General features: G+C 72.7%; 49 protein-coding genes and 3 pseudogenes (1 of these 52 running past the window's edge). 29 read left to right on the forward strand and 23 right to left on the reverse strand.

Features of this window, described 5'->3' with window-relative positions; translation table 11 throughout:
* The 5 genes and pseudogenes from IH25_RS37965 to IH25_RS37970 all read right to left on the reverse strand — a co-directional run.
* Positions 1-652: pseudogene (locus tag IH25_RS37965) on the reverse strand (glucose-6-phosphate isomerase); the annotation flags it as partial.
* A 1-nt stretch (position 653) separates the two neighbouring features.
* On the reverse strand, positions 654-1580 hold the full coding sequence (gene opcA / locus IH25_RS0130840; protein ID WP_030618087.1) for a glucose-6-phosphate dehydrogenase assembly protein OpcA: 927 nt from the start codon (positions 1578-1580) through the stop codon (positions 654-656).
* Positions 1577-2977 (reverse strand): glucose-6-phosphate dehydrogenase, encoded by a 1401-nt coding sequence (locus tag IH25_RS0130845; RefSeq protein WP_245172927.1) that lies wholly within the window; start codon positions 2975-2977, stop codon positions 1577-1579. The genes opcA and IH25_RS0130845 overlap by 4 nt, the downstream gene beginning before the upstream one ends.
* Positions 2974-4119 (reverse strand): transaldolase, encoded by a 1146-nt coding sequence (tal, locus tag IH25_RS0130850; protein WP_030618093.1) that lies wholly within the window; start codon positions 4117-4119, stop codon positions 2974-2976. Before tal ends, IH25_RS0130845 begins: the two co-directional genes overlap by 4 nt.
* 59 nt (positions 4120-4178) lie before the next feature.
* Positions 4179-6064, reverse strand: a pseudogene (locus IH25_RS37970) (transketolase family protein).
* Positions 6065-6219: 155 nt separating this feature from the next.
* Here IH25_RS37970 and IH25_RS0130860 point away from each other — a divergent pair.
* The 5 genes from IH25_RS0130860 to IH25_RS0130880 all read left to right on the forward strand — a co-directional run bounded on the left by IH25_RS0130860 (position 6220) and on the right by IH25_RS0130880 (position 10710).
* Positions 6220-7149 (forward strand): helix-turn-helix domain-containing protein, encoded by a 930-nt coding sequence (locus IH25_RS0130860; RefSeq protein ID WP_030618097.1) that lies wholly within the window; start codon positions 6220-6222, stop codon positions 7147-7149.
* A 190-nt stretch (positions 7150-7339) separates the two neighbouring features.
* The gene (locus IH25_RS41810) at positions 7340-7495 is read left to right on the forward strand and encodes a hypothetical protein (protein ID WP_167346058.1); all 156 of its coding nucleotides are present in this window, start codon (positions 7340-7342) and stop codon (positions 7493-7495) included.
* 98 nt (positions 7496-7593) lie between these two features.
* Positions 7594-8811 (forward strand): phenylacetate--CoA ligase family protein, encoded by a 1218-nt coding sequence (locus IH25_RS0130870; protein WP_030618100.1) that lies wholly within the window; start codon positions 7594-7596, stop codon positions 8809-8811.
* A gap of 55 nt (positions 8812-8866) precedes the next feature.
* Positions 8867-9469, forward strand: coding sequence for a glycine-rich domain-containing protein (locus IH25_RS0130875; protein WP_078844506.1), 603 nt, complete (start codon positions 8867-8869; stop codon positions 9467-9469).
* Positions 9466-10710: an MFS transporter gene (locus IH25_RS0130880; protein ID WP_030618105.1), complete on the forward strand. Its 1245-nt coding sequence runs from the start codon at positions 9466-9468 to the stop codon at positions 10708-10710. Before IH25_RS0130875 ends, IH25_RS0130880 begins: the two co-directional genes overlap by 4 nt.
* Before the next feature lie 22 nt (positions 10711-10732).
* Here the strand turns inward: IH25_RS0130880 and IH25_RS0130885 are convergent, their stop codons facing one another.
* Positions 10733-11764, reverse strand: coding sequence for a TerC family protein (locus IH25_RS0130885; RefSeq protein WP_030618108.1), 1032 nt, complete (start codon positions 11762-11764; stop codon positions 10733-10735).
* A 173-nt stretch (positions 11765-11937) separates the two neighbouring features.
* Between IH25_RS0130885 and IH25_RS0130890 the strand changes: the two genes are divergently transcribed.
* The 5 genes from IH25_RS0130890 to IH25_RS0130910 all read left to right on the forward strand — a co-directional run bounded on the left by IH25_RS0130890 (position 11938) and on the right by IH25_RS0130910 (position 16994).
* Positions 11938-13275, forward strand: coding sequence for a 6-phospho-beta-glucosidase (locus IH25_RS0130890; protein WP_030618111.1), 1338 nt, complete (start codon positions 11938-11940; stop codon positions 13273-13275).
* A gap of 189 nt (positions 13276-13464) precedes the next feature.
* Positions 13465-14160 carry a hypothetical protein gene (locus IH25_RS40920; RefSeq protein ID WP_030618113.1) on the forward strand — a complete coding sequence of 232 codons (696 nt, stop codon included), beginning with the start codon at positions 13465-13467 and terminating at the stop codon, positions 14158-14160.
* A gap of 218 nt (positions 14161-14378) precedes the next feature.
* Entirely contained in the window at positions 14379-14990 is a 612-nt protein-coding gene (locus IH25_RS0130900; RefSeq protein ID WP_030618116.1) for a response regulator transcription factor, read from the forward strand.
* 232 nt (positions 14991-15222) lie between these two features.
* Complete coding sequence (locus tag IH25_RS0130905; protein ID WP_157847043.1) at positions 15223-15792, forward strand: DUF5819 family protein; 570 nt, start codon at positions 15223-15225, stop codon at positions 15790-15792.
* A complete protein-coding gene (locus IH25_RS0130910; RefSeq protein ID WP_051754257.1) occupies positions 15789-16994 on the forward strand; it encodes an HTTM domain-containing protein in 1206 nt (401 codons plus the stop codon). Before IH25_RS0130905 ends, IH25_RS0130910 begins: the two co-directional genes overlap by 4 nt.
* A gap of 90 nt (positions 16995-17084) precedes the next feature.
* Here the strand turns inward: IH25_RS0130910 and IH25_RS0130915 are convergent, their stop codons facing one another.
* Complete coding sequence (locus IH25_RS0130915) at positions 17085-18206, reverse strand: ATP-grasp domain-containing protein (protein WP_030618124.1); 1122 nt, start codon at positions 18204-18206, stop codon at positions 17085-17087.
* A gap of 238 nt (positions 18207-18444) precedes the next feature.
* The gene (locus IH25_RS0130920) at positions 18445-19959 is read right to left on the reverse strand and encodes an MFS transporter (RefSeq protein ID WP_051754259.1); all 1515 of its coding nucleotides are present in this window, start codon (positions 19957-19959) and stop codon (positions 18445-18447) included.
* A gap of 383 nt (positions 19960-20342) precedes the next feature.
* Here IH25_RS0130920 and IH25_RS0130925 point away from each other — a divergent pair, with 383 nt between their 5' ends.
* Positions 20343-21248, forward strand: coding sequence for a metallophosphoesterase family protein (locus IH25_RS0130925; RefSeq protein WP_030618130.1), 906 nt, complete (start codon positions 20343-20345; stop codon positions 21246-21248).
* Complete coding sequence (locus IH25_RS0130930; RefSeq protein WP_030618133.1) at positions 21196-21894, forward strand: 4'-phosphopantetheinyl transferase family protein; 699 nt, start codon at positions 21196-21198, stop codon at positions 21892-21894. The genes IH25_RS0130925 and IH25_RS0130930 overlap by 53 nt, the downstream gene beginning before the upstream one ends.
* Before the next feature lie 69 nt (positions 21895-21963).
* Here the strand turns inward: IH25_RS0130930 and IH25_RS0130935 are convergent, their stop codons facing one another.
* Entirely contained in the window at positions 21964-22191 is a 228-nt protein-coding gene (locus IH25_RS0130935) for a hypothetical protein (protein WP_030618138.1), read from the reverse strand.
* Between the two features lie 285 nt (positions 22192-22476).
* A complete protein-coding gene (locus tag IH25_RS0130940) occupies positions 22477-23133 on the reverse strand; it encodes a helix-turn-helix domain-containing protein (protein WP_030618141.1) in 657 nt (218 codons plus the stop codon).
* Positions 23134-23376: 243 nt separating this feature from the next.
* Here IH25_RS0130940 and IH25_RS0130945 point away from each other — a divergent pair, with 243 nt between their 5' ends.
* The 7 genes from IH25_RS0130945 to IH25_RS0130975 all read left to right on the forward strand — a co-directional run bounded on the left by IH25_RS0130945 (position 23377) and on the right by IH25_RS0130975 (position 32404).
* Positions 23377-24048: an MmyB family transcriptional regulator gene (locus IH25_RS0130945; protein ID WP_030618144.1), complete on the forward strand. Its 672-nt coding sequence runs from the start codon at positions 23377-23379 to the stop codon at positions 24046-24048.
* A gap of 92 nt (positions 24049-24140) precedes the next feature.
* Entirely contained in the window at positions 24141-25139 is a 999-nt protein-coding gene (locus tag IH25_RS0130950; RefSeq protein ID WP_030618146.1) for a LacI family DNA-binding transcriptional regulator, read from the forward strand.
* A gap of 129 nt (positions 25140-25268) precedes the next feature.
* Complete coding sequence (locus tag IH25_RS0130955; RefSeq protein ID WP_030618149.1) at positions 25269-26621, forward strand: ABC transporter substrate-binding protein; 1353 nt, start codon at positions 25269-25271, stop codon at positions 26619-26621.
* 5 nt (positions 26622-26626) lie between these two features.
* Entirely contained in the window at positions 26627-27577 is a 951-nt protein-coding gene (locus IH25_RS0130960; RefSeq protein WP_030618152.1) for a carbohydrate ABC transporter permease, read from the forward strand.
* The gene (locus IH25_RS0130965; RefSeq protein WP_030618156.1) at positions 27574-28455 is read left to right on the forward strand and encodes a carbohydrate ABC transporter permease; all 882 of its coding nucleotides are present in this window, start codon (positions 27574-27576) and stop codon (positions 28453-28455) included. The genes IH25_RS0130960 and IH25_RS0130965 overlap by 4 nt, the downstream gene beginning before the upstream one ends.
* A gap of 34 nt (positions 28456-28489) precedes the next feature.
* Positions 28490-30094, forward strand: coding sequence for a glycoside hydrolase family 13 protein (locus IH25_RS0130970; RefSeq protein WP_030618160.1), 1605 nt, complete (start codon positions 28490-28492; stop codon positions 30092-30094).
* Between the two features lie 135 nt (positions 30095-30229).
* Positions 30230-32404 carry a discoidin domain-containing protein gene (locus IH25_RS0130975; RefSeq protein ID WP_030618164.1) on the forward strand — a complete coding sequence of 725 codons (2175 nt, stop codon included), beginning with the start codon at positions 30230-30232 and terminating at the stop codon, positions 32402-32404.
* Positions 32405-32447: 43 nt separating this feature from the next.
* Here IH25_RS0130975 and IH25_RS0130980 read toward each other — a convergent pair whose 3' ends face one another.
* Positions 32448-33734 carry an MFS transporter gene (locus tag IH25_RS0130980; protein ID WP_030618165.1) on the reverse strand — a complete coding sequence of 429 codons (1287 nt, stop codon included), beginning with the start codon at positions 33732-33734 and terminating at the stop codon, positions 32448-32450.
* A 169-nt stretch (positions 33735-33903) separates the two neighbouring features.
* Between IH25_RS0130980 and IH25_RS0130985 the strand changes: the two genes are divergently transcribed.
* Positions 33904-35952 carry a phosphocholine-specific phospholipase C gene (locus IH25_RS0130985; RefSeq protein WP_030618167.1) on the forward strand — a complete coding sequence of 683 codons (2049 nt, stop codon included), beginning with the start codon at positions 33904-33906 and terminating at the stop codon, positions 35950-35952.
* A 66-nt stretch (positions 35953-36018) separates the two neighbouring features.
* Complete coding sequence (locus tag IH25_RS0130990) at positions 36019-36870, forward strand: phospholipid scramblase-related protein (RefSeq protein ID WP_030618169.1); 852 nt, start codon at positions 36019-36021, stop codon at positions 36868-36870.
* Positions 36871-36947: 77 nt separating this feature from the next.
* On the opposite strand, the gene IH25_RS0130995 is transcribed toward IH25_RS0130990, so the two are convergent.
* Complete coding sequence (locus IH25_RS0130995; protein ID WP_078844508.1) at positions 36948-37973, reverse strand: hypothetical protein; 1026 nt, start codon at positions 37971-37973, stop codon at positions 36948-36950.
* Positions 37970-38770, reverse strand: a complete 801-nt coding sequence (locus tag IH25_RS0131000; RefSeq protein WP_030618175.1) for a phosphatase PAP2 family protein — start codon at positions 38768-38770, stop codon at positions 37970-37972. The genes IH25_RS0130995 and IH25_RS0131000 overlap by 4 nt, the downstream gene beginning before the upstream one ends.
* A 184-nt stretch (positions 38771-38954) precedes the next feature.
* Between IH25_RS0131000 and IH25_RS0131005 the strand changes: the two genes are divergently transcribed.
* Both IH25_RS0131005 and IH25_RS38720 read left to right on the forward strand, forming a co-directional pair.
* The gene (locus tag IH25_RS0131005; RefSeq protein ID WP_030618177.1) at positions 38955-39569 is read left to right on the forward strand and encodes a TetR/AcrR family transcriptional regulator; all 615 of its coding nucleotides are present in this window, start codon (positions 38955-38957) and stop codon (positions 39567-39569) included.
* A gap of 325 nt (positions 39570-39894) precedes the next feature.
* Positions 39895-40263, forward strand: coding sequence for a hypothetical protein (locus IH25_RS38720; RefSeq protein WP_051754261.1), 369 nt, complete (start codon positions 39895-39897; stop codon positions 40261-40263).
* On the opposite strand, the gene IH25_RS0131015 is transcribed toward IH25_RS38720, so the two are convergent.
* A complete protein-coding gene (locus IH25_RS0131015; protein WP_030618184.1) occupies positions 40264-41331 on the reverse strand; it encodes a DUF2510 domain-containing protein in 1068 nt (355 codons plus the stop codon). It lies immediately after the preceding gene.
* A gap of 266 nt (positions 41332-41597) precedes the next feature.
* Here IH25_RS0131015 and IH25_RS37975 point away from each other — a divergent pair.
* Positions 41598-44280: pseudogene (locus IH25_RS37975) on the forward strand (ATP-binding protein).
* 155 nt (positions 44281-44435) lie between these two features.
* Here IH25_RS37975 and IH25_RS43140 read toward each other — a convergent pair.
* Positions 44436-45320 carry a DUF6011 domain-containing protein gene (locus IH25_RS43140; RefSeq protein ID WP_369405231.1) on the reverse strand — a complete coding sequence of 295 codons (885 nt, stop codon included), beginning with the start codon at positions 45318-45320 and terminating at the stop codon, positions 44436-44438.
* On the opposite strand from IH25_RS43140, the gene IH25_RS0131030 reads away from it, so the two are divergent.
* On the forward strand, positions 45208-45672 hold the full coding sequence (locus IH25_RS0131030; protein WP_030618190.1) for a glycine-rich domain-containing protein: 465 nt from the start codon (positions 45208-45210) through the stop codon (positions 45670-45672). The two genes, IH25_RS43140 and IH25_RS0131030, sit on opposite strands and share 113 nt — an antisense overlap.
* Before the next feature lie 107 nt (positions 45673-45779).
* Positions 45780-46478, forward strand: coding sequence for a class I SAM-dependent methyltransferase (locus IH25_RS0131035; protein ID WP_030618192.1), 699 nt, complete (start codon positions 45780-45782; stop codon positions 46476-46478).
* Positions 46479-46578: 100 nt separating this feature from the next.
* Here IH25_RS0131035 and pcaDC read toward each other — a convergent pair whose 3' ends face one another.
* The 7 genes from pcaDC to IH25_RS0131070 all read right to left on the reverse strand — a co-directional run bounded on the left by pcaDC (position 46579) and on the right by IH25_RS0131070 (position 53348).
* A complete protein-coding gene (gene pcaDC / locus IH25_RS0131040; protein WP_030618195.1) occupies positions 46579-47700 on the reverse strand; it encodes a bifunctional 3-oxoadipate enol-lactonase/4-carboxymuconolactone decarboxylase PcaDC in 1122 nt (373 codons plus the stop codon).
* Positions 47697-49037, reverse strand: coding sequence for a 3-carboxy-cis,cis-muconate cycloisomerase (pcaB, locus tag IH25_RS0131045; protein WP_030618198.1), 1341 nt, complete (start codon positions 49035-49037; stop codon positions 47697-47699). Before pcaB ends, pcaDC begins: the two co-directional genes overlap by 4 nt.
* Positions 49034-49636, reverse strand: coding sequence for a protocatechuate 3,4-dioxygenase subunit alpha (gene pcaG, locus IH25_RS0131050; protein ID WP_030618200.1), 603 nt, complete (start codon positions 49634-49636; stop codon positions 49034-49036). Before pcaG ends, pcaB begins: the two co-directional genes overlap by 4 nt.
* A gap of 5 nt (positions 49637-49641) precedes the next feature.
* Positions 49642-50415 (reverse strand): protocatechuate 3,4-dioxygenase subunit beta, encoded by a 774-nt coding sequence (gene pcaH / locus IH25_RS0131055; protein ID WP_030618205.1) that lies wholly within the window; start codon positions 50413-50415, stop codon positions 49642-49644.
* Between the two features lie 17 nt (positions 50416-50432).
* On the reverse strand, positions 50433-51659 hold the full coding sequence (locus IH25_RS0131060; protein ID WP_030618209.1) for a thiolase family protein: 1227 nt from the start codon (positions 51657-51659) through the stop codon (positions 50433-50435).
* A gap of 289 nt (positions 51660-51948) precedes the next feature.
* Positions 51949-52593, reverse strand: coding sequence for a CoA transferase subunit B (locus IH25_RS0131065; protein WP_030618212.1), 645 nt, complete (start codon positions 52591-52593; stop codon positions 51949-51951).
* Positions 52593-53348: a CoA transferase subunit A gene (locus tag IH25_RS0131070; RefSeq protein WP_030618215.1), complete on the reverse strand. Its 756-nt coding sequence runs from the start codon at positions 53346-53348 to the stop codon at positions 52593-52595. The genes IH25_RS0131065 and IH25_RS0131070 overlap by 1 nt, the downstream gene beginning before the upstream one ends.
* A 187-nt stretch (positions 53349-53535) precedes the next feature.
* On the opposite strand from IH25_RS0131070, the gene IH25_RS0131075 reads away from it, so the two are divergent.
* Positions 53536-54021 (forward strand): MarR family winged helix-turn-helix transcriptional regulator, encoded by a 486-nt coding sequence (locus IH25_RS0131075; RefSeq protein WP_030618216.1) that lies wholly within the window; start codon positions 53536-53538, stop codon positions 54019-54021.
* A 259-nt stretch (positions 54022-54280) separates the two neighbouring features.
* Positions 54281-55471 carry a zinc-dependent alcohol dehydrogenase gene (locus tag IH25_RS0131080; protein ID WP_030618219.1) on the forward strand — a complete coding sequence of 397 codons (1191 nt, stop codon included), beginning with the start codon at positions 54281-54283 and terminating at the stop codon, positions 55469-55471.
* Between the two features lie 33 nt (positions 55472-55504).
* Here IH25_RS0131080 and IH25_RS0131085 read toward each other — a convergent pair whose 3' ends face one another.
* Complete coding sequence (locus IH25_RS0131085) at positions 55505-56599, reverse strand: ATP-dependent DNA ligase (RefSeq protein WP_030618222.1); 1095 nt, start codon at positions 56597-56599, stop codon at positions 55505-55507.
* Positions 56600-56673: 74 nt separating this feature from the next.
* Between IH25_RS0131085 and ligD the strand changes: the two genes are divergently transcribed.
* Positions 56674-57023 carry the 5' portion of a non-homologous end-joining DNA ligase gene (ligD, locus tag IH25_RS0131090; RefSeq protein WP_030618224.1) on the forward strand. 670 nt of this gene lie beyond the right edge of the window, so the window shows 350 of its 1020 coding nt (coding positions 1-350); its start codon is at positions 56674-56676; its stop codon lies off the right edge, out of view.

A 57023-nucleotide genomic window follows, 5' to 3' on the forward strand; every position in this document is an offset into this window, starting at 1 on the left:
GCCGACCCAGTCCCAGAACTCGAACATGTTGTCCGTGTCGATGCCGAAGTCGGCGACCTTCCCGGCGTTCGTCGACAGCGCCACGAAGTGCTTCGCCACGGCCTTCTCGTCGCCGTCCAGCCCGTCGAGGAGCCACTGGCGCGCACTGGTCGCGTTCGTGATCGTCTCGATCGTCGTGAACGTCTTGGACGCCACGATGAACAGCGTCTCCGCCGGATTCAGGTCGCGGACCGCCTCGTGCAGGTCGGCGCCGTCCACGTTCGACACGAACCGGAAGGTCAGGTCGCGCGCGGTGTAGGGGCGCAGCGCCTCGTAGGCCATCGCGGGGCCGAGGTCGGAGCCGCCGATGCCGATGTTGACGACGTTGCGGATCGGCCGGCCGGTGTGCCCCGTCCACGCGCCGGAGCGGACCCGGTCGGCGAAGCCGGCCATCTTGTCCAGCACCGCGTGCACCTTGGGCACGACGTTCTCGCCGTCGACCTCGATCACGCTTGCTGTAGTCGATGTACAGGTCACCGACCCGTACGACGTACCGCTCGGCGCGGCCGGGGTCCGCCGCGAACAGCTCCCGCAGGTGCGGGCGGCCCTGGGCGCGGTGGTCGGCGAGGGCCGTCCACTCGGGGCGGTGGGTGAGCTTCGGGAACTCTGCCATCTCAGGCGTTCTCCTTGGGGGCCTCGCCCTGGAGGGCGATGGCGTACATCTCGTCGGCGTCGAGGCGGCGCAGTTCCTCGGCGATGAGTTCGGAGGTGGCGCGGACCTTCAGGGCGAGGGTGCGCGGCGGCTGGCCGGGCAGGCTCAGCGTGGCCAGCGGGCCCTCGGGACGGTCCACGACGATGTCGCCGTTCGCCGTGCCGAGCCGGACGGCCGTCACGAACGGGCCGGCGCTGTGCACCCGGTTGACGGACACCTTCAGGCGTGCCTCCAGCCAGCGCGCGAGCAGCTCGGCGCTGGGGTTCTCGGCCTCCGCCTCCACGATCGCCGAGGTGATCGGCACCCGGGCCTGGTCCAGGGCGGCGGCCAGCATCGACCGCCACAGGGTCAGCCGGGTCCAGGCCAGGTCGGTGTCGCCGGGCGCGTAGCAGCGGGCGCGGGTGTTCAGGACCTCCAGCGGCCGCTCGACGGCGTACAGGTCGGTGATCCGGCGCTGGGCGAGCGCGCCCAGCGGGTCCTTGGCCGGGGCCTCGGGGGCGTCCACCGGCCACCACACGACGACCGGGGCGTCCGGCAGCAGCAGCGGCAGCACCACCGAGTCGGCGTGGTCGGACACCTCGCCGTAGGTGCGCAGCACCACCGTCTCGCCGGTGCCGGCCTCGGAACCCACCCGCACCTCGGCGTCCAGCCGGGAGTGGGTGCGGTCGCGCAGGGTGCGGGCGTGCCGCTTGATGACGACCAGGGTCCGCGAGGGATGTTCGCGCGAGGCGTCCTCGGCGGCCTTGATCGAGTCGTAGGCGTTCTCCTCGTCCGTGACGATGACCATCGTCAGGACCATGCCCACGGCGGGCGTCCCGATGGCGCGGCGGCCCCGCACCAACGCCTTGTTGATCTTGCTTGCCGTGGTGTCGGTCAGGTCGATCTTCATGGCCTGCGCCAGCTCCGTCCGTCTCGTGCGAGCATCTCGTCGGCTTCCCTCGGTCCCCAGCTGCCCGACGCGTACTGCGCGGGCCTGCCGTGCGCCGCCCAGTACTCCTCGATCGGGTCGAGGATCTTCCAGGACTCCTCCACTTCCTGGTGACGCGGGAAGAGGTTGGCGTCGCCGAGCAGCACGTCCAGGATGAGCCGCTCGTACGCCTCCGGGCTCGACTCGGTGAACGACTCGCCGTAGGCGAAGTCCATCGACACGTCCCGGATCTCCATCGAGGTGCCCGGCACCTTCGACCCGAACCGGACGGTCATGCCCTCGTCGGGCTGGACCCGGATGACGATGGCGTTCTGGCCCAGCTCCTCCGTGGCGGTGGAGTCGAACGGGGAGTGCGGGGCCCGCTTGAAGACCACCGCGATCTCGGTGACCCGGCGGCCCAGCCGCTTGCCGGTGCGCAGGTAGAAGGGGACGCCCGCCCAGCGGCGGTTGTCGATGCCCAGCTTGATCGCGGCGAAGGTGTCGGTCTTCGACTTGGGGTCGATCCCGTCCTCCTGGAGGTAGCCGACGACCTTCTCGCCGCCCTGCCAGCCTTCCGCGTACTGGCCGCGCACGGTGTGCCGGCCCAGGTCCTCCGGCAGCCGCACCGACTTCAGCACCTTCAGCTTCTCGGTGAGCAGCGCCTCGGCGTCGAACGCGATCGGCTCCTCCATGGCGGTGAGCGCCATCAGCTGGAGCAGGTGGTTCTGGATGACGTCGCGGGCGGCGCCGATGCCGTCGTAGTAGCCGGCCCGGCCGCCGCGCGCGCTGGCCAGGTCGTGGCCGAACGGCTTCTCGATGACCGCGCGGCGCCAGGAGCCCTCGGGCGGGTTCGCCAGCCCGTGCTTCTTCAGCTGCTGCACGACCTTCGGGAAGAACTTCGGCGGCACCGACAGGTAGAAGGCGAAGTTGCCGCCGGTGCCCCGGGAGGCGTCCAGCTCCTCGACGGCGTCCTTCAGCTGCTTGAAGGCGGTGTCGTCGTCGAAGTCGCCGGGGATGAACCGCATGCCCTCGGCGAGCTGCTGCCACACCTCCTCGCGGAACGGGGTACGGGCGTGCTCGCGCACCGAGTCGTGGACGACCTGCGCGAAGTCCTGGTCCTCCCACTCCCGGCGGGCGAACCCGACGAGGGAGAAGCCCGGCGGCAGCAGTCCTCGGTTGGCCAGGTCGTAGACGGCCGGCATCAGCTTCTTGCGGGACAGGTCGCCGGTCACCCCGAAGATGACCAGGCCCGACGGCCCGGCGATACGGGGCAGCCGGCGGTCGCGGGCGTCCCGCAGCGGGTTCGCCCAGTCGGCGGCCGGGAGCACCGGCACGCGCACCTCTTCGGATGCCTGGGCGGCGGGGGCGTTGTCGGTCATCGGGCGTCAGCTCCCTTGCTCTTCAGGGACGTGGCGACGGCGTCCAGCAGCTCCTGCCAGGCCGCCTCGAACTTCGCGACGCCCTCGTCCTCCAGCTGCTGGACGACCTCGTCGTAGGAGATGCCGAGCCGCTCCGCGGCGGCCAGGTCGGCGCGCGCCTGCTCGTAGCCGCCGGTCACCGTGTCGCCGGTGATCTCGCCGTGGTCGGCGACGGCGTTCAGGGTGGCCTCGGGCATGGTGTTGACCGTGCCGGGCGCGACCAGCTCGTCCACGTACAGGGTGTCCTTGTACGCGGGGTCCTTCACACCGGTGGAGGCCCACAGCGGGCGCTGCCTGTTGGCGCCCGCCTCCTCGAGGGCCTGCCAGCGGCCGGAGGCGAAGACCTCCTCGTACGCCTCGTAGGCCAGCCGGGCGTTGGCGAGGGCCGCGCGGCCCTTGAGGGTCAGGGCCTCGTCGGTACCCAGGGCGGTCAGCCGCTTGTCGATCTCGCTGTCCACGCGGGAGACGAAGAAGGACGCCACCGAGTGGATCGTGGACAGGTCGACGCCGCGCTCGCGGGCCTTCTCCAGGCCGGCCAGGTAGGCGTCCATGACCTCGCGGTAGCGCTCCAGGGAGAAGATCAGGGTCACGTTGACGCTGATGCCGAGGCCGATCACCTCGGTGATCGCGGGCAGGCCGGCCCTGGTCGCCGGGATCTTGATCATCACGTTGGGCCGGTCGACCAGCCAGGCCAGCTGCTTGGCCTCGGCGACGGTGGCCTCGGTGTGGTGGGCCAGGCGCGGGTCGACCTCGATGGAGACCCGGCCGTCCCGGCCGCCGGTGGCGTCGTACACGTCCCGCAGGATGTCGGCGGCGGCGCGCACGTCGGCGGTGGTCATCATCCGCACGGCCTCGTCCACCGTGACCCCGCGGACGGCGAGGTCGGCGAGCTGCTCCTCGTAGCCCTCCCCGGAGCCGATGGCGGCCTGGAAGATCGAGGGGTTCGTGGTGACACCGACGGCGCTCCCGCTCGCCACCAGCTCGGCGAGGCTGCCCGAGGTGATCCGCTTGCGCGACAGGTCGTCCAGCCAGATGGACACGCCCTCGTCGGCGAGGCGCTTGAGGGCTCCCGGGGTCGCGATTGCTTCGGTCACTGTGCTCATCTTTCTACTTCTGCGTCGGTATCGGGCGCGGTGTGCGCCGGTTTCGGTGGTGGTCGGTGTCAGGCGCGCGCGGCGGCGAGCGACTCGCGGGCCTTCGCGGCGACGTTCTCGGGGGTGAAGCCGTACTCGGCGAACAGGGTCTTGGCGTCCGCGGAGGCACCGAAGTGCTCCAGCGAGACGACGCGTCCGGCGTCGCCGACGTAGCGGTACCAGGTCAGGCCGATCCCGGCCTCGACGGCGACCCGGGCCTTCACGGCCGGCGGCAGCACCCGCTCGCGGTACTCGCGCGGCTGCTCCTCGAACCACTCCACGGACGGCATCGACACCACGCGGGTGCCGGTCCCGGCGGCCTCCAGCAGCTCCCGCGCGGCCACGGCGAGGTGCACCTCGGAGCCCGTCGCGATGATGATCACCTCCGGGACCTCCGTCGAGGACTCGCGCAGGACGTAGCCGCCCTTGGCCGCGTCCTCGTTCGGCGCGTACACCGGCACGCCCTGGCGGGTCAGCGCGAGCCCGTGCGGGGCCGGGTGGGTGGCGTGCCTCTTCAGGATCTCGGCCCAGACGATCGCGGTCTCGTTGGCGTCGGCCGGGCGGACGACGTTCAGCCCGGGGATGGCGCGCAGCGAGGCCAGGTGCTCGACCGGCTGGTGGGTGGGGCCGTCCTCGCCGAGGCCGATGGAGTCGTGCGTCCACACGTACGTCACCGGCGCAGGAAGGAGCTGGTCTTGTCGATGGTGGTGTTGTTCGAGCCGGCCAGGTCGGCGGAGCCGCCCCACAGCTCGGGGACGACGGGGCCGAGGGCCTGGAGCACCTTGCCGGAGGCGGCGCGGGTGGCGACCGACTTGCCCTCCTCGAAGACGGGCAGGGCGTCCTCCCAGCCCGCGGGCAGCTCGCCCTTGCTCACCCGGTCGAACAGCTCGGCCCGCTCCGGCTGGGCGGCGCGCCACTCGGCGATCCGCTTGTCCCAGGCCGCGTGCGCCTCGGCGCCGCGGTCCAGGGCCCGGCGGGTGTGCTTCAGGACCTCGTCGGACACCTCGAAGGTCTGCTCCGGGTCGAAGCCGAGCAGGCGCTTGGTGGCGGCGATCTCCTCCTCGCCGAGCGCGGAGCCGTGGGCGGCCTCGGTGTTCCGCGCGTTCGGGGCGGGCCAGGCGATGATCGTGCGCATCGCGATGATCGAGGGCCGGCCGGTCTCGGCCTGCGCGGCCTTCAGCGCCCGGTACAGGGCGGGGGCGTCGATGTCGCCCTCGGCGGTGGGCTCGATCCGCTGGGTGTGCCAGCCGTACGCCTCGTACCGCTTCAGCACGTCCTCGGAGAAGGCGGTCGCGGTGTCGCCCTCGATGGAGATGTGGTTGTCGTCGTAGAGGAAGACCAGGTTGCCGAGCTTCTGGTGGCCGGCCAGCGAGGACGCCTCGGCGGAGACGCCCTCCTGGAGGTCGCCGTCGGAGACGATCGCCCAGATGGTGTGGTCGAAGGGGGAGCTGCCGGCCGGGGCGTCCGGGTCGAAGAGGCCGCGCTCGTAGCGGGCGGCCATCGCCATGCCGACGGCGTTGGCCACGCCCTGGCCGAGCGGGCCGGTGGTGGTCTCCACCCCGGCGGTGTGGCCGTACTCGGGGTGGCCCGGCGTCTTCGAGCCGTGTGTGCGGAACGCCTTCAGGTCGTCCAGCTCCAGCTCGTACCCGGCGAGGAAGAGCTGGGTGTAGAGGGTCAGCGAGGTGTGGCCGGGGGAGAGGACGAAGCGGTCACGGCCGGTCCACTCCGGGTCCGCCGGGTCGTGCCGCATCACCTTCTGAAAGATCGTGTACGCGGCAGGCGCCAGGCTCATCGCGGTGCCGGGGTGCCCGTTGCCCACCTTCTGGACCGCGTCGGCCGCGAGAATCCGGGCGGTGTCCACGGCACGCCGGTCGAGGTCGGTCCACTCGAACCCGTCGGAGGTCTGCGTCGTCATCTTCAAGAAGTCCTCGTTGAGTGGGGGATGGCTGGCCTGACGTGTTCAAACTTAAAAGTCTGACTTTTTCGAGGAAAGGTCGGGGTGTGTCAGCCTGTGGTGAATCTGGGACAGTGATCGAACAACGGGAACGGTACGAAAAGGGCATGGCGGTCATGGTGGGGCAGACGGGCGGCGGCGGAGCCGGCGGCGGGGGCGCCGAGGGCGACGAGACCGCCGAAGGCGACGGGATCAGAACCTTCCCCTTCCCGGCCGAGCTGGCCGTCGGCGGCGTGGGCATGCAGATCGGCCCCATGGGGACCGACCGCACCTGGCATGCCGAGGCCCCCCTGCACCGCGTCCACCGCATCGACTTCCACGTGGTCATGCTCTTCACCGGCGGCCCCGTACGGCACATGATCGACTTCGCCGAGTACGAGGCCGGCGCCGGCGACCTGCTGTGGATCCGTCCCGGACAGGTCCACCGCTTCTCCCGGGAGAGCGAGTACCGCGGAACCGTGCTGACCATGCAGCCCGGCTTTCTGCCCCGCTCCACCGTCGAGGCCACGGGCCTGTACCGCTACGACCTGCCGCCGCTGCTGCACCCCGGCCCGGCCCAGCTCGCCGCGCTCCAGGCCGCCCTCGACCAGCTCTGCCGCGAGTACGAGGACACCGCCACGCTCCCGCTCAGCCTGCACACGGCCGTCCTGCGGCACACCCTGACCGCGTGCCTGCTGCGCCTGGCCCACCTCGCCGCCAGCTCCGCGGAGACCTCCCCGCAGCACGCCGACAGCACCTTCACCCGCTTCCGGGACGCCGTCGAGCAGGGCTTCGCCGTCAACCACAGCGTCAGCGCCTACGCCGACGCCCTCGGCTACTCCCGCCGCACCCTGGTCCGCGCCGTCCGCGCGGCCACCGGCGAGACCCCCAAGGGCTTCATCGACAAACGCGTGGTCCTGGAGGCCAAGCGCCTCCTCGCGCACACGGAGATGCCGATCGGCCGCGTCGGGGCGGCCGTGGGCTTCCCCGACGCGGCCAACTTCTCCAAGTTCTTCCACCTGCACACCGGGCAGACCCCGGTCGCCTTCCGGGCGGACATGCGGTAGGGGCGGACGTGCCGGCCGTCGGGGGGCCGCGCGTTCAGGATGAGAACGTAGGTTTCCGGCCAACCCCTCTACTTTCCATTGACTACTGATTGACCATCTCTTTACCTTCGTTGGCGATGGGCGAGCGTCAACGCCCTGGGTCGTCTGTGTGTGCAGAAACGTTAAGTCTCCTACTTTCCGGAGGTTTCCCATGGACCAGCTCATCAAGCGCATGACCGAGGAATCCGTGTGGCAGCGGTGGGTCGCCGTCAACTCCGCCGAGGGGGCGAAGGACGGCTGCATCAGCGCCGCGCCCAAGAGCGGCTGCATCAGCGTCACGGCGAAGAGCGGCTGTATCTCCCGCTGACCTCCGGGCCGTTGTGCCGACACCCCGGGCGGCCGGCGCCGACACGGCGCCGGCCGCCCTCCGCCGCCGACACCGCCCGGAGAGCCCCTGTGAACCGCATGCCGAGCGCCGACGTCCTGGACCAGGTGCGCGACATCCCGATCTACCGTGCCTCCGTCGAGCGGGGGCACTTCCCGATCCTGGAGAAGCCGGAGATCGCCCGGGGCTTCCCCGACAACTGGATGACTCCGCGACTGGCCCGCGCGCTGGAGACGGGAGAGGCCGAATTCGTCCTGTCCACGGGCACCAACCACGCCCGCATGCAGCTCATCCGGCCGCCCTACTTCCTGCTCCACTCGTACTACCGCCTGTGGCCGGAACACCCCGAACTCGGCGCCTCCTGGCGCACCGGGGCCCGGCGGGTCTCGCTGACCACCGTGCTGGCCACCGAGCACGTGGCCCGCGTCAACGCCCGCAAACCCGGCGCGACCCCCGGTGAACGCTGGCTCGACGACCGCACGCTGTACCTCAACCGCCGCCTGGACCCGGCCGACTGGGACCGCGAGGACGTCGAGCGCATGCTCGGCGAGATCCGCGAGGCGGCCGGCGCCCACCCCGACGGCGCGTACCTCCTGGACTGCTCCGGCTATCACCTGGCCCATCTGATCCGCAAGGTCTCCGCCTGGGGCCTGTGGGACGGCTTCCCGCGCCCGGCGGGCATCGTCCACGCCTACGAGTACACACCGCTGAACGTCCGCGCCTACCTGCGGTCCCACTTCGACTGCCCCGTGGTCGACCTCTTCGGCAGCACCGAACTCGGCTACCTCTTCTACAGCGACGCCGAGGGCCGCTACCGGCCGTACCTGGCGGACATGAGCGTCGAGCTGATCCCGGTGGCACCGGGCAGCGGCATCCACAGCCTCATCGTCACCAGCGTCCGCAACCCGTACATGCCGCTGGTCCGTTACCGCTCCGGCGACTGCGTCCGCACCCGCGACGGCAGCACCGACCCGGAGCGGATCGTCTCCTTCTGCGGACGGGAGAAGGAACTCCTGCCCACCCCCGAAGGGCCCGTCGCCCAGGCCGACCTCGACCGCCGCATCACCGGCGTCAGCGACCGAGTCTTCCTCCACCACCTGCGCCTGACCGGCGACGGCGGCTGCCGGCTGGCGTACACCACCTTCGACGACGTACCGCTCACCCCCGGCGAGAGCGCCCGGCTCGCCGCCTCCGTCGCCGCCCTGACCGGGCGCTCCTGCCGGGTGGAGCACCGCGCCCGCATCCCGGTCGGGCGCTCCGGCAAGTACGCCTGGCTGACCGCGCCCGACCCGTCCTGACCCACGCACACGGCGACCCGTCCCCTGGCCCGGCCACGACCCCGACAGGACTCCCATGCCCACGTCCGCAGCGCCCGCCCCCTCCGGCACCGCCACCGAACCGGCCCCCACCGCCGAGGAGTTGCTCGGCCCCGCCCTGCACGACGAAGTGGTCCGGCACTTCCTGGCCAAGCCCGGCAGCCCCACCGAGGCCGTCGTACGGCACCAGGTCCGCGAGTGCCTGCGCTACCTGTACCTGGTCTCCCGCCACCCCGACCGGCTCGGCGGCCTGTTCCTCCCCGTCGAGCAGGACATCGACGAGATCTGGCACTACCTCATCCTGCAGACCCGCGAGTACCGGGAACTGTGCGAACAGCGGCTGCCGGGCGGCCGGTTCATCCACCACCGGAGCATCTCCTACGACGCCTACCAGGAGGCTCCCGGGCGGGCCGCGGCCGCCGAGGAGGCCCTGCGCTGGATCCCCCTCTACACGGCCGCGTTCGGCCCCTTCGACGAGGACGCCGTGCCGCACTGGACGATCGTACGGTTCCTGCGCGACGAACTCGGCCTGTCCCTGGCGCAGATCGCGACCCTGGCCGAGGACGCGGTGCCCTCCGGGGAGTCCACCGGGACAGCGGGAGGGCACGGCGCGATGGCGCCGGTGCGGTCGGCCACGTGACCCGGACGGTCCCGGCGCCCGCGACGGCGGACGCCTCCCGGGCGCCGGGCCGCGCGCTGACGGTGCTCGTCGTCTCCCAGGTGCTCGGCGGCGCCGGCATGGCGGCCGGCATCACGGTCGGCGCCCTGCTCGCCCAGGACCTGTTCGATTCCACGAGCCTGTCGGGGCTGCCGGTCGCGCTGTTCACCCTCGGCGCGGCCCTCGGCGCGGCGGCCCTCGGGCGGGTCTGCCAGCACCGGGGGCGCCGCGTCGGGCTGGCGCTCGGCAACGGCGTGGCCGCCGCCGGCAGCGCGGGCGTGGTCGTGGGGGCCGCGGCGCACCGGCCCGTCCTGCTGCTGGCCGCGCTCTTCGTGTACGGGGCGGGTACGGCCACGGGGCTGCTCGCGCGCTACGCCGGCGCCGAACTCGCCCCGCCCGGCCGGCGCGGCCGGGCCACCGGCACCGTGCTGGTCGCCATGACCCTGGGCGCGGTCGCGGGCCCGAACCTCGTCGGGCCCACCGGCGTGCTCGCCCACGCCTGGGGCATCCCACGGCTGGCCGGACCGTTCCTGCTGGCGACGGCCGCCTACACCGCGGCGGCCCTGGTGCTGCTGGTATGGCTGCGCCCCCTCCCGGCGCCCCCGGTACCGGCCGCGGCGGGCACCGGCGCGGAAGAACCCTCCGGCGGCGGGCCGCACGGGCCGGCGCGCGGGGCCTCCGGGGTCGTCACCGGTGCCACCGTGATGGTCACCGCCCAGCTGGTGATGATCTCCGTGATGACCATGACGCCGGTGCACCTGACCGGCCACGGGCACGGAACACAGACCGCCGGTCTGGTCATCGCCCTGCACGTGGGCGCGATGCTCCTGCCGTCACCGCTCAGCGGCCTGCTCGCGGACCGGGCCGGCGGCGGCCCCGTGGCGGCCGTGTCCGGTGGCGTCCTGCTGTGCGGCGGCCTGCTCGCGGCCCTCGCCCCGCCGGCCTCCGTCGCCCTGTCGGCCTGCGCGCTCGTCCTCCTCGGCATCGGCTGGAACCTGGCTCTGATCGGCGGCACCGCCCTGCTCACGCACGCCGCCCCCGCCGAGACCCGGGCCACCGTGCAGGGCCTGGCCGACGTGGGCATGTCCGTGGCGGGCGCGACGGGCGGCATGGTGTCGGGCCTGGTGGTGACGGGCAGCGGCTACCCGGTGCTGGCGGCGGCGGCCGGGGCCCTCGCCGTCGCGGTGATCCCGGCGGTGGCGCTGCGCGGCTCGCCGCGGTGACGGCGTTTTTGCCGGCCGCGGGTCAGGGGCCGGGGGGCGGTCCGGGTCTCCGGGGCGGCTCCGGGCCAGGGGCGCCGCCGTCGGCGGCCGGCGCCGGCTCCACGGGGGCGTCCGCGTGCGCCGGCGGCGGCCGCAGCAGACTGAGGCCGACGGACACGGCCAGCACGGCGGCGATGACGGCCAGGCTGAGCAGCGAGGGGATCTCGGGCACGGCGCCGCTGATCGTCTTGTGCGCGGCCTGGAGGACGAGTTTGACGCCGATGAACGCCAGGATGAGAGCCAGGCCCTTGCTGAGGTAATGGAAGCGGTCGAGCAGGCCGGCGAGCATGAAGTACAGCGCGCGCAGGCCGAGGATGGCGAAGGCGTTGCTCGTGTAGACGATGAACGCGTCATTGCTGACGGCCAGCACGGCGGGCACGCTGTCGACGGCGAAGACGATGTCCGCGGCCTCGATCGCGGCGACCACGGCCAGCAGCGGGGTGGCGACGCGTCTGCCGGCCTCCCGCACGAAGAAGCGCGTGCCGGCGTACTCGTCCCGGACCGGGACGACCTTGCGCAGCAGCCGTACGGCGATGCTCCGGCCCGGGTCGAAACTGTCGTCCTCCTCCTTGAGGATCTTGTAGGCGCTGTAGAAGAGGATGACCGCGAAGACGAACAGGACGGCCGTGAAGCGGCTCACCACGGCCACGCCCGCGGCGAGGAAGACACCGCGGAAGACCAGGGCGCCGAGGACGCCGAGGAACAGCACCCGGTGCTGACTGGACCTCGGCACGCGGAAGTAGCCGAAGATCAGCGCGAAGACGAAGAGGTTGTCGACCGACAGACTCTTCTCCAGCAGCCACGCGGTCGTGTACTCCACCCCGGCGGTCGTCCCGACCACGAGGAAGACGGCGACGCCGAACGCGACCGCGAGTCCCACCCAGACCGCGCTCCAGGCGGCGGCCTCGCGGAACCCGATGACATGGGCGTGCCGGTGCGCGAGCAGATCCACCGCCAGCGACACCACCACGGTCGCGGCGAAGACCATCCAGAGCCACAGCGGCACACTGTGCACGGTTCGACCCCTCCGGTATGACAGACCGGTCGTCCCCTCCGAGTCTGCGGGACGCGGCGGCGGCTGTCCTCCCGGCACCCGCCGGCCGGCCGGTGCTCCGCCCGCGCGTCCGCAGGTCTGCTACAAGGGTGCGGCAGGAAAGCAGGGGTGCCGGAGCGACGAAGGGTGCGGGCGTGAAGCTGACGATTCTGGGCGGTGGCGGGTTCCGGGTGCCGCTGGTGTACGGCGCGCTGCTGGCCGACCACGCCGAGGGGCGGGTCACCGAGGTGGTGCTGCACGATCTGGACGACCGCCGGCTGCGGGCGGTGTCCCGGGTGCTGGCGGAGCAGGCCGAGGGGGTCCCCGACGCCCCCTCGGTGTCCGCCACCACCGACCTCGACGAGGCCCTGCGCGGCGCCGCCTTCGTCTTCTCCGCGATCCGCGTCGGCGGTCTCCAGGGCCGGGCGGAGGACGAGCGGATCGCGCTCGCGGCGGGGGTGCTGGGCCAGGAGACCGTCGGCGCGGGCGGCATCGCCTACGGACTGCGCACGGTCCCCGTCGCCGTGGACATCGCCCGGCGGGTGGCCCGGCTCGCGCCGGACGCCTGGGTCATCAACTTCACCAACCCGGCCGGCCTGGTCACCGAGGCCATGGCCCGTCACCTCGGTGACCGGGTCGTCGGCATCTGCGACTCGCCGGTGGGCCTCGGCCGCCGCATCGCCCGGGTCCTCGGCGCCGACCCGAGGCAGGCCTTCGTGGACTACGTGGGTCTCAACCACCTCGGCTGGGTGCGCGCCCTGCGTGTCGCCGGACGCGACGAACTGCCCCGGCTGCTCGGCGATCCGGCGCTGCTCGGCTCCTTCGAGGAAGGCCGGCTGTTCGGCGCCGACTGGCTGCGGTCGCTCGGTGTGATCCCCAATGAGTACCTGCACTACTACTACTTCAACCGGGAGACCGTCCGCGCCTACCAGCGGGCCGAGCGGACCCGCGGTGCCTTCCTGCGCGACCAGCAGGCCCGGTTCTACGCCGAGGCGGCCGACCCGGGCGTCTCCGCCCTGCGCGCCTGGGACCGCACCCGCGCCGAGCGGGAGGCGACCTACATGGCGGAGAACCGGGAGAGCGCAGGCGCCGGCGAACGCGAGGAGGAGGACCTGTCCGGCGGCTACGAGAAGGTCGCCCTCGCCCTGATGCGGGCCATCGCCCGGGACGAACGGGCCACCCTGATCCTCAACGTCCGCAACCGCTCGACCCTGCGCGTCCTCGACGCGGACGCCGTCATCGAGGTCCCGTGCCTGGTGGACGCGGGCGGCGCGCACCCCCTGGCCACCGATCCGCTGCCCGGCCACGCCACTGGTCTCGTGTGCGCGGTGAAGGACGTAGAGCGGCGGGTGCTGTCCGCGGCGGAGTCCGGCTCCCGGGCCACCGCGGTGCAGGCGTTCGCCCTGCACCCGCTGGTGGACTCCGTGAACATCGCCCGCCGGCTGGTGGACGAGTACGCCGCCGCGCATCCCGGGCTGGGGTATCTGAAGTAGCGAGCCGACGGATATTTTCCGTGGCGGTCGGCGGTTCCGCCCCGTGAGTGAGCCGGGTATTTCTACCCCTTGAAAACTCCGCCCGAGCCGGGTGACGCTGCTGGAGGAGAGTAATCGGGGGTGTGCCAGCGGGTGACAGCGGCCACGGTGGTCTCTGCTCGGCTTTTCACTCAAAGATGGGAACAACTGATGAAGAAGCAGATCGCGGCGACCGCCGTAGTGGGCATGGTGCTCGCCGGAGGGATTTCCATTGCAGCCTCGTCGACCGATGCGGCTCCCGCACGGGACGACATAACGTGCACCGCGTCGCAGTTCGCCGGCGGGCGGATCGCGATATCGGGAAAGGGATTCCCGGACGGTGAGACGGTCACCGCGAGAAATTCCGCAGGAGCGTCGGTGGGCACGTTCACCACGACACCCGGCGGCTTCTTCGAATTCACCGGGCTTACGAACGACACCTACACGGTGACGTCCAAGTTCGCCAAGGTGACCTGCGCGAAGCTCGCCGAGCCGGGCGGCCGGGGCGGTCAGCAACAGCAGCAGGGCGGCCGGGGCGGTCAGCAGCAGCAGGGAGGGAGGGGCGGTCAGCAGCAGCAGGGCGGCCGGGGCGGTCAACAGCAGCAGCAACAACAGCAACAGCAGCAGCAACAACAGCAGCAACAGCAGCAGCAACAACAGCAACAGCAGCAGCAGCAACAGCAGCAACAGCAGCAGCAGCAGCAACAGCAGCAGCAGCAACAGCAACAGCAACAGCAACAGCAACAGCAACAGGGCGATGGGGGCGGTCAGCAACAGCAGGGCGATGGCGGTCAGCAACAGCAGGGCGGTGGGGGCGGTCAGCAACAGCAGGGCGGTGGGGGCGGTCAGCAACAGCAGCAGGGCTGACGGGCGACGCGTCCACCTTCCTCGCCACCGGCCCCGGCCTCCGAACGGAGACGCCGGGGCCGTCCGTCTGCCCGGGCGGAGGACGGGCCGTGCGCCCGCCTGGCCCACTGGGCGTGCCCCGGGGCGGGACTGTGGCCACTCTGGGTTCCGACGGCATGACGGCCGGCCGTTGACCCCGTCGCCCGCCGCGTGGCGGTCCGCTACGCCCTGGAGCCCGTATGGACGCACCTCTGACCCCCATCAGCGTCATCTGCGACTGCCCGCTGATCGCCCACGGCCTGACGCATGTGATCGGCCCCGAACCGGATCTGCGGATCGTGACCTCGGTCAGGAAGGTGGGCGACTACCGCGACCAGGGGAACCACGGGGAGGTCGTCCTGCTGAACGTCCAGCTCTCCACCTGGGAGACGTCCAGCGTCGTCTCCCGGCTGCACCGCAAGGGACACGCGGTCATCGTGCTGGCGTTCTCGGAGAAACAGTCGGACGCCGTGCTGTGCATCGAGGCCGGGGCCCGCGGCTATCTGGGCCATAGAATCGGTGAAACGGAATTGCTGACGGCCATCCGCGCCGTGGCCTCCGGGAGCAGTTATTTCTCCGCCGACCTCAACGGCCGCGTCCTGCCCGCACCGCCGCCGCGTCTCACCGACCGGGAAAGGCAGATTCTACAGCTTCTCGCCGACGGCGCCACCGACCGGGAAATCGCCGTGACGCTGAACATCACCGAGAACACGGTGCACTCGCATCTGGACCGGCTGCGCAGCAAGAGCGGATTTCATCGCCGGGCGGATCTGACCCGGCTGGCACTGCGGTACGGCCTGACCGGTGAATGAGGAAGAGAAGGAAAGGGGTAGTGCCCCTTTCCACCCGGCCGACGCCGGGAAAACGTGTCCGGCCGACCGCGCCCGCGTCGCTCCTGGAAATGCCATGCGGCCTTCTGATACCAGGATATTGCCGAAGGAGCCGCCGGATCCGGCGGACCGCTCGCCGGGAGGCCGTGCCGACGGCCCGGGCGGGCCGTCCGGTCTCTCACCGGTCTCCCTCTGGGTCGTCGCGCTCACGGCGGTGGCCGTCGTCGTGGGGGCCGCCGTGCACCTGGCCGTGGTCTTCCTCGCCATCGCTCCTGCGAACCACCTGTCCCAGCGGCACGCCACCGGCATCAGCCGGTACCTCGGTCCCGAGTTCGCCCAGCAGTGGAAGCTCTTCGCCCCCAACCCGTCGACGGCGAACACCCATGTGCACGCGCGCGCCCAGGTCGAGGCGCCCGACGGAACCCTCTCCACCACCCGGTGGCTGGACCTGACCGCCAAGGACGAGACCCGGATCGCACACCATCCGCTGCCCGGCCAGGCGTACCAGAACGAACTGCGCGTCGCCTGGAACAACTTCATCGAATCGCTCGACGGCCAGGGCCGCCCCACCGGCCTGTACGGAAGCCTCATGCGGCGGTACCTGGTGCGCATCGCCGTCCGGCGGCTCGGCCCCGGGACCGACGGCGGCACCGTACGCCGCGTCCAGCTGCGCTCGGCCGTCACACCGGTGCCGGCGCCCCCGTGGAGCTACCAGTACGTCGACACCAGGACCAGCTACCTCGTCCAGCCGTGGTGGACCGTCGGGACGGAGGACGCCGGATGACCGCATACCCCTCGGTGCCGCCCGGCCGCCCCCTCGGGCCGCCTGGCCCGGCACCGCTGCCGCGCGGCTTCGCCACGGCCGTGCGGCGCGGTCTCGCACGGATCGCCGCCGAGCCCTTCGCGCCGTACCAGGCCGCCGTCCTGCGGATCGGCCTCGCGCTGACCTGGCTCGCCCTGCTGCTGCGCGAAGGGGTGGACCGCGCCGAGCTGTACGGCCCGGACGGCTCCTGGAGCTGGGACATGAGCCGGCGGTGGAACGCCACGACCCACGCCTTCACCGCCCTCCTGTGGCACGACGGCCGGCTGTGGTTCGAGGCCGTCTACGTGGCGGCGGTCGCGGCGTCGGTGATGCTGCTCCTCGGCTGGCGGACCCGGACCGCCTCGCTGCTCTTCATGATCGCCGTGATGGCGGTCCAGAACCGCAACCCGTTCGTGGGCAACGGCGGCGACAACCTCCTCCACGTCATGGCGGTCTACCTGGTGTTCACCCGCTGCGGAGCGGTCTGGTCACTGGACGCGCGCCGGGCCGCGAAGGGCCGGGACCACGGCCCCGACACGGCCGGGATCGTCCTGTGGGCGTGCTTCGCCGCCGTACTCGCCCTGGTCACCGCGTTGGGACGACTCGGCGCTGGCTGGGCGTCGCTGCTCTGGGGTTTCCTCGCCGCTCAGCTGGCGGGGTGGCTGGTGCGGCGCCGCGCGCCCGGGGAGCCGCGCACCGTCCTGACCATGGCCGGCAACGTGGTGCACGCCGGGGCGATGCTGGTCATCGCGGTCCAGATCTGCCTGATCTACTCGTCCTCCGGCTGGTACAAGATCCAGGGCTTCCTGTGGCAGGACGGCACGGCGCTCTACTACGCGCTGCACATCGGCAACGTCACGCCGTGGCCCGCCCTGTCCCGGGTCGTCGCGAGCCACGGCCTGGTCGTCCTGCTGCTGACCTACGGCACGGTGATCGCCGAGGTCGCCTTCCCCTTCCTGCTGTTCAACCGCCGCACCCGCACCGCGATCGTGATGGTCATGATGGGCCTGCACGCGGGGATCGGGACGCTGCTCGGCCTGCCGTTCTTCTCGCTGGCGATGATCGCGGCGGACGCGGTCTTCCTGCCGGCCTCCGTACTGCGCCGGCTGGGCGACCATATGACGCGCGCGGCCCGCCGGACGCGCACCGCCCTGCTCCGCCCGAGCCGCGCACCGGCCCGCTGACAGGCCCGGACGACGCACCGGCCGACCGAGACGCCCGGACGGCGTACCGCCCGGTCGAGAAGTCCCGGCCGTCTGGAAGAGACCCGTCGCCTAGAGCGGCAGCACCTCGCCCGCCGAGGCCGGTCGCGCGGGTGCCGGTACCGCCGGGAGCACCGCCTCGGCGGGCTCGGGCCGCTGCCGGGGGAGCCCGGCGGGCAGCAGCGGGCGCGGTCCCGCCAGCACCGTGTAGTCCTGGCCGAGGAACGGCGGCTCGATCACCCCGGGGTCGTCACCCAGCGCGAGCCGCACCGCCGCCCAGGGCGCGTTCACCCCACAGAGCGACAGCTGGTGCAGCCCGCCGGCCGCCCTGGTGTTGACGTCGAGCAGCACCGGGCGGTCGCCGAGCATCCGGAACTGGATGTTGGACAGATGGTGCAGCCCGAAGCCCTCCGCGATCAGCCGGGCCGGCGCCAGCCACCGCTCGTCCAGGGTGAAGCCCCGGCGGCGGCCGTTCTTGGTGCGGCCGATGGCGAGCCGTACCCGGTTGTCCGTCCCGGTCAGGCAGTCGACGGACACCTCCGGCTCCGCCAGGCGGGGCATCACCAGCCAGTCCACGGGCTCCCCGGACCGCCGTAGCGCGTCGAGGACCGCCTCCAGCTGCACATACGGGCCGGGGAAGCCGCTCAGCTGCGGCAGGGACACGGGGGACCGGGTGATCACCCGGAAGCCGGCCCCGCCCGCCCCGGCGGCCGGCTTGACGCACGCCTGGTGCCCGGCCTCCTCCAACTCCTCCACGGCGGCGAGGAGTTGGTCGGCCGTCCGGACCCGCCACCACGGCGGCACCGGGACGCCCACCGAGCGCACCGCCTCGTACCCCACCGCCTTGTTCTCGAACACGGCGACCGCCTCGGGCGTCGGCGCCAGCAGCGCCGTACCGGCCGCCGCGAACTCGGCTCGGTGCGCCACGATGGCGGCCTGGTGCAGCCGGGGCACGAACACGTCGATGCCGCGCCGGGCGCACTGGTCGAGCGCGTATTCGACGTACGCGGCCGGGGACAGGCCCTCCGGCTCCAGCTCGGCGGTGTCGGCGGCGGCCAGCACCGGGGAGTCCGGGTCGCCGTGCGTGGCATGGATCTCGACCGCCCGGTCACCGGGATTTCTCCGCAGCTGATCCATGAAGAACACGTTCTCCGCGTACGTGCGGTTGAGCCAGACGCGTACGCGAGAGAGCATGCAGGCCGCCTTTCGGGTGTGCGGGCAGGGCGGAGCGGCCCGTGCCCGGGCAGGTGCGAGGAAGGGTCACCAAACGGCCCTGGGGGAGAGGGAGTCGGGGCGCCGGTGTCGGGGCGATCATACGGCCAACCGGAGCCCCCTCGCGCACCCCGCGGGCGCGGGCCGCACCGATCCTCCACGGTGCTCGGCACGGCCCACTTCTCGCGCACCGCGCGGGCGCGGGCCGCACCCGCGCGTGTCAGTGGTTCCCGGGCGCCGCCCCCTCGGCGACGGCGGCGGGCGTGTCGGCCCCCGCCGAGGGCTCCGCCGAGCCGGCGACGGGCGCGTCGGCCGGCCGGGCGCGCGGCAGCCACAGCGCGATCAGCAGACCGAGGGCCATCCCGGCCGCGGTGAGCAGGACGACCAGGAACTCCCCGTCCGCGGTGGCGGCCCGCAGCGCCTGCCCGGTCTTGCCGCCGGTGCCGGCGTCGGCGATCGCGGTGAGCACGGCCAGGCCGATGGCGTTGCCCAGGTTGAGGGTGGTGGAGGCCATGCCGTTGGCGATGCCCTGCTCGCCGGGCGCGACCTTGGTGGCGGCGGCGATCCACATGGACGTCCACACGATGCCCTGGCCCACCCCGGAGACGATCAGCCCGGGGACGGCGATGCCGTAGCCGGCGTCCGCGTCGAAGCCCAGGGAGAGGGCCGCGGTGCCCACCGCGCCGATCAGGAAGCCCCAGATCAGCGTGGTGCGCGCGCCCAGCCGGGTGGTCATGCGCTCGCCGAGCTGGGTGCCGGCGGCGATGGCGACGGAGGGCACGAGGAACGCCAGCCCGGTCTCCAGGGCGCTGAAGCCGTGCACCGACTGCAGCAGCACGGTGAGGAAGTAGGGCAGGGTGCCGAACGTGGCCATGTACAGGAACGTCACCGTGATGGCCACGCTCAGGCTGCGGTTGCGGAACAGCCGGAACGGCATCAGCGGGTCGGCGCTGCGGGACTCGATCGCGGCGAACGCGGCGAGGCACACCACGGCGGCGACGGCCGCACCGATGACCGCGGGCGAGGCCCAGCCCCACTCCGGGCCCTCCACCAGGGCGAAGACCAGCAGGGTGGCGCCGGCGGTGACGGTCAGGGCACCGGGCAGGTCGAACCGGCGGCCCGCGCCGCCCGCCGGGTCGCGCGGGATGACGAACACGGCGGCCAGGGCGACCAGCCCGGCCAGCGGCACGTTGACGAAGAAGACGGCGGGCCAGCCGAAGGCCTGGGTGAGCAGGCCGCCCAGCAGCGCGCCGACGGTCAGGCCACTGGCCCCGGCCCCGCCCCACACGGCGAGCGCCCGGTTCCGCTTGGGGCCCTCCTCGAACAGGGTGTTGATCAGCGACAGCGTGGACGGCAGCAGCAGCGCACCGCCGATGCCCTGTACGGCCCGCGCGGCGACGATGACCTCCGGGCTGCCCGCCAGTCCGCCGGCCAGCGAGGAGACGGCGTACACGGAGAGCGCGAGCACGAAGATCCGGCGCCGGCCGAGGAGATCGGCGGCCCGGCCGCCGAGCAGCAGGAAGCCGCCGGCGAAGACCACGTAGGCGCTGACCACCAGCTGCTGGGTCTGGCCGGGGAAGTCCAGGTCGGCGCCGATGTCGGGCAGGGCGACGAACACGATGTTCAGGTCGAGGGAGAAGATCAGCTGCGCCAGCGCCAGCAGCGCCAGGCTCCAGCCCGGCCGGGTCCGGCCGGGACCGGTCGGCCGCGGGTGCGGCCCGGGGGAGGTGGACATGGTCGGCCCTTCGGGGTCATGGGCAGGGCGGCCCGGCTCACTACGACAGTTCGTATAGTCTCGTACTGTCGAACTTTCGCCCAGCGGAGCCATCGGTATCCGGCCACACCGGTGACGGCCACGGCGGACCCGCGCCTCCCGCCGCCGGATCTGAACGCGCGCCTGGCCGGACGGTCGCGCTACCGTGGAGCGGTGATCCCGCACGACCCGGACCCGGGACGGAATCCGGTCCGGCAGCCTCCTCCACGGTGACCGGAAAGCGACCATGATCGGCCAAGTCGCCGCCCGGCCCCGGAAGCTGACGCCAGGCCAGAAGACTCTTGTCCCGGGCCCGGTCGGTGTGTTCTTGTGGTGCCATCGGATGATCGGAAGGGGTGTGCGGGGTGGAGTCGACGGCCGGGGCCGGACAGCTGCTCGCCATCAGCGACCTGCACATCGGCTATCCGGACAACCGCGCCCTCGTGGAGGACATGCGGCCGGAGAGCGACGAGGACTGGCTCATCGTGGCCGGCGATGTCGCCGAGACCGTGGCCGACATCCGCTGGGCCCTCGGCACGCTCGCGCGCCGCTTCCGCAAGGTGCTGTGGGTGCCCGGCAACCACGAGCTGTGGACCCATCCCCGGGACGAGGTCACCCTGCGCGGCGTCGCCCGCTACGAACACCTGGTCGAGGTCTGCCGGGAACTGGGTGTCGTCACCCCCGAGGACCCCTACCCCGTGTGGCGCGGCGCCGGCGGCCCGGCCGTCGTCGCCCCGCTGTTCCTGCTGTACGACTACTCGTTCCTGCCGGCCGGCTGCGCCACCAAGGCGGAGGGCCTGGCCTACGCGGAGAGCACGGGCATCGTCTGCAACGACGAGTACCTGCTGCACCCCGACCCCTACCCGACCCGTGAGGCCTGGTGCCGGGCCCGGGTCGCCGAGACCGAGCGCCGGCTGGCCGAGCTGCCCGAGGACCTCCCGACCGTGCTGGCCAACCACTACCCGCTGGACCGGCACCCCACCGAGATCCTCTGGCACCCCGAGTTCGCCATGTGGTGCGGCACCGGGCTGACCGCAGACTGGCACCGCCGGTTCCGGGTCGCCACCATGGTCTACGGCCATCTGCACATCCCCCGCACCACCTGGCACGACGGAGTCCGCTTCATGGAGGTCTCCGTGGGTTACCCCCGCGAATGGCGCAAGCGCCCGGAACCGCCGGGAAGGCTGCGCCGCATCCTGCCGATGGAGGTCGAAGCAGGTGATCGAGGAGCTGCTCCCGGAGTCGGTCGTGGCCGTGGAGGCACACACTGACGACCCGCTGTGGGAGACCCCGCTCTACCCGGCGGAGGAGGCGCTCGTCGTGCGCGCGGTGGCCAAGCGGCGCCGTGAGTTCGCCGCCGTGCGCGGCTGTGCCCGGCGCGCCATGGAGAAGCTCGGCGTGCCGCCGCAGGCCGTGCTCAGCGGCGAGCGGGGCGCCCCGCGGTGGCCGGACGGGCTGGTCGGCAGCATGACCCACTGCGACGGCTACTGTGCCGCCGCGCTGGTCCGCGCCGCCGACCTCGCCTCCCTCGGCATCGACGCCGAGCCGCACGGGCCGCTCCCGGAGGGCGTCGGCGACTCCGTGTTCCTGCCCGCCGAGTCCGCGCGGCTCGGCGAGCTGGCCCTGCGCCGGCCCGCCGTGCACTGGGACCGGCTCCTGTTCAGCGCCAAGGAGTCCGTCTACAAGGCATGGTTCCCGCTCACCCGCAAGTGGCTCGACTTCTCAGAGGCCGACATCACCCTGCACCCGGACACCGGCGGCGAGTCGTACGGCACCCTGCGCGCCGAACTCCTCGTGCCCGGGCCCCTGGTCGGCGGCCGGCGCCTCCAGACCTTCGAGGGACGGTGGATCGTCAGGGACGGGGTGGCGGCGACCTCCGTCGTCGTCCCGCACGGGTCCCCGGCACCGGGTACCTGACGGGCCGACAGACCGCGTACCGCACACGCCGCGCCCCTGACGCCGGGCGCCCCGCGTGCCGCCGGGCCGTCAGGCGGGCGGGTACCAGTCGCGCAGCAGGCGGAAGAACTCCGCCTCGTTGCCCGCCAGTCCCGCGTGGGCCAGGGCCTGTTCGGCCTCGGCGAGGACCGCGGGCGGCACGACGGCGGGCCGGCCGGCGCCCTGCGGCCCGTCCAGGGCGGCGCGCACCGTGTGGAGCAGCCGCAGATACGCCTGGACGGCGGTGCGCTCACGATCGGTCAGTACGGCGGTGGGCATCGGTCGGCTCTCCCCGGGTAGGCGTCACGGTCACGCGCCCTGCGGCGCCGTGCACCGCGTCCCGCGGCGCACACCCCCAGCTTGCCGCCCGCCACTGACAATTCCGTCCGGCTCGGCCCGCGTTCGCCCGCTCAGCGCAGGCGCGAGGAGGAAACGGCCGCACCCGGGCACGCCTACGACCCGTCACCGGCGGACGTCGGGACTCCGCCGTACAGCCCTCACCGGTGGGCATCAGGTCCCCGCCGTACCGCCCTCACCGGCGGTGCCAGGACCCCGCCGCCGGTGTCACGACTCGGGCCGCTTGACGCTCTCCAGGAGCATGTCCAGCCATTCCGCGACCTTGTCCCGGTGCTGGTCGGTGGGCAACTGCGCGGCCCGCCAGGCGATTCCGCGCACCCCGTGGTCCTGCAGCAGCCGCTCCAGCGGATCCTGCGCGGCCTCGACATCGGCCCGCTCCCGGTCCGCGAGCTTCTGCAGCAGCTCCTGCTCGACGCGCTGTAACGCGCCCGCCAGCGCCTCGGGGTCCTCCGCGGTGAGGAAGCCGGCGTGCACCCGGAAGAAGCGCTGCAACGCGTCGCAGTGCTCCATGGTGGGCCGCCGGTCGCCGTTGATGAGGGCGCCGGCCTGCTGCCGGGACATGCCCGCGCCGTCGGCGATCTCCTGCTGGGTGTACCGGCGTCCGCCCGGTTTCAGCCGGGTGCGGCGCAACAGGTCCAGGCGCTGCAGGAAACGGGCCTGGACGTCCGGTTCGCCGGCCGGCCGGCCACTGAGCAGAGCCCTGACCACCGGCTCGGGCACCCCGCAGGCGATGGAGAGCCGCCCGACGTCGAAGACCTCGGCGTGCGGTACGCCGAGGCGGTCGGCGAGCGCGGTGACGCGGGCGACGACGGCCGGCAGCTGGGCGGTCGCCGAGGCGCCCGGATCCTCGTAGCCATCCGTCACCGACAGAACTCCTACGTCTCTAAAGAGGGCTTCAGGTGCGTCCGTGCTTCTCACGAGCGATCGCCGTGAACTTCCCGGAGAGTAGCCCGTGTCCGGAACCCACATCCAGGTGTCGCCACAACTGTGGCGAATTTCAGCCGTCAACCGGCACGAAATGCCACGATAGTTGACACGACTCTTGCCTGGGCAGCAGGATCGCATCGCCGCGTGAAAGGCCGCAGAGGCAAGAGGGGTGACCTCCCGATGGCACATCAGGCAGGAGGGCAGCGGCCGGCACCGCGGCCCGTCCCCGACACTTGCGACACCCGGGCGTACCTCCAGGACTACGGGGCGCTGCTGGAGTACATGTCGTGCCCGTCCCTGGTCGTCGACCACCAGTGGAACGTGGTCATGGCGAACCGGGCGTTCGAGACGCTGTTCGGCGGCGTGCGCCCGCATCCGACGGCCATGCCGGGGGAGAACTTCCTGCGGTTCGTGCTGTTCCATCCGGACGCGGGAGAAATCCTAGGCGAGCACGAGCCGGCCTGGTGCCTGCCGATGCTGGCCCAGCTGCGCAACGCGCTGGAGGCCTACGGCCACGACCACGAACTCCAGGCCGTGCGCCGGGAGATCGCCCAGGACCCGATCATGGAGGCCGCCTACCGGCACGGCCTGCCGCACTGGATCCGCGCCGTCGGCGAGGCCGCGACCCGGCTCGACGGCGCCGTACGCCTGCTGCACCACCCGGACCCGCGCCACGGGCGCACCGAGTGCCGCATCGTGGAGGAGGCGCCGCAGCCGCTGCGGGAGCTCGGCTACCGGCGCCTGACGATGGTGCTGCGCGAGCCCCGCCGCCCGGCCGCACCGGTACGCCGCCCCCGCCGGACCCGGGGCACCGCTTCCCACCTCACGTCGGTCCCGGCACCCGAGGCCTGACCCGGCCCGGCCCGCGAGGGCGGCGCGTCTGCTTCCCTCACCCCGGCGCATTTACGCAAGCCACTTGCAAGGCTTGCGCTACCCTTGCGCTCATGACGCGACGACTTGCGGAAGTGGCCAAGAAGGTCGGGGTCAGCGAGGCCACCGTCAGCCGAGTGCTCAACGGCAAGCCCGGGGTCTCCGACGCCACCCGGCAGGCCGTGCTGACGGCTCTCGACGTGCTCGGCTACGAGCGCCCCACCCAGCTGCGCGGCGAACGCGCCCGGCTCGTCGGCCTCGTCCTGCCCGAGCTGCAGAACCCCATCTTCCCGGCGTTCGCCGAGGTCATCGGCGGCGCCCTGGCCCAGCTCGGGCTGACCCCGGTGCTGTGCACCCAGACCAAGGGCGGGGTCTCGGAGGCGGACTACGTCGAACTGCTGCTCCAGCAGCAGGTCTCCGGCGTCGTGTTCGCCGGCGGCCTGTACGCCCAGGCCGACGCGCCGCACGACCACTACCGGCTGCTCGCCGCGCGCAACATCCCGGTCGTGCTGGTCAACGCGGCCATCGACCACCTCGGCTTCCCCGGCGTGTCCTGCGACGACGCCGTGGCCGTCGAGCAGGCCTGGCGGCACCTGGCCTCCCTCGGTCACGAGCGCATCGGCCTGCTCCTCGGCCCCGGCGACCACGTCCCCTCGGCCCGTAAACTCGCCGCCGCCCGCGCCATCGCCGGCGACCTGCCGGAGGAGTTCGTCGCGCGGGCCATCTTCTCCCTCGAGGGCGGCCACGCCGCCGCCTCCCGGCTGATCGACCGGGGCGTCACCGGCATCATCTGCGCCTCCGACCCGCTGGCCCTCGGCGCCGTCCGGGCGGCCCGCCGCAAGGGGTACGACGTCCCGGGCCGGGTCTCCGTCGTGGGCTACGACGACTCGGCGTTCATGAACTGCACCGAACCCCCGCTGACCACCGTCCGCCAGCCCATCGAGGCCATGGGACGCGCGGCCGTGGAGCTGCTGAACGCGCGGATCGGCGGCACCGCCGTACCCGCCGAGGAGCTGCTGTTCGAGCCGGAGCTGGTGGTGCGCGGCTCCACCGCGCAAGCGCCGCGCGACTGAGCCTCCGCCAGAGCCGACCGACTGTCGAATAATTACAGATCTCGCGCGACATCTTGCGGTCGGATGTCGGCGGTGCTTGAGTGTGCGGCGCCCACCGCTCCTGCCACGAGTGTCATGAGGGGTCCACCGATGAGACACACCGGGTTCCGCCGTACCGCCTTCGCCATCGGCGTCTGTTCCTCCCTCGTCCTCGCCGCCACCGCCTGCGGGTCCGGTGCCGACGGCGCGGCGAGCGGCAAGACCCGCATCACCGTCAACTGCGAGCCGCCCAGGAGCGCCAAGACCGACCGCGCCTTCTTCGAGGCGGACACCGCCGCCTTCGAACAGGCCCATCCGGACATCGACGTCGTCGCCCACGACGCCTTCCCCTGCCAGGACCCCAAGACCTTCGACGCCAAGCTCGCCGGCGGCCAGATGGAGGACGTGTTCTACACGTACTTCACCGACGTCCGGCACGTCGTGGACCTGGGCCAGGCCGCCGACCTCACCCCGTACCTGAAGGAACTGAAGAGCTACGGCAGCATCCAGAAGCAGCTGCGGGACATCTACACCGTCGACGGGAAGGTCTACGGCATCCCGCGCACCGGCTACTCCATGGGGCTGGTCTACAACCGCGCCCTGTTCCGCAAGGCCGGACTGGACCCCGAGCGGCCCCCGGCGACCTGGGAGGAGGTCCGCGCCGCCGCCCGGAGGATCGCCGCCCTGGGCGACGGCACGGTCGGCTACGCCGACTACAGCGCCCAGAACCAGGGCGGCTGGCACTTCACCGCCGAGCTGTACGCGCAAGGCGGCGACGTGGTCGGCGCCGACGGCGAGAAGGCCACCATCGACACCCCCGAGGGCCGCGCCGTGCTGCGGAACCTGCACGACATGCGGTGGACCGACGACTCGATGGGCAGCAAACAACTCCTCGTCATCAACGACGTGCAGCAGATGATGGGTTCGGGCAAGCTCGGCATGTACCTGGCCGCCCCCGACAACATCCCGATCCTGGTCAAGGAGAAGGGCGGCGACTACCAGGACCTCGCCCTGGCCCCCATGCCGGGCGGCCACGCCACCCTCATCGGCGGCGACGGCTACATGTTCCGCAAGCAGGCCACGCCCGCCCAGATCCGCGCCGGCCTGAAGTGGCTCGACCACATGTTCCTCACCCCGGGCAAGGGCTTCCTCGGCGACTACGCCCGCGCCAAGAAGCACGACGCCCCCGTCGGCCTGCCCGAACCGCGCCTGTTCACCGGCGCCGCCGACGCCACCGACCAGCGGGTGAAACAGGCCAACGCCAACGTCCCGGTGGAGAACTACCGGGCGTTTCTCGACGGCAACGGCAAACTCCGGCTGAAGACGGAACCGCCGCACGCCCAGCAGATCTACTCCGTCCTCGACGGCACCGTCTCCGCCGTCCTCACCCAGGAGGACGCCGACATCGACCAGCTCCTGAAGGAAGCCTCCGGCAAGATCGACAGCATTCTGGCCCGGGACTGACCGCCATGACGAAGACGGCCGAGCGACGGCCCGTCGCCCACCCGCCCGTCCCCCCGCCCCCCACGCCCGCCCCGGCCGGGCGCCGCCGGCGCCGCCTGGCCGACCAGGCCCGCGCCTACGGCTTCCTCCTCGGCGGCCTGCTCTGCTTCGCCCTGTTCTCCTGGTACCCGGCCATCCGCGCGGTCGTCATCTCCTTCCAGAAGTACACCCCGGGCTCACCGCCCGAGTGGGCCGGCACCGCCAACTTCACCCGCGTCCTGGACGACCCCGAGTTCGCCGACGCCTGGCGCAACACCCTCGTCTTCACCCTGCTCGCGCTGCTCATCGGCTTCGCGATCCCCTTCGTGCTCGCCCTCGTCCTGAACGAACTGCGGCACGCCAAAGCCTTCTTCCGCGTGGTGGTCTACCTGCCGGTGATGATCCCGCCGGTGGTCAGCGCCCTGCTGTGGAAGTGGTTCTACGACCCGGGAGCCGGCCTCGCCAACGAGGCCCTGCGCGTGGTCCACCTGCCCACCTCGCACTGGACGAACGGCACCGGCACCGCGCTGGTCTCCCTGGTGCTCGTGGCCACCTGGGCCAACATGGGCGGCACCGTCCTCGTCTACCTCGCCGCGCTCCAGTCCATCCCCGGCGAGCTGTACGAGGCGGCCGAACTGGACGGCGCGAGCCTCCTCCAGCGCGTCAGACACGTCACGGTCCCGCAGACCCGGTTCGTGATCCTGATGCTGATGCTGCTTCAGATCATCGCCACCATGCAGGTGTTCACCGAACCGTTCGTCATCACCGGCGGCGGACCGGAGAACTCCACCGTCACCGTGCTCTACCTCATCTACAAATACGCCTTCCTCTACAACGACTTCGGCGGCGCCTGCGCCCTCAGCGTCATGCTCCTGGTCCTGCTCGGCGCCTTCTCCGCCCTGTACCTGCGGCTCACCCGCACCGAGGGGGACACATGACCCCGGGCACCCGCACCCTGATCTCCCCGGCCGCCCTCGCCCGCCCCCGCGGAAAGGCCCTGTACTGGACGGTGTTCACCGCCGTCGTCGTCCTCTTCGCGCTCGCCTTCCTCTTCCCCGTGTACTGGATGGTGACCGGCGCGCTGAAGTCACCGGACGAGGTGGCCCGCACCCCGCCCACCCTGCTGCCCGAACACTGGCACCCCGGCGGCTACACCGACGCCTGGGAACTGATGGAGCTGCCGCGGCACCTGGGGAACACCCTCGTCCAGGCGGCCGGCGCCTGGGCCTTCCAGCTGGTGTTCTGCACGGCCGCCGCCTACTCCCTGTCCAAGCTGCGGCCGGCGTTCGGCAAGGTGGTCCTCGGCGGCATCCTCGCCACCCTCATGGTCCCGGCGCAGGCACTGGTCGTCCCCAAGTACCTGACCGTCGCCGACCTGCCGCTGATCCACACCAACCTGCTCAACGACCCCCTCGCCGTCTGGCTGCCGGCGGTCGCCAACGCCTTCAACCTCTACCTGCTCAAACGCTTCTTCGACCAGCTGCCGCGCGATGTGCTGGAGGCCGCCGAGATCGACGGCGCCGGAAAGCTCCGCGTCCTGTGGTCCGTCGTGCTGCCCATGTCCCGGCCGGTGCTCGGCGTGGTGTCGATCTTCGCACTGGTCGCGGTCTGGCAGGACTTCCTGTGGCCGCTGATGGTCTTCTCCGACACCGGCGAGCAGCCGATCAGCGTGGCCCTGGTGCAGCTGTCGCAGAACGTCCAGCTCACCGTGCTCATCGCCGCGATGGTGATCGCCAGCATCCCCATGGTGGCGCTCTTCCTCGTCTTCCAGCGGCACATCATCGCCGGGATCGGCGCGGGCAGCACCAAGGGCTGACGCCGCCGCCCCGTCCACAGAAAGGCCAAGCTCCGTGGGACAGCCCACCCCTGCCCGCACAGACCGCGACTGGTGGCGCGACGCCGTCATCTACCAGGTGTACGTCCGCAGCTTCGCGGACGGCGACGGCGACGGCACCGGCGACCTCGCGGGCGTCCGCGCCCGGCTGCCGTACCTGGCCGAACTCGGTGTCGACGCCCTGTGGTTCACCCCCTGGTACCTGTCGCCCCTGAAGGACGGCGGCTACGACGTCGCCGACTACCGGACCATCGACCCGGCCTTCGGCACCCTCGCCGAGGCGGAGAAACTCATCGCCGAGGCGGCCGGGTCGGGCATCCGCACGATCGTCGACATCGTGCCCAACCACGTCTCCGACCAGCACCCCTGGTTCCGGGCCGCGCTCGCCGCCGGACCCGGCAGCCCCGAACGCGAACTGTTCCACTTCCGGCCCGGACGCGGCCCGCACGGCGAACTCCCGCCCAACGACTGGCCCTCGCAGTTCGCCGGCTCCACCGAACCGGTGTGGACCCGGCTGCCCGACGGCGACTGGTACCTGCACCTGTTCACCCCAGAACAACCCGACCTCAACTGGGCCCACCCGGCCGTCCGCCGGGAACACGAGGAGATCCTGCGCTTCTGGTTCGAGCGGGGCGTCGCGGGCGTCCGCATCGACTCGGCGGCCCTGCTCGCCAAGGACCCCGACCTCCCCGACCTCGCTGCCGACCCCGAACCCCACCCGTTCCTCGACCGCGACGAACTCCACGACATCTACCGCTCCTGGCGGCGCGTGGCCGACGAGTACGACGGCGTCTTCGTCGGCGAGGTCTGGCTCCCCGACCCCGAGCGCTTCGCCCGCTACCTGCGCCCCGACGAACTCCACACCGCCTTCAACTTCTCCTTCCTCACCTGCCCCTGGGACGCCGGCCGGCTGCGCGCCGCGATCGACACCACCCTCGCCGAGCACGCCCCCGTCGGCGCCCCGGCCACCTGGGTGCTGTGCAACCACGACGTCACCCGCACCGTTACCCGCTACGGCCGCGCCGACACCGCCTTCGACTTCGCCACCAAGGCCTTCGGCACCCCGACGGACCTCGCCCTCGGCACCCGGCGGGCCCGGGCCGCCGCCCTGCTGTCGCTGGCGCTGCCCGGCGCGGTCTACCTCTACCAGGGCGAGGAACTGGGCCTGCCGGAGGCCGGCATCCCGCTCGAGAGCATCCAGGACCCGATGCACTTCCGCTCGGGCGGCACCGACCCCGGCCGCGACGGCTGCCGGGTGCCGCTGCCCTGGGCCGCCGATCTGCCGTACGCCGGATTCGGCTCCCGCGAGGAGCCGTGGCTGCCGCAGCCGGCCGACTGGCCGTCGTACGCGGTCGACCGCCAGCGGCGGGACCCGCACTCCATGCTCTCCCTGTACCGCACGGCCATCGCCCTGCGCCGCGTGTTCGGCGACGGCCCCCTGACCTGGCTGCCCGCCCCCGACGGCGTGCTCGCCTTCGCCCGCGCGGACGCGCTGTGCGTGGTCAACCTCTCGGCCACGCCCGCCCCGCTGCCCGCGCACTCCCGGCTCCTGCTCGGCAGCGGCCCCCTGGACGACACCGGCCGGCTGCCCCGGGACACGGCGGCCTGGCTGCGCGTCTGAGCCGCGCCGCACGCACCACCGCACCCTCGCGGGTCCGAGCCGCGCCGCAGGAGCACAGCGCTGTCGCGCGTCCGAGCCGCGCCCCCACGCACCACCGCGCTCTGCCACGCACCCCTACCACGAAGGGATCGGCACATGCACAGCAGCACCGCCGGACAGCTCCGGCGCCTGCCGGCCATCGGGGCGGTCGTCGCCCTCGCCGCCGGCATGCTCGTCACCCTCGCCCCGGCCGCCCACGCGGCGGCGGGCGCCTCGCTCCCCTTCACCTCCGTGGAGGCCGAGTCGGCGAGCGGCAACGGCACCCGGATCGGCCCCGACTACACCCAGGGCACGCTCGCCTCGGAGGCATCCGGCCGGCAGGCCGTCCGGCTGGCGCCCGGACAGCGGGTGGAGTTCACCGTGCCGCGCACGGCCAACGCGCTCAACCTCGCCTACAGCGTCCCCGACGGCCAGTCGGGCGCGCTCGCCGTGTACGTCAACGGCATCCGGCTCACCGGGACCCTGCCGGTGACCGCCAAGTACTCCTACGTCGACACCGGCTGGATCACCGGCTCCAAGACCCACCACTTCTTCGACAACACCCGCATGCTGCTGGGCCGGACCGTCCAGGCCGGTGACAAGGTCGCCGTCGAGGCGACCGGTGCGCAGGTCACCGTCGACGTCGCCGACTTCGAGCAGGCGCCCGCGGCCGCCGCCCAGCCCGCCGGATCGGTGTCCGTGGTCGCCAAGGGCGCCGACCCCAGCGGCAACGGCGACTCCACCCAGGCGTTCCGGGACGCCATCGCCGCCGCCCAGGGCGGCACGGTCTGGATCCCGCCGGGCGACTACCGGATCACCTCCTCCCTCGGTGGCGTGCAGAACGTCACCCTCCAGGGCGCCGGCCACTGGTACTCGGTCGTGCACACCTCCCGCTTCATCGACCAGACGACTTCCGCCGGCAACGTGCACATCAAGGACTTCGCGGTCGTCGGCGAGGTCACCGAGCGCGTCGACTCCAGCCCGGACAACTTCGTCAACGGCTCGCTCGGCCCCGGGAGTTCGGTGTCGGGCATGTGGCTCCAGCACCTGAAGGTCGGCCTGTGGCTCACCGGCAACAACGACAACCTGGTGGTGGAGAACAACCGCATCCTCGACACCACCGCCGACGGCCTCAACCTCAACGGCAACGCCAGGGGCGTACGGGTGCGGAACAACTTCCTGCGCAACCAGGGCGACGACGCCCTGGCCATGTGGTCCCTGTACGCCCCGGACACCGACTCCAGCTTCGAGCACAACACCATCTCGCAGCCCAACCTCGCCAACGGCATCGCCGTCTACGGCGGCACCGACATCGCCGTCCGCGACAACCTGGTCTCCGACACCAACGCCCTCGGCAGCGGCATCGCGATCTCCAACCAGAAGTTCCTCGACCCCTTCCACCCGCTGGCCGGCACCATCACGGTGGCCGGCAACACACTCGTGCGCGCCGGCGCCATGAACCCCAACTGGAACCACCCGATGGGCGCGCTGCGCGTCGACTCCTACGACAGCGCCGTCAACGCCACCGTGAACATCACCGACACCACGATCACCGACAGCCCGTACAGCGCCTTCGAGTTCGTCTCCGGCGGCGGGCAGGGGTACCCGGTGCGCAACGTCAACGTGACCGGGGCGACCGTGCGGGGCACCGGGACGGTCGTCGTGCAGGCCGAGGCCCAGGGCGCCGCCGTCTTCAGGAACGTCACCGCCGTCCAGGTCGGCGCGGCCGGCGTGTACAACTGCCCCTTCCCGGCGAACTCCGGCTCCTTCACGCTCGCCGACGGCGGCGGCAACTCCGGCTGGTCGAGCACCTGGTCGGACTGCTCCACCTGGCCGCGGCCCGGGCAGGGCAACCCCGAACCCGACCCCAACCGCAACCTCGCCAAGGGCCGCCCGGCCACCGCGACCGGCTCCCAGGACGTCTACACGCCCGGCAAGGCGGTCGACGGCGACGCCAACTCCTACTGGGAGTCGGCCAACAACGCCTTCCCGCAGTCCTGGACGGTCGACCTCGGCGCGTCCTACGGCGTGCGCCGCGTGGTGCTGAAGCTGCCCCCGTCGGCGGCCTGGGGCGCCCGCACCCAGACCGTCGCGGTGCTCGGCAGCACCGACGGCACGACCTACACGACCGTGGCCGGCGCCCAGGGCTACCGCTTCGACCCCGCCACCGGCAACACCGCGACCGTGTCCCTGCCCGACGGCACGAACCTGCGCCATCTGCGCCTGACCGTCACCGCCAACACCGGCTGGCCGGCGGGCCAGTTCAGCGAGGTGGAGGTCTATTCGTCCTGACCCAGCGGATACCGAGGGAGCCGCGCCGGGCCCGGCTCCCTCCTCAGCGCTCCAGCTCCCGGTGGGCCGTCTCCGGCAGCCGCAGGTACACCAGCGAGGACAGCAGGCAGAGCACGGCCACGTACCAGGGGAAGAGCCCCGAGTGCCCCAGGTCCTTGAACAGCGTGCCGACGTAAGGGGCCGTGCCGCCGAACAGCGCCACGGTGAGGGAGTACGGGAAGCCGATCCCGGCCGCGCGCACCCGGGGCGGGAACACCTCGGCGTTGACGGCCGCGCTGACGGACGTGAACCCGGTCAGCAGCACCATGCCGGCGCAACTCACCAGCAGCAGCACGGCGAAGGAGTCGCGCAGCGCGTGCAGCAGCGGCACGCACAGCACGGCGAAACCCACCCCGAAGCCGAGCAGCAGCGGCCGGCGCCCCACCCGGTCGGACAGCATCCCGCCGAGCGGCTGGAGCACGGCGAAGAAGGCCAGCGAGATCGTGCTCACGAGCAGCGCGTCCGACTTCGCGACGCCTGCGTTGAGTTCGGCGTACGTCGGCAGGTACGACGTCCAGGTGTAGTAGGCGATGGTGCCGCCCGCGGTGATCCCGGCGATGAGCAGGGACTGGCGCGGATGGCGGCGCAGCGCCTCGAACAGGCCCGGCCGCGGCGCCTGTCGCTGCGCTGCGCTGCGGGTCTCCGCGGCGCCGCGCCGGATCCAGAAGCCGACCAGGCTGAACGCCCCGCCGAGCCAGAACGGCACCCGCCAGCCCCAGCCGTCCATCGAGGGTCCGTCGAGTGTGTCCACGAGCAGGGTGGCGATGCCGGAGGCGACCAGCTGGCCCCCGGTCGTCGAGACGTACTGGAAGCTGGAGAACAGCCCGCGCCGGCCCGGCCCCGCCGACTCCACCAGGAAGGTGGTCGAGGCCGCGAACTCCCCGCCCACCGACAGCCCTTGGAGCAGCCGGGCGGCGACCAGCACCACCGGGGCCGCGACGCCCGCCGAGGCGTAGGTCGGGGTCAGCCCCACCAGCAGGCTGCTGCCGCCCATCAGCAGGATGGTGACGGTGAGGGCGGCCCGCCGGCCGCGCCGGTCGGCGACCGCCCCCATCAGCAGCCCGCCCACGGGCCGCATGAAGAAGCCGACCGCGAACACGGCGAACGTCGACAGCAGGGGCACCAGGGAGTTGCCGGTGTCCTTGGGGAAGACCGCGGCGGCGATGTAGGTGGCGAGGAACGTGTAGGCGTACCAGTCGTACCACTCCACGGCGTTGCCCACGGAGGCGGCAACGAGCTGTCGCGCGGACCGTCTCGTCCGCTCCGGTGCCGTCGTCTGCTTGCCTGTCATGATCGCGTCTCTCCCCGGCCGACGGGTCCCGCACACCTCATGTAGCGATGAGTTCACATCGGTGCCACCGGATACTTCCCTGACGTTTGGTGCTCTTGGAACACTCGCTCCGCGCACGTTCCGTCAGCCGGCGGCACTCGTGTACGTCAGGACGAGAGGACCCTCACTCATGCCCGAAGTCAACCGGCGGCGCTTCCTCCAGCTCGCGGGCGCCACCACGGCGTTCACGGCGCTGGCCGGCAGCATCCAGCGCGCGGCGGCCCTGCCCGCCCACTACCGCACCGGATCGCTGGACGACGTGGAGCACATCGTCGTCCTGATGCAGGAGAACCGTTCCTTCGACCACTACTTCGGCTCCCTGCGCGGAGTACGCGGTTTCGGCGACCCCCGCCCGGTCACCCGGAACGGCCGGACCGTCTGGAAGCAGTCCGACGGCACCAAGGACATCCTGCCCTTCCACCCCGACGCCGACGACCTGGGCCTGGCCTTCATCCAGGACCTCCCGCACGGCTGGAACGACGGCCACGCCGCGTTCAACGGCGGCAAGTACGACAAGTGGGTGCCCAACAAGTCCGCGACGACCATGGCGTACCTGACGCGCGAGGACATCCCCTTCCACTATGCGCTCGCGGACGCCTTCACCGTCTGCGACGCCTACCACTGCTCGCTCATCGGCTCCACCGACCCCAACCGCTACTACATGTGGACGGGCTACACCGGCAACGACGGCAAGGGCGGCGGCCCGGTCCTCGGCAACGAGGAGAAGGGCTACGGCTGGACGACGTACCCCGAGCGCCTGGAGCGGGCCGGGATCTCCTGGAAGATCTACCAGGACATCGGCGACGGCCTGGACGCGAACGGCTCCTGGGGCTGGATCAACGACGCCTACCGCGGCAACTACGGCGACAACTCGCTGCTCTACTTCAACCAGTACCGCACCGCCCAACCCGGCGACCCGCTCTACGACAAGGCCCGCACCGGCACCGACGCCCGCAAGGGCGAGGGCTTCTTCGACCGGCTGAAGGCGGACGTCAAGGCGGGTACCCTGCCCCAGGTCTCCTGGATCGTCGCCCCCGAGGCGTTCACCGAACACCCCAACTGGCCCGCGAACTACGGCGCCTGGTACGTCTCCCAGGTCCTGGACGCGCTCACCGCCGACCCCGACGTGTGGGGCCGGACCGCGCTGTTCATCACCTACGACGAGAACGACGGCTTCTTCGACCACGTCATCCCGCCCTATCCGCCGGCCTCCGCGGCCCAGGGCAAGTCGACCGTCGACCCCGCGCCCGACGTGTTCAAGGGCGACAGCGGCCATGTCGCCGGCCCCTACGGGCTCGGCCAGCGGGTGCCGATGCTGGTCGTCTCCCCGTGGAGCAAGGGCGGTTACGTCTGCTCCGAGACCTTCGACCACACCTCGATCATCCGGTTCATCGAGCGCCGCTTCGGCGTCCGGGAGCCCAACATCTCGCCCTGGCGCCGCGCCATATGCGGCGACCTGACGAGCGCCTTCGACTTCTCCCGCCAGGACACCGCGCCGGTGGCGCTGCCCTCCACGGCCGGCTACCGGCCGCCGGACCGCGACCGGCACCCGGACTACGTGCCGAAGCCCCCCGCCCAGGGCGCGCTGCCCCGGCAGGAGCCCGGCAGCCGGCCCACCCGCCCGCTGAAGTACGCCCCGGCGGTGGACGGTTCGGCGGACACGGCGACCGGCAAGTACACGCTCACCTTCGCCTCCGGGCCGGGCGCCGGCGCGGCCTTCCTGGTGACGTCCGACAGCCGCACCGACGGCCCCTGGACGTACACCACCGAGGCGGGCAAGACGCTCTCGGACACCTGGAACTCGGTGTACTCCGGCGGGAACTACGACCTCACCGTGCACGGGCCCAACGGCTTCCTGCGCGTCTTCAAGGGCCGCAACAAGGTGGCCGGACCCGAGGTCACCGCCCGGCACACGGGCGACGACATCGAGCTGGCCTTCACCAACAAGGGCTCCGGCACCGCGCGGCTGAAGGTCACCGACGGTTACGGCGGCAGCCCGCTCACGGTGACGGTGCGGCCCGGCGCCACCGTACGGCAGACCGTCGGCCTCGCGGCGAGCGAGCGCTGGTACGACCTGACCGTGACCTCGGACGCCGACCCGGCCTTCCTGCGCCGCTTCGCCGGCCATGTGGAGAACGGGCGGTCCGGCGTCAGCGATCCGGCGATCGCCACGGGGTGAACGACCGATGAACACCGCTCCGTGCGGACTGGTCAGGTACCGGTCACATCAGGGTAGTGTGCCCCGGTGACCACGCAATCGAACACCCCTGCCGGCTGGTACCCGGACCCGCACGGAGCGCAGAACACGCAGCGTTACTGGGACGGCACGCAGTGGACCGAGCACACCAACCCGGCCCAGCAGGCCGCCGGGCAGGTTCCGCCGCAGCAGGCCCCGGCCCAGCAGCCCGCCTTCCCGCAGCAGCAGGCCGCCGCCGACCCCAAGGTGCAGCGCCAGGTGCAGCAGCAGGCCGGTGTCACGGCCGGCGGCGCCGGCGGCGGCACCCTCTTCACCGAGCCCGTCCTGGTCGTGAACCAGAAGGCCAAGCTCATCGAGCTGACCAACGAGTACAAGGTCATGGACCAGAGCGGCCGGGAGATCGGCTCGGTCACCCAGGTCGGCCAGGGCATCCTGCGCAAGATCCTGCGCTTCGTCTCCAGCCTGGACCAGTTCCTGACCCACAAGCTGGAGATCCGCGACGCCTACGGCCAGCCGCAGCTGCTGCTGACCCGGCCCGCGAAGATCTTCAAGTCCCGGGTGGTCGTGACCCGCCCGGACGGCTCCCCGGTGGGCGAGATCGTCCAGAAGAACATGATCGGCAAGATCAACTTCGCGATGATGGCGAACGGCCAGCAGGTCGGCGCGATCAAGGCGGAGAACTGGCGGGCCTGGAACTTCGCGATCGTCGACCACGCGGACAACGAGGTCGCCCGCATCACCAAGACGTGGGAGGGCCTGGCCAAGACCCTCTTCACGACCGCGGACAACTACGTCCTGCAGATCCACTACCAGCTGCCCGAACCCCTGCTGAGCCTGGTGGTGGCGACGGCGCTGACCGTGGACACCGCGCTCAAGCAGGACGCCCGCGGCTGGGGCTGATCCGAGGCGGACGCGCGAAACGGCGGCGGCCGGTGCCCGGGGGACTCCCCGCGCACCGGCCGCCGCCGTATGACGCCTCACAGGGCCGTGAGATGCCCCGGCTGCCCCGGCTGCCGGGGCACCAGCGCCTGCCCTTCACCGCCCGTCCCCGTGCCCGTCCCTGTGCCCGGTTCGGGCCGGCGCGGGACGAGGGCCGGTTCGGCGGTGGCCGTGCCCGGTTCCAGGGCCAGTACGGCCGCCACCGGATGGTCCTCCTCCGCCGCCGGTCCGCCGGGATCCGGGGCGGGGGACGCCCGGGTGAGCAGCAGCACGCCCCAGCCGGCCAGCCCCGCGCCGGCGACCGCCAGCAGCACCCCGCCGGCCCCGCCGCGCAGCCCCTGCCCCAGCAGACTGAGGCCGATCACCGCGGCGGCCACCGGGTTGGCGAGGGTGACCACGGCCAGCGGCGCGCCCAGCCCGCCGCGGTAGGCGGTCTGGGACAGCAGCAGCCCGCCCACGGCGAACGCGGCGACGAGCACGGCACCCACGATCACCTCGGCGCTCAGCACCGGACCCGAGCGGTCCGTGGCCGCCACGGTCACCGTCTGGGTCAGCGCGGAGGCCACCCCGGAGGCGAAGCCGGACGCGGTCGCGTGCCTCAGGCCCGGCCGCGCGCCGGGCCAGGACAGCAGCCCGATCGCGGCGGCCGTCGCCCCGGCGACCACCAGCGCCGCCGGCAGCGACAGCACCCGCGAGGGCGCCGGACCGGACGCGGCGACCAGCAGCGCGGCCAGCCCCAGCAGGGTGAGCGCCGTACCGCGCCACTCCACCGCGCTGACCCGCCGCCCGGCCGCCCGCGCGCCCAGCGGCACGGCCGCGACCAGGGTGAGCGCGCCGAGCGGCTGTACGACGGTCAGCGGGCCGTACTTCAGGGCGACGACGTGCAGCAGCGCGGCGGCGGCGTTCAGCCCGACCGCCGACCACCAGGCGCCGGTGCCCAGCAGCCGCAGCAGCCCGGTGCCGGCGCCGCGCGCGGCCAGGCGCTCCTGGGCGACGGCGGCCAGCGCGTAGGCGACGGCCGACACCAGCGACAGGCCGAGGGCGGCCAAGGCGGCGGCGCTCATCGGACCGCTCCCGCCGGCACGGGCTCCCGGGCGACCGGCACATGGGTGCCGCGTCCCGCCGTGGTGGCGGTGCGCCGGGGCGGATGGATGGCGGCGAGGGCCAGACCGAGCATGGCCGTGGCCACCAGCGCGTCGAGCCAGTAGTGGTTCGCCGTGCCGACGATCACCAGCAGGGTGATCAGCGGGTGCAGCAGCCACAGCAGGCGCCGGCGGGACCTGGTCGCGGCGATCAGGCCGATGGCCACCATCAGCGCCCAGCCGAAGTGCAGCGAGGGCATCGCCGCGAACTGGTTGGACAGGTGGTCGCTGGACGGCGGGCCGTACACGGAGGGCCCGTAGAGGCGGCCGGTGTCCACCAGGCCGGTGCCGGTCAGCATCCGCGGCGGGGCCAGCGGGAAGGTGAACGGCAGCACCAGGGCGGCCGTGGTGACCACCGCGAGGACCCGGCGGGCCCAGACGTAGTGCGCGGGCCGGCGCACGTACAGCCAGACCAGGAAGGCGAGCGTGGCCGGGAAGTGGACGGTCGCGTAGTAGGTGTTCGCCAGATGGACGAGGGTGTCGCCGTGCAGCAGTGCGGACTGCACGGCGTTCTCGCGGGGGAGGTGCACGGCCCGCTCCAGGTCCCACACCCGGCGGGCGTTGCGGAACGCGTCGCCGGTGTGGCCGGTGGCCAGCCGGCGGCCGAGTTTGTAGACCAGGAAGAGCCCGGCTACCAGCAGGAATTCACGTATCAGAGGCGGGCGTGCCGGGATGGCCGGTGCCGTTTCCGCCTCCGCAGGCTCGGTTCGGGCATTCATCCCCCGGCCCCTTCACTGACGGTGGTGCGTGTGGTGGTGCGTCGGCGTCCCGGTCGGTCACCGGAACTCATCGATACGTTGCCGTACCGATACGCCAGTGTACCGATACGGTGGAGTACCGGTACACTGGCGTATCGATTGATGTGCGCCACACTGGACACAGCACGAGCGAGGGGAAGCACGCATGACGTCGCAGGCCGCGGAGGGACCGGAGACGGTCGTCGCCTCGCGCCGCTCCAAGATCACGCCGGAGCGTGAGCGGGAGTTCTTCGACGCCGTGCTGGAACAGATCCGCGAGTGCGGCTACGACTCCGTCACCATGGAGGGCATCGCCGCCAGCACCCGGTGCAGCAAGTCCACGCTCTACCGGCAGTGGAAGACCAAGCCGCAGTTCGTCGCCGCCGCCCTGCGCGCCAGCCGCCGGGTGCGGTTCGCCGGCATCGACACCGGGTCGCTCGCCGAGGACCTGCGCCAGGCCGCCCGGGCCGCGGGCGACTGGTCCGGCAAGGACACCCGGCTGCTCCAGGCACTGGGGCACGCCGTGACCTCGGACCAGGAACTGGCCCGGGCGCTGCGCGAGGCGCTGGTCCACCCGGAGATCGCCGCGCTGGAGGAGATGCTCGCCCGGGGCGTCGCCCGGGGCGAGGTCCGGGCGGACCACCCCGCGCTGGAGTACATCCCCGCCATGATGTTCGGCGTCCTGCGTGTACGGCCGGTCCTGAACGGGCAGTACGCCGACGCCGACTATCTGGTCCGGTTCGTGGAGGCCGCGGTGCTGCCCGCGCTCGGACTGGGATAGACGCGGGCCGCCGTTCACGGGATGACTGAACGACGGCCTGCCCGCGCCGCACCGTGGGGACGGGGGCGGCGCGCACCCCCCGGCCGGGTGGGATTCCTCTTGAGCGGAGGGGAACCCCACCCGGCCGACTCGTGTCCACGGCGCCCCGGGCGGCGGCCGGTTCCCGCGCGCCGGCCCGGCTGGGAACGGTCCCACGGGGTGACCGGGGCTCTCGGCTGGTCCCCGCGCGCGCCGGCCCGGCGGTGACCGCGGCCCGGGGACCGTCGTTGGCGGCATACCACTCGTGCGGCTTCCTCGCCCGGGTGGCTCTGCCGAAGGAGACCCCATGGCCGCCATCTGCCCGAACTGCCATCTGCCGGAGATGATCGCGTACGTGGTCAACGACGACGGACTGCACCCCTTTCCGTGCCTGGAGTGCAACACCGGGACCGTCCGCTCCACCCCGTACGGGCATCTCTCCGGAGCGGCACCGTGCGGCACCGACGGCTGCCGGGGATCCGTACGGGACGACTACCAGTACGACCCCAAGGGACGCCTCTCGCGCCTGGACCGCGTCAGGTGCCGGCTGTGCGCCACCGACCGGACGGGAGTGCTCCGTGCCCAGAGCGCGCCGGAACGTGCCGTGCCCGACCCCCGGCTGCCGGGGAGCGCCGTCCGGTCCCTCCGGCACGGGGGACCGCGGCGGCACCGGTGACTACACGGCCTGCCCGTTGCCCGTGCCGGCCGACGAGACCTTGATCCCCTTCAGGATCTCGTCCATGACGGACAGCTTCTGGCCGACGTCCAGGCCGAAGCGGATCACGACGATCCGCTCGGGGGCGGCGGGGGAGGGGAAGGCGACGGACTCGACGTAGCCGTCGGCGCCCTTGCTGGTGACCGCCTTCCAGCGCACCAGGTAGCCCTTCTGCCCGGCCACCGTCACCGCCTCCGAGGCCAGTTCCTCGTGCGAGGTGATGCTGCCGTAGGTGGTGCCGCCGTAGGACTCCTTGGCGTTGGCCGCGATGTCCGCCTTGGCGACCTCCTCGGGCGTCTCCCCCTTGACGCGCAGCGCCATCGCCGGAGCCGTGTAGGCGCCGCCCGCCGTGCAGGTCTGCGTCGTGTCGCCGGGGCACTTGTAGGTGTCCTTCGAGGTCACCTGCGCACCGGCGCTCATCGTCTGCCCGGTCCAGCCCTGCGGCACCGGCAGGCTGATCCCGTTGACCGGGTCCGGCACCGAGCCGCCGCCCTCGACCTCCGGTGCCCCCGACGGACCCGTGGACGGCGAGTCCCCACCGGAACCGCCCGGCCCACCGGACCCGCCTGAGCCCTCGGAACCACCCGACCCGCCGGGGCCTCCCGGGCCGCCCTGCGGGCCCCGGCCGCCGTCCCCGCCGGCCGGCCCCTGCCCCGCCCCCGCGCGGTCGCCCCCGCCGTCGTCCTGGGCCAGGGCGTACACGCCGACCCCGATGCTCGCCAGTACCGCGGCCGTCACCGCGACGGCTATCCCGGTGCGCAGCCCGCGCCGGGGCCGGGCCGGCGGCTGTGCCGGGTACGCGGGATACCCCGCGTACCCGCCGTACCCCCCTGGAGCCGGGGCGCCCGGCTGCGCCGCCTGCGATGCCTGCACCGCCTGCGGTGCCGGGGGACCCCACGGGGCGGCGGCCGTGCCCGCCGGGCGGGTCCGGTCCGTCCAGGCCGTACCGTCCCACCAGCGCTCGGTGGGCGGGGCGTCGTTCGTCTGCCCGGGGTCGGGGTACCACCCGGGAGGAGTCACCTGCGTCATGCCCCCACCGTATGAGGTGTCGGTGAAAGTGTGATGAGAGGATTCGGCGCCGGGCGGGCGGACCAGCACGATCCGCCCCGGGAAACCCGCGTTCCGGTGGCCCCCTCGTGGATCTCTCCGCGACGCCCGGCCCGGCGCCGAAGTCACCCGTGCGTACCGCCTGTCACCCGGCCGGGCAGCACCTGACCCGACCGCCCCCGCGGGCCACTCCGGACGGCTACGCTCGGTGCCTGTATGCCGTGCGGGCGACCTGGGGAGGGAACGGGATGACGGACGGACGGCCCACAGCGGCCGGCTCGGCACCCCTGTGGGAGCGGGACGCCGAGATCGCCACCGTCACGGCGGCGCTCGACGCCCTGTGCGCCGGCCGCGACGCCGCGGGCGCCCTGCTGGTCTTCCGCGGCAAGGGCGGACTCGGCAAGACCGCGCTGCTGGCCGAGACCCGCCGCATGGCCGAACGCCGCGGCTGCTCCGTCTGGTCCGCCCGCGGCGCCGAGACCCTCAGATCCGTCCCGTTCCACGTCCTGCGCCAACTGCTCCAGCCCGCCCTGCTGTCCCTCCCGCCCGACGAGCTCCGCGACCACCTCGGCGACTGGCACGACATCGCCGGCCCCGCCCTCGGCATAACCGAACCGCGCGGCGACAACGCCGACCCGCACTACGTCCGCGACGGACTCGTCTCCGCCGTACGCCGCATCGCCCGCCGCACCTGGCCGCTCGTCCTGCTGCTCGACGACGCCCACTGGGCCGACCCGGAAACCCTGCGCTGGCTCGCCGCGTTCGCCGAACGCCTGGACGACGTGCCCGTACTCGTCGTGGTCGCCCGCAGACCCGACCGGACCGGCGGGGCCGGCGCCCGCCACCTCGACGCGGTCGCCGCCGCCGCGGGCCGCCCGGTCAACGACCTGAACGCCCTCACCCCGGCCGCCACCGCCGGACTCACCCGCGCCACCCTCGGCCGGCACGCCGACGACGCGTTCTGCCGTGAGGTCTGGGCGGTCACCGACGGCAACCCCTACGAGACCGTCGAACTCCTCGCCAAGGTCCACGACAGCGAACTGGAGCCGGTCGAGGCACACGCGGGGGAGCTGCGCGCCCTCAACCGCGCGGCCCGCGGCGGCGGACTGGTCGACCGGCTCAAGGGCCTCGGCCTGGAGGCCACCCGGTTCGCCTGGGCCGCCGCGATCCTCGGCACCGGCATCACCGTCGACATGGTCGCCCGCCTCGCCACCATGGACGACGACCTCGCCCGCGACTGCGCCGACGTGCTGTGCGCCGCCCGCATCCTCACCCGCCCCGGGCCGGCCACGGGCGCCGAGGACGACACCGGCGAGCTGGAGTTCGTCCACCCGCTCATCGCCACCGACGTCTACCAGTCCATCCCCGCCGGGGTGTGCACCGCCATGCACGGCGTCGCCGCGCAGATCATCAACGAGCTGGGCCGGGGCGCCGCCGAGGCCGCCCGGCACCTGCTGAAGGTGCACCCGGACGACGACGAGGAACTCGTCGAGCAGTTGCGGCAGGCCGCCCGCGAACACCTCGCCGTCGGCGCGCCGGACGCGGCCCGCCGCTGCCTGGAACGCGCGCTGCGGGAACCGCCCCTGCCCGAGGTGCACGCCCATGTGCTGTACGAACTGGGCTGCGCCACTCTGCTGACCAGCCCCGCCGTCTCCATCGGCCAGTTGCGCAGCGCCCTCGGCACGCCCGGCCTCGACGGGGACGACCGGGTCGACGCGGTCGTCCGCCTCTCCCAGGCGCTGCTCCACAACGACCAGCTGGAGGAGGCCGTCCGCACCGTCGAGGCCGAGGCCGCCCGGCACCCGGCCGGCCCGGTGCGACTGCGGCTGCAGGCCTTCCAGTTCATGTGGGAGGGCATCCACGGCGAGACCGTCGCCCCGGCCCGCTCCCGGCGCCTCGCCGAACTCGCGAGCACCTGCACCGGCCGCGACAACGCCGAACGCGCCCTGCTGATCCTGCGCGCCTTCGATGCCATGACCCACGGCGAGAGCGCCGACGCGGTCGTCGACCTGTGCGACCGCGCCCTCGTCAACGGCCGCCTCGCGCCCGGTCTCGGCTGGACCGACACCGAGTGGGGCATGGAACTGCTGATGATGCTCGGCAGCGCGTACGCCTACGCCGACCGGCTCGACCGCGCCGAGAGCCTGTTCTCCGAAGCCCGGCGCGTCTACACCTCGGCCGGCTGGCGCGGCGTCCACCTCTCCCTGGCCAACGCCTTCCTCGGGCTCGCCTACCGCAGACAGGGCCGGCTGCGCGACGCCGAGTCCACCCTGCGCGAAGCCGTGCGGCTCGCCGAACGTCGGCCGCCGCCTGCCGTTGTACTGGTCGGCCACCTGCGGACTGGTCGACACCCTGCTGGCCCGCGGCCGGGTGGCGGAGGCATGGTCGGTCGCCGGGCAGTACGGCTTCGCACCGCCGTACCCGTCCACCATCGTGCTGCCCGACATCCGCTCCGTGCGCGGCCGGCTGCTGCTCGCCGTCGGCCGCACCGCGGAAGGCGTCGGCGAACTGGAGGCCGCCGAGAAGACCGCCGCCTCCCGCGGCGGCCACAACCCGGTCCTCGCCCCCTGGTCCGTCGACCTCGCCCGGGCCCTCGCCGCGACGGACCCGGCCCGCGCCGCCCGACTCGCCGCCGACGCCCGCAAACAGGCCGAGCGGTTCGGCACGGACACCGCCATCGGCGAGGCCCTGCGCTGCGCCGCCGCACTGGAGACCGGCCAGCGCGCGGTACGGCTCGCCGCCCGGGCCGTGGCCTACCTGGAGGCATCACCCTGCCAGTACGAGCACGCGGCGGCCCGCATCGAATACGGCATCGCCGCCGGCTCGGCAACGGACCTCACCCGAGGCCTGGAACTCGCCCGCCTCTGCGGCGCCGACGGCCTGGAGACCAAGGCCCGACAGGCGCTGGCGTCGCCACCGAACCCACACTGAGCCGGCCCCGGCACGCCCGGCGCACCGTCCACCACGGGCTGATCCCGCCTTCGCGGTGTTCATGAAGGCGGCAGGGCGCAGTCGGCGGTGTGGCGCAGCCGGAGAGAGACAGCCCCGCACACGAGCATGTACGGGGCCGTCCTCGTGGGCCGGGGTCAGAGGAGTCTGTAGCGTGCGCAGGTAGGCCCGTACCCGGCCTGTCGGGACAACTCGTCGGTGAGGGGGCGCCCGCACTCCTGGCATGTCGAAGACGGACCCCCGCCGGCCGGCCGGCACGACGCGGACGGCGACACATCCCGGTCATTCGGTCGGCCGCGGTCGAGGGCTGAGGAGACCAGAGAGGAAATGGCGACGGTCGCGAAGGTCGTGGCGATCGGCCCGAGGTGCGGGCGAGCCGCCGCAGCGGCCTTCACGGCCTGCGCGCGGACGCGGGCGGCGGCGCCCCGAAAACGGGATTCCCGCTCCTGCCGGCCGTCGTCGGTTGCCTCCACGGGGGTGCTGCGGGGCATCCACCGCGGGCGCGGGGCGTCGTCATCCATGGGGTGGCCCTTCGTAACCTGGGGGTTGATCAGACACATTGTGCGGAAACCCCGCACGTAACGTGCGGGGTTTCCGAAATCCGGGCAGGGCGATCGAGAGTCCAAGCGCGGTGTTCGCGGCCGAGACGGATGAGTGCGCCGGGGCGACGCTGCTCGGCCGACTCGCGTGCTTTGGCGGTGTTCCAGAGCGGGCCATCGGGCACGGGTCCCTCCCACGCCGCACGACTGGGCACCCCCAGGGTAGGGACGGGTCTGCGCAGCAGTCGAGGCGTCTTGCACGACGTGCAAAGCCATTGCACACCAGGACAGCGGATCACCGTCGGGCCGAGCGGTGCGGTGTGCTGGGGACAGCGCCCCGGATTTCGGGGCACCGTCCACTGGAGGGATCATGGAAACGGCTGTCGTAGGTCCCCTGACCACCGACCCGGTGACCGGGCCGGCCCGGTCCGTGCGGGACGTCGTCCCGGCCGACCTGTGGGAGAAGCAGGTCAGGCTCCTCATGCGTGACTACCCGTACGACTCGGTCATGGCGGCCCGGGTCCTCGGCCAGGGCTACGCCTACCTGCTGACCGCGATGAACCACCGGGGCGAGGCACGGGGGCTCGCGCCCGGCAAGCTGGTCGACATCGGCGTTCACACGATCATCCTGGACACCGTGGCGTATGCCGAGCTGTGCGACCGGTTCAACGGCGGGTACTTCTTGCATCACGTGCCCGAGGCCGAGATGAAGAACGACGGCTCGGTGATGAGGACAGCCGGTATCGTCGCGGCCGACGGCTGGGAGGTCGACCTTCCGCTGTGGGCGGACGCCGGCACGTGCGGTCCGTGTCACCCGGGCAACGACTCGCACTGACGCGGGACGGAGAGCCGGGGCTGCGGCCGGCAACGGCCTGCGGCCCCGGCCTGCCGCGGGGGTGAGATCTTCCGGATTCGGCACGGCGCTGTGCCGCGCCTGCCAGGATGCTGCGGGTGTCGACCACCACAGACCTCTGGTACCACTACGGCCGCAGCCGTGCCGGACACGACCGCGCCGTCCCCGAGACCTTCTCCTGGGCATGGAGCCAGGACGGCGGCCCCGGCCCGGAGCTGCTGGGCGATCTGGCCGGGGCCGCCGTCGGTGACCTCGGCGCCGGAGCCGCCCGGCACGCCGCCTGCCTGGCCACTCACCGTCTTCTCGCGCGCGTCGACGCCGTGGATGCCTCACCCGCGCAGCACGCCATGGCCACGGACCTGTTCGGCCACCTCGCACCCCGCCTGCGCGTCGTCCGTCGCGATGCCGTGCGACACCTGCTGGATACGGCCGGCACCTACGACGTGCTGTACAGCGTCTTCGGCGCGGTCGACTTCACCGACCCGCGAGAACTGCTCCCGGCGGCGGCCGGAGCCCTGCGGCCCGGCGGCCGACTGGTGTTCTCGACCCTCGCCCACTACCTGGGCGGTGCGCCCGCCGAGCCCGATGTCGTGCCGGCCGAGATCGCGGCACGGACCCCAGGCGGGGAGACCACCACGATGCGCCGATGGGTGCTCCAGGAACACGTCTGGACGAAGGTCTTGGACGAGTCCGGATTCACCGGCATCAGCACCGACACGTTGCCGTCGCCCACCGACGCGCCGCACAGCGCGACCACTTTGCTCATCAGGGCGGTCCGACGGGCTTGAACGACCCGGACACGGACACGCCGCCGGCCCAGGCGCACCGCACCGCCAGGAAACGAGCCGCCGCCGAACGTACGACTGGCAAGAGCGTCCTCGCCGCCGGTCAGCCCGGTTCCTCCTCGGTGAGGACCCGTTGGGCCGTTGCGAAGGCCGAGTTGGCGGCCGGTACCCCGCAGTACACGGCGGTCTGCATCAGGACCGCGCCGATCTCCTCCGGTGTCAGCCCGTTGCGCCTCGCCGCCCGGACGTGCATCGCCAGCTCGTCGTAGTGGCCGTGCGCGACCAGCGCGGTCAGCGTGATCATGCTGCGCTCGCGGCGCGACAGCGTCGGGTCGGTCCAGATCTCGCCCCACGCGTAGCGGGAGATGAAGTCCTGGAAGCGGGCGGTGAACGGGGTCTGCCGGGCCTGCGCGCGGTCCACATGGGCGTCGCCCAGCACCTGGCGGCGCACCGCGAGACCACCTGCCGGCGGCCCGTCGAGCTGGGTGCGCAGCGCCGCCAGCACCGCCCCGGGGACCTGCGCCGGCGCCAGATGGGAAGCCCCGGGCAGCTCCACCAGCGTCGCCCCCGGCACCGCGTCCGCGATCTCCCTCAGATGCGCGGGCGGCGTCGCGGGATCCTCCCGCCCGGCCACGAGCAGCGTCGGTACGGTGATCCCGGCGAGCCGGTCGCGCAGGTCGAACGCGGCGAGCGCGTCACAGCAGGCGGCGTACGCCTCCGGGTCGGCCGTCCGGTGGTCCCGGACCAGTTCCGGCACGCTGAACCCGGGCGTGAACCAGCGCGCGTCGGCGCTCTCGGCCAGCCACTCCAGGCCCTCGCGGCGCACCCGCTCCGCCCGCTCCCGCCAGGGCGCCGCCCCGCCGAAGTGGGCCGAGGAGCACAGCACGGCCAGCGAGGTCAGCCGCTCGGGGTGGTGCACGGCCAGGTGCAGACCGACCGCGCCGCCCAGGGACACGCCCGCGTAGGCGAACCGGTCGACGCCGAGCGCGTCGGCGAGCGCCAGCACCAGCGCGGCCAGGTCGCCGACGGTCGCACCCGGCCCGATCAGATCCGCCGCCGAACCGCCGTGCCCCGGCAGATCCCAGCGGATCACCCGGTGGCTCGCGGACAGTTCGGGCGCCACCTGGTCCCACAGGGCGAGCGAGGTGCCCAGCGAGGGCCCGAGCAGCAGCGGTGTCGCGGAAGCGGCGCCTTCCGCACGGTGGTTGAGGTGGGTCACGGTCAACGTCGCTCCAGAGCACGATCGGTGAGGATGCCGGCGAAACCGGTGTACCGGGCGGGGTCGGTCGCCTCCGCCAGGTCGATGCCCGCCAACTCTTCTTGTTCTTCGAGGAGTTCACGCAGCGGGCGGTTCTCGGAGTGGGCCCGGCGGGCCAGTTCTGTCAGCAGCTCCTTGGCCCGCGCCCGGCCGAGTACGGGCGTGAGGACGGCGGTCAGCCGCTCGGAGACGATCAGTCCCCGGGTACGGCCGAGATCGCGGCCCATCGCGTCCGGGTGCACCCGCAGCCCCTCGGCCAGCTCCGCCGCCTGCCCGGCCGCGCCGCCCACCAGCCGGAGCAGATCGCGCAGCGGCTCCCACTCGGCGTGCCAGGCGCCGGCCGGCCGCTCGTCCTCGGCGGCCAGACAGCCGTACAGCGTTGCCGCGAGCTGGGGAGCGCGCCGCGCGGCGGACGCCAGGAGCGTGGCGCGCACCGGGTTCGCCTTGTGCGGCATGGCGGACGAGCCACCGCCGCTGCCCTCGCTCACCTCGCCGATCTCGGTGCGCGACAGCGTCAGCACGTCCACGGCGAGCTTGCCCAGCGCGCCCGCCGTGAAGGCCAGGCACCCGGCCAGGTCCGCGATCGGCGTGCGCAGCGTGTGCCACGGCAACGCCGGTGCCGCCAGCCCGACTTCACGGGCGTACGCCTCCGTCAGGACGGCCGGGTCCGGGGCGCCGTACGCCTCGAAGGCCGCCAGGGTGCCGGCCGCCCCGCCGAGCTGGACGGGGAGCGCATCGCGTACCCGGGTGAGGCGGTCGCGCGCGTCCAGGACCAGCGCGCGCCAGCCGGCCGCCTTCAGCCCGAACGTGGTCGGGACGGCGTGCTGGGTGAGCGTCCGGCCCGGCAGCACGGTGTCCCGGTGCCCGGCCGCGAGGCGGGCCAGCGCCCGCTCGACGCGCCCGAGATCGGCCAGGACGGGGCCGAGGGTGCGCACGGCGACCAGCATCGTCGCCGTGTCCATGATGTCCTGGCTGGTGGCACCCCGGTGCACATAGGGGCCGTACTCGGCGCCGACCGCCGCGGTCAGGTCGGCGGCCAGCGGGATCACCGGATTGCCGCCGCCGGCGGCGCGGGCGGCCAGGGAACCGAGGTCGAACCGGGCCGGGTCGGCCGCCTCGGTCACCGCCGCCGCGGCCTTCGGCGGGGCGAGCCCCAGCGCGGCCTGCGCCCGGGTCAGCGCGGCCTCGGCGTCGAGCAGCGCCCGCAGATACGCGGGGTCGCCCGTCTCGGACACGGCGTCCGCCGCCCCCCGCCCGGGGGCCAGCAGACCGGTGTCGGTGCAGGAAGGGAACTCGGATGTCACTGGAACTCCAGGAAGACCGTCTCGCCCTCGCCCTGAAGGCGGATGTCGAAACGGTAGGTGCCGTTCCCCTCGTCCTCCGCGATCAGCGTGTCCCGCCGGTCGCCCACCCGGGTGAGCAGCGGGTCGGCGGCCAGCGCGGCGTCGTCACCCGGCAGGTAGACCCGCGTGAACAGGTGTACGAGCAGCCCCCGCGCGAAGACGCAGACACTGAGGTAGGGCGCGCTGCGCCCGCGTGCGCCGGGGCGCAGCGTACGCGCGTACCAGTGCCCGTTCGCATCCGTCTGGATCCGTCCCCAGCCGGTGAACTCCACCCCGTTGCGGCCCAGGAAGCCACCCGTGGCCGGGTCCCGCCGCAGCGCGCCGTCCACCCGCGGCACCGTGCCGTCGGGCCGCGGACCCCACACCTCCAGCAGCGCGTCGGGCAGCGGATCGCCCGCGCCGTCGAGGACGTAGCCGTGCACGGTGACGGTGTCCGGATGACCGAGGGGGGCGATCTCCTCGCCGCCGCGGAACGGCAGCGCGTACCCGTAGAACGGGCCGACCGTGTGGGACGGGGTGGGCAGCACCTGCTCCGGGCTGCCCGGGTCGATCAGCGTCATGGCGGTCAGCGTCCTTCTTCGATCCAGGTGGCGGCCGGGCCGTCCAGCACGATGTCCCAGCGGTAGCCCAGGGAGAACTCGGGCACCGACAGGCCGTGGTCGTACGTGGCGACAAGCCGCTGCCGGGCCGCCTCGTCCGTCACCGACTGCAGGATCGGGTCGTAGGGGAACAGCGGGTCGTTCGGGAAGTACATCTGGGTCACCAGCCGCTGGGTGAACGCCGTGCCGAACACCGAGAAGTGGATATGGGCCGGGCGCCAGGCGTTCACATGGTTGCGCCAGGGGTAGGGGCCCGGCTGGATGGTGGTGAAGTGATAACGGCCCTCGGCGTCGGTGAGGGTACGGCCGACACCGGTGAAGTTCGGGTCCAGCGGCGCGTCGTGCTGCTCGCGCCGGTGGGCGTACCGGCCGGCCGAGTTGGCCTGCCAGATCTCGATCAGCTGACCGCGCACCGGGCGCCCGTCGCGGTCCAGCAGCCGCCCGGAGACCGTGATGCGCTCGCCGACGGGCTCCCCGGTGTGCTGCCGGGTGAGGTCGTTGTCGGTCTCGGTGATGTCCCGCTCCCCGAAGGCGGGGGAGCGCAGCTCCACCAGCTCCGGGTCCTGGCGCGTGTCGATCGCCACCAGGGGCTGCTTGGGATGGCGCAGCACGGAGGAGCGGTACGGCGCGTAGTCGCGGCGCGGATGGTGCTCGACGGGCGCGCCGTCGGCGAGGCGCTTGGCGTACGCGACGCGCTCGGCGGCCATCTCCTGGTCGATGTCCCGCTGGGTGAGAGTCATGGGTACCTGAGGCTTCCTTATCGTTCGAGGACGAGGGCGAGGCCCTGGCCCACGCCGATGCAGAGGGTGGCCACGCCGGTGCCGGAGCCGCGGCGGGCGAGCTGGTGGGCGACGGTCCCGGCGAGCCGGGCCCCGGAGGCGCCGAGCGGGTGGCCGAGCGCGATGGCGCCGCCCTGCGGGTTGAGGACCGCCGGGTCGAACTCCGGCCATTCGGCGAGGCAGCCCAGCACCTGGGCGGCGAACGCCTCGTTCAGCTCCAGCACCGACAGATCGCCGAAGCCCTTGCCGGCCTTGGCGAGGGCCCGGTTGACGGCCTCCACGGGAGCCAGCCCGAAGAACTGGGGGTCGGTCGCGGAGAGGCCGGTCGCGCTGATCCGGGCCAGCGGCCCCCGGCCGGTGGCCCGCAGCCCCTCCTCGTCGGCGAGGAGCAGGGCCGCCGCGCCGTCGTTGAGGGGGGAGGCGTTGCCCGCGGTGACCGTGCCGCCCTCGGCGCGGAAGGCGGGCTTCAGCTTCGCCATGGCGGCGAGGGAGGCGTCCGGCCGTACGCACTCGTCGGCGCCGAAAGCGACCGGCTCGCCCTTGCGCTGGGGCACCGGCACCGGCACCGACACCGACTCGGCGTCGAACAGGCCCTGTTCCCGAGCGGTGACGGCCTTGCGGTGGGAGGCCAGCGCGAACTCGTCCTGCCGCTCGCGGCTGATGCCGTGCTTGTCGGCGATTCTCTCGGCGCTCTCGCCCAGCGGGATGGTCCACTGCGGGTCCATCCGCGGGTTGACCATGCGCCAGCCGAGCGTGGTCGAGTACAGCTCGGTGTGGGCGGCCGGGAACGGGCTGTCCGGCTTCGGCAGGACGTACGGCGCCCGGGTCATGGACTCCACCCCGCCGGCCACGGCGAGGGACGCGTCACCCAGGGCGATGGCCCGGGCCGCCTGGATCACCGCCTCCAGGCCGGAGGCGCACAGCCGGTTCACGGTCACGCCGGGCACGGAGGTGGGGAGCCCGGCGAGCAGGGAGGCCATACGGGCGACGTTGCGGTTCTCCTCGCCAGCGCCGTTGGCGTTGCCGAGGTAGACGTCGTCGATCCGGGCCGGATCCAGCTCCGGGGTGCGGGCGAGCAGCGCGCGGAGGGTGTGGGCGGCCAGGTCGTCGGGGCGGACGCCGGCCAGGGCGCCGTTGTACCGGCCGAAAGGGGTGCGGACGGCGTCGACGATGTAGACGGGTTTTGGAGTGTGAGCGGTGTTCACAGGGTGGGCGCCTTTGCGGTGTGAGCGGGGTTCACGGCGACGGGGCTGGCGGTGGAGTGGGCGGTGTGAGCGGGGTTAACGGCGACGGGGGTGGCGGTGGCGTGAGCCATGTGAGCGGGGTTCACAGCACCGCCGTCGGTGGCGGCGTGCGCGGCAGGATTCGCAGCGCCGATGCCGGTGGTGGCGTGAGCTATGTGAGCCGGGTTCACAGCACCGCAGCCGGTGGCGGCGTGCCCGGCAGGGTTTACAGCGCCGATGCCGGCGGTGGCGTAACCCGTGTGAGCGCGGTTCACAGCAAACCCTCCGCAACGCTCAGTTCCGCGTCCGTCCTGGCGATGACCTCGTCCACGCTCACACCCGGCGCGGTCTCCGTCAGCGTCAGCCCCTCCGTGGTGACGTCCAGCACCGCCAGATCCGTGATGACTCGGTTCACACACCCCTTGCCTGTCAACGGCAGCGTGCACTCCTTGAGGATCTTCGCCGAGCCGTCCTTCGCGGTGTGCGTCATCACCACGATCACCTGCCGGGCACCGTGCACCAGGTCCATCGCGCCCCCGATCCCGGTGACCAGCTTCCCGGGCACCGCCCAGTTGGCCAGGTCGCCCCCGGCGGACACCTGCATCGCGCCGAGCACGGCCACGTCGATATGCCCGCCCCGGATCATCGCGAAGGACAGCGCCGAGTCGAAGAAGGAGGCGCCCGGCAGCACCGTCACGGTCTCCTTGCCCGCGTTGATCAGATCGGGGTCGACCTGGTCCTCCGTGGGATACGGGCCGGTGCCCAGAATGCCGTTCTCCGACTCCAGCACCACCTCGACCCCTTCGGGGAGGTGGTTCGGGATCAGCGTGGGCAGACCGATCCCCAGGTTCACGTACTGGCCGTCCCGCAGTTCACGGGCCGCGCGGGCGGCCATCTCCTCGCGTGTCCAGGCCATCAGCCGCTCACCGTCCGGAACTCGATCCGCTTGTCCGCCGCCTGCTCCTCGGTGAGCGGCACCACCCGCTGCACGAAGACGCCCGGCACGTGCACCGCGTCCGGATCGATCGTGCCGGGCTCGACCAGCTCCTCCACCTCGGCGATCGTGATCCGGCCGGCCATCGCGGCCAACGGGTTGAAGTTCCGCGCCGCCCTGCGGAACACCAGATTGCCGTGCCGGTCCCCGCGCGCGGCCCTGACCAGCGCGAAGTCGGTGCGGATGCCCCGCTCCAGCACGTACTCCACGCCGTCGAACTCCCGCACCTCCTTCGGCGGCGAGGCCAGCGCGACCCCGCCCGAGCCGTCGTAGCGCCAGGGCAGTCCGCCCTCGGCGACCTGGGTGCCGACGCCGGCCGGGGTGTAGAAGGCGGGGATGCCGGCGCCGCCCGCGCGCAGCCGCTCGGCCAGCGTGCCCTGCGGGATCAGCTCCAGCTCCAGCTCACCGGCCAGGTACTGGCGGGCGAACTCCTTGTTGCCGCCGATGTACGAGCCGGTCACCCGGGCGATCCGGCCCGCGGCCAGCAGCACCGCGAGCCCGGACTCCATGGCCCCGCAGTTGTTCGACACCACCTTCAGCCCGCCGGTACCGCGCTCGTACAGCGCCTGGATCAGCACGTTCGGCACCCCGCTGAGCCCGAACCCGCCGACGGCGAGGGACGCGCCGTCCGGCACATCGGCCACCGCCTCGCCGGCGGTGGCCACCACCTTGTCCATCTGTGAAGCTCCGTCTCTCCGGCACCCAGATAGTCAGGGCACTGAGTATTTCGTGAGGTGCCGCTCACGCTGCCACCGGAGACGAAGGCCGTCAAGACCTGGATTTTTGCGCGCTCACAGAACAAGACACCCGGTTCGTCGGCCGGGTATCGTTCAGTGCAGCAACGAATCGATCAGGGGAGCGCACATGGCCGCGGTGGATCTCACCACCCATCCCGGACACCTCGCCCGGCGGCTCCAGCAGGCGCACTACCTGCTGTGGAACGCGATGGTCTCGGAGGAGATCACCTCGCCGCAGTTCGCGGTCATGAACGCACTCGTCGCCGAGCCCGGACTCGACCAGCGGACCGTGGGGGAGCGGGTGGGCCTGGACCGGTCCACCATCGCCGAGGTGATCAGCCGGCTCGACCGCCGGGAGCTGCTCCACAAGGTGCGCGACCCGCGCGACGGCCGCCGCTTCCTGCTCCGCCTCACCGACGAGGGCGCCCGCACCCACCGCAGGCTGTCCGTCCGCACCGCCCGGATGAACCAGGTCTTCCTCGCCCCGCTGTCCGCCGAGGAGCAGACCGTGTTCTTCGACCTGATCCGCCGGGTCGCCGACGCGGCCGAGAGCCTGCGCAACCCGGCCGAGCCTCCGCGCGGTCCGGCCGAGCCGCTGGCCACCCAGGGCTGACCGCCTTACGGTCACCGCCCCGCCGCGGACCTCGTCCATGCCAGGTGCCAGGTGCCAGGTGCCAGGTGCCAGTGGTCACGTGCCGGGCCCCGGGTGCCGGCTGCCAGGTACCGGGTGCCGACTGCCGGTACCGGCGCCCTGCCCCGATCGTCAGGTGCCGTGCGCCGGAGGCGATCGCTGGGTTCGGCCCCGGTGCGCCCGGGTACCCGGCCGCCACCGCACACGGACGAGGCCGAACGTGACCTAGGGAGTGCGACTCATGAAGGCAGTCACCTGGCAGGGCAAGCGGGACGTCCGGGTCGAGGACGTGCCCGACCCCCGGATCGAGGAACCCACGGATGCCGTCATCCGCGTGACGTCCACCGGACTGTGCGGCTCCGACCTGCACCTGTACGAGGTGCTCACCCCGTTCATGACGCCCGGCGACATCCTCGGTCACGAACCCATGGGCATCGTGGAGGAGGTCGGCCCAGAGGTGCCGGACCTGCGCCCCGGCGACCGGGTGGTGGTGCCCTTCCAGATCGCCTGCGGGCACTGCTTCATGTGCGACACGGGCCTGCCCACCCAGTGCGAGACGACCCAGGTCACCGGCGAGGGCATGGGCGCGGCCCTGTTCGGCTACACCCGCCTGTACGGTGCCGTGCCCGGCGGCCAGGCCGAGTACCTACGGGTCCCGCAGGCGCAGTTCGGCCCGATCAAGGTGCCCGAGGGGCCGCCGGACGACCGGTTCGTCTACCTCTCCGACGTGCTGCCCACCGCCTGGCAGGCCGTCGAGTACGCCGCCGTCCCGCCCGGCGGCACCCTCGCCGTCCTCGGCCTCGGCCCGATCGGCGACATGGCCTGCCGGATCGCCAGGGCCCGTGGCGCGGAACGCGTCTTCGGCGTGGACCTGGTGCCCGAGCGGCTGGCCCGGGCCCAGCGGCGCGGGGTCGAGACGTACGACCTCAGGGCCTTCGACGACGAGAAGGAGCTGGTCCACGCGATCCGGGAGGTGACCGGCGGCCGGGGCCCGGACGCCGTGATCGACGCGGTGGGCACCGAGGCACACGGCAGCGCCGCCGCCAAGCTCGCCCAGACGGCGACCGCGATGATGCCCCGCAAACTCAGCGGTCCGCTCGCCGAACGCTTCAGCGTCGACCGGCTGGGCGCCCTGTACATGGCGATCGACCTGGTCCGCCGTGGCGGCACGATCTCGCTCAGCGGCGTCTACGGCGGCATGGCCGACCCGATGCCGATGCTCACCCTCTTCGACAAGCAGATCCAGCTCCGCATGGGCCAGGCCAACGTCCGCCGCTGGACCGACCGGATCATCCCCTTCCTCACGGACGAGGACCCGCTCGGCGTGGACGACTTCGCCACCCACCGGCTGCCGCTGGCGGAGGCGCCGCACGCCTACGAGATGTTCCAGCGCAAGCAGGACGGCGCCGTCAAGGTCCTCATGCAGCCGTAGCGCGCAGGCCCATGCGGCCGTAGCGCGTACCGGTTACGGGCGCTCGGCCGTGCCCCCGTGGGCCTTCTCGCCGAGCACTTCCGCCAGGTCGTAGCGCACCGGCTCCTCCAGCTGGGCGTAGGTGCAGCTCTCCGGTGTGCGGTCCGGGCGCCAGCGGCGGAAGCGGGCGGTGTGCCGGAAACGCTGCCCGTTCTCCATGTGGTCGTAGGCCACTTCGGCCACCCGCTCCGGCCGCAGCGGCACCCAGGACAGGTCCTTCTTCCCGGACCAGCGGCTCGGCGCGCCCGGCAGCCGGGCCGTCTCGTGCGCGGCCTCGTCCGTCCACGCGGCCCACGGGTGCCCCGAGACGTCGTCCATCCGCAGCGGTTCGAGCTCCTCGACCAGTTCGGCGCGCGTCTTCATGGAGAACGCGGCCGACACGCCGACGTGCTGGAGCCGGCCCCGCTCGTCGTGGAGGCCCAGCAGCAGCGAGCCCACCACCGGGCCGCTCTTGTGGAGGCGGTACCCGGCGACGACGACGTCCGCCGTCCGCTCGTGCTTGACCTTGAACATGGCCCGTTCGTCCTGGAGATAGCGCAGGTCCGGCGGTTTGGCCACGACCCCGTCCAGTCCGGCGCCCTCGAACTGCTCGAACCAGTGCCGGGCCACCTCGATGTCGGCCGTCGAGGGCGCCAGATGCACCGGCGGGGTCGCGTCCGCGAGGGCCCGGTCCAGCAGGGCGCGGCGGTCGGTCAGCGGCACGTCGAGCAGCGCGTGGTCGTCCAGGGCCAGCAGGTCGAAGGCGACGAAGGAGGCCGGGTTCTTCTCGGCCAGCATCCGCACCCGGGAGGCGGCCGGGTGGATGCGCTCGGTCAGCGCGTCGAAGTCCAGCCGCCCGCCGCGCGCGATCACGATCTCCCCGTCCAGCACGCACCGCTCGGGCACCCGCTCCTTCAGCGCCTCGACCAGCTCGGGAAAATACCTGGTCAGCGGCTTGCCGGTGCGGCTGCCCAGCTCGACCTCGGCCCCGTCGCGGAAGACGATCGACCGGAAGCCGTCCCACTTCGCCTCGTAGTGCATGCCCGGCGGGATCTTCGCCACCGACTTGGCGAGCATCGGCTTCACGGGCGGCATGACGGGCAGGTCCATGCCTTTGATTCTGCTCGCATACATAGGGCTTCGCCCGGTATGCGAGGTGTGCGGGGTGCGCCTACGGTGGCCGCATGGGTGATGCGGTGGAACTGGAGGTGGCCGGCCGGACCGTACGGCTGTCCAGCCCGGACAAGGTGTTCTTCCCGGAGCGGGGCTTCACCAAGCTCGACCTCGCCCGGTACTACGTCTCGGTCGCCCCTGGCATCCTGCGCGCCCTGCGCGACCGCCCCACCACCCTGGAGCGCTATCCGGACGGCGTCGGCGGCGAGTGGTTCTACCAGAAGCGGGCGCCCAAGAGCATGCCCGACTGGATCCCGACCGCCCACATCACCTTCCCCAGCGGCCGCAGCGCCGACGAGATGTGCCCCACCGAGGAGGCCGCCGTGGTGTGGGCCGCCCAGTACGGCACCCTCACCTTCCA

This window comes from Streptomyces achromogenes subsp. achromogenes (genome assembly GCF_000720835.1).
GTDB lineage: Bacteria > Actinomycetota > Actinomycetes > Streptomycetales > Streptomycetaceae > Streptomyces > Streptomyces achromogenes.

Bases quoted from the DNA above. Each gene is read 5' to 3' on its own strand.
- IH25_RS0130915 (WP_030618124.1), bottom strand. From the start codon at position 18,206: ATGCTCTCTCGCGTACGCGTCTGGCTCAACCGCACGTACGCGGAGAAC.
- IH25_RS0130965 (WP_030618156.1), top strand. From the start codon at position 27,574: ATGACCCCGGGCACCCGCACCCTGATCTCCCCGGCCGCCCTCGCCCGC.
- IH25_RS0130910 (WP_051754257.1), top strand. From the start codon at position 15,789: ATGACCGCATACCCCTCGGTGCCGCCCGGCCGCCCCCTCGGGCCGCCT.
- IH25_RS0131070 (WP_030618215.1), bottom strand. From the start codon at position 53,348: ATGGACAAGGTGGTGGCCACCGCCGGCGAGGCGGTGGCCGATGTGCCG.
- IH25_RS0130900 (WP_030618116.1), top strand. From the start codon at position 14,379: ATGGACGCACCTCTGACCCCCATCAGCGTCATCTGCGACTGCCCGCTG.
- IH25_RS0130870 (WP_030618100.1), top strand. From the start codon at position 7,594: ATGCCGAGCGCCGACGTCCTGGACCAGGTGCGCGACATCCCGATCTAC.
- IH25_RS0130980 (WP_030618165.1), bottom strand. From the start codon at position 33,734: ATGACAGGCAAGCAGACGACGGCACCGGAGCGGACGAGACGGTCCGCG.
- IH25_RS0131075 (WP_030618216.1), top strand. From the start codon at position 53,536: ATGGCCGCGGTGGATCTCACCACCCATCCCGGACACCTCGCCCGGCGG.
- IH25_RS0130860 (WP_030618097.1), top strand. From the start codon at position 6,220: ATGGTGGGGCAGACGGGCGGCGGCGGAGCCGGCGGCGGGGGCGCCGAG.
- IH25_RS38720 (WP_051754261.1), top strand. From the start codon at position 39,895: ATGGCCGCCATCTGCCCGAACTGCCATCTGCCGGAGATGATCGCGTAC.
- opcA (WP_030618087.1), bottom strand. From the start codon at position 1,580: ATGAAGATCGACCTGACCGACACCACGGCAAGCAAGATCAACAAGGCG.
- IH25_RS0130845 (WP_245172927.1), bottom strand. From the start codon at position 2,977: ATGACCGACAACGCCCCCGCCGCCCAGGCATCCGAAGAGGTGCGCGTG.
- IH25_RS43140 (WP_369405231.1), bottom strand. From the start codon at position 45,320: ATGAGGAGCCTGACCTGCTTCTCCCACAGGTCGGCCGGGACGACGTCC.
- IH25_RS0131000 (WP_030618175.1), bottom strand. From the start codon at position 38,770: ATGAATGCCCGAACCGAGCCTGCGGAGGCGGAAACGGCACCGGCCATC.
- IH25_RS0130920 (WP_051754259.1), bottom strand. From the start codon at position 19,959: ATGTCCACCTCCCCCGGGCCGCACCCGCGGCCGACCGGTCCCGGCCGG.
- IH25_RS0130945 (WP_030618144.1), top strand. From the start codon at position 23,377: ATGGCACATCAGGCAGGAGGGCAGCGGCCGGCACCGCGGCCCGTCCCC.
- IH25_RS0130875 (WP_078844506.1), top strand. From the start codon at position 8,867: ATGCCCACGTCCGCAGCGCCCGCCCCCTCCGGCACCGCCACCGAACCG.
- IH25_RS0130955 (WP_030618149.1), top strand. From the start codon at position 25,269: ATGAGACACACCGGGTTCCGCCGTACCGCCTTCGCCATCGGCGTCTGT.
- IH25_RS0131080 (WP_030618219.1), top strand. From the start codon at position 54,281: ATGAAGGCAGTCACCTGGCAGGGCAAGCGGGACGTCCGGGTCGAGGAC.
- IH25_RS41810 (WP_167346058.1), top strand. From the start codon at position 7,340: ATGGACCAGCTCATCAAGCGCATGACCGAGGAATCCGTGTGGCAGCGG.
- IH25_RS0130985 (WP_030618167.1), top strand. From the start codon at position 33,904: ATGCCCGAAGTCAACCGGCGGCGCTTCCTCCAGCTCGCGGGCGCCACC.
- IH25_RS0130950 (WP_030618146.1), top strand. From the start codon at position 24,141: ATGACGCGACGACTTGCGGAAGTGGCCAAGAAGGTCGGGGTCAGCGAG.
- IH25_RS0130975 (WP_030618164.1), top strand. From the start codon at position 30,230: ATGCACAGCAGCACCGCCGGACAGCTCCGGCGCCTGCCGGCCATCGGG.
- tal (WP_030618093.1), bottom strand. From the start codon at position 4,119: ATGAGCACAGTGACCGAAGCAATCGCGACCCCGGGAGCCCTCAAGCGC.
- pcaG (WP_030618200.1), bottom strand. From the start codon at position 49,636: ATGACGCTGATCGACCCGGGCAGCCCGGAGCAGGTGCTGCCCACCCCG.
- IH25_RS0130960 (WP_030618152.1), top strand. From the start codon at position 26,627: ATGACGAAGACGGCCGAGCGACGGCCCGTCGCCCACCCGCCCGTCCCC.
- pcaH (WP_030618205.1), bottom strand. From the start codon at position 50,415: ATGACTCTCACCCAGCGGGACATCGACCAGGAGATGGCCGCCGAGCGC.
- IH25_RS0131005 (WP_030618177.1), top strand. From the start codon at position 38,955: ATGACGTCGCAGGCCGCGGAGGGACCGGAGACGGTCGTCGCCTCGCGC.
- IH25_RS0131030 (WP_030618190.1), top strand. From the start codon at position 45,208: ATGGAAACGGCTGTCGTAGGTCCCCTGACCACCGACCCGGTGACCGGG.
- IH25_RS0131015 (WP_030618184.1), bottom strand. From the start codon at position 41,331: ATGACGCAGGTGACTCCTCCCGGGTGGTACCCCGACCCCGGGCAGACG.
- IH25_RS40920 (WP_030618113.1), top strand. From the start codon at position 13,465: ATGAAGAAGCAGATCGCGGCGACCGCCGTAGTGGGCATGGTGCTCGCC.
- IH25_RS0131035 (WP_030618192.1), top strand. From the start codon at position 45,780: ATGCTGCGGGTGTCGACCACCACAGACCTCTGGTACCACTACGGCCGC.
- IH25_RS0130935 (WP_030618138.1), bottom strand. From the start codon at position 22,191: ATGCCCACCGCCGTACTGACCGATCGTGAGCGCACCGCCGTCCAGGCG.
- IH25_RS0130995 (WP_078844508.1), bottom strand. From the start codon at position 37,973: ATGAGCGCCGCCGCCTTGGCCGCCCTCGGCCTGTCGCTGGTGTCGGCC.
- IH25_RS0131085 (WP_030618222.1), bottom strand. From the start codon at position 56,599: ATGGACCTGCCCGTCATGCCGCCCGTGAAGCCGATGCTCGCCAAGTCG.
- IH25_RS0131065 (WP_030618212.1), bottom strand. From the start codon at position 52,593: ATGGCCTGGACACGCGAGGAGATGGCCGCCCGCGCGGCCCGTGAACTG.